Source organism: Pelomonas sp. BJYL3 (genome assembly GCF_027257975.1).
GTDB classification, from domain to species: Bacteria; Pseudomonadota; Gammaproteobacteria; order Burkholderiales; family Burkholderiaceae_C; genus Roseateles_B; species Roseateles_B flavus.
In genome coordinates, this window is the sequence record NZ_JANZKX010000007.1 from 322,854 (window position 1) to 377,736 (window position 54,883).

Annotated in this window: 49 protein-coding genes (2 of these 49 only partly in view); 23 read left to right on the plus strand and 26 right to left on the minus strand. The window is 69.9% G+C overall.

What is annotated here, in order from left to right; translation table 11 throughout:
- On the minus strand, positions 1-11 hold the 5' end (the start) of the coding sequence (locus tag O9Y01_RS20760; RefSeq protein ID WP_269633545.1) for an acyl-CoA dehydrogenase family protein. 1,189 nt of this gene lie to the left of the window's left edge; the window shows 11 of its 1,200 coding nt (coding positions 1-11); its start codon is at positions 9-11; the stop codon falls past the left edge of the window.
- Between the two features lie 177 nt (positions 12-188).
- Between O9Y01_RS20760 and O9Y01_RS20765 the strand changes: the two genes are divergently transcribed.
- Positions 189-1,145, plus strand: coding sequence for an isoaspartyl peptidase/L-asparaginase family protein (locus tag O9Y01_RS20765; RefSeq protein ID WP_269633546.1), 957 nt, complete (start codon positions 189-191; stop codon positions 1,143-1,145).
- Between the two features lie 87 nt (positions 1,146-1,232).
- Here the strand turns inward: O9Y01_RS20765 and O9Y01_RS20770 are convergent, their stop codons facing one another.
- The 3 genes from O9Y01_RS20770 to O9Y01_RS20780 all read right to left on the minus strand — a co-directional run bounded on the left by O9Y01_RS20770 (position 1,233) and on the right by O9Y01_RS20780 (position 5,718).
- Complete coding sequence (locus O9Y01_RS20770; protein WP_269633547.1) at positions 1,233-2,081, minus strand: PEP-CTERM sorting domain-containing protein; 849 nt, start codon at positions 2,079-2,081, stop codon at positions 1,233-1,235.
- A 265-nt stretch (positions 2,082-2,346) separates the two neighbouring features.
- Positions 2,347-5,139, minus strand: a complete 2,793-nt coding sequence (prsT, locus tag O9Y01_RS20775; protein WP_269633548.1) for an XrtA/PEP-CTERM system TPR-repeat protein PrsT — start codon at positions 5,137-5,139, stop codon at positions 2,347-2,349.
- An 84-nt stretch (positions 5,140-5,223) separates the two neighbouring features.
- A complete protein-coding gene (locus tag O9Y01_RS20780) occupies positions 5,224-5,718 on the minus strand; it encodes a YajQ family cyclic di-GMP-binding protein (protein ID WP_269633550.1) in 495 nt (164 codons plus the stop codon).
- Positions 5,719-5,794: 76 nt separating this feature from the next.
- On the opposite strand from O9Y01_RS20780, the gene murB reads away from it, so the two are divergent.
- Positions 5,795-6,874 (plus strand): UDP-N-acetylmuramate dehydrogenase, encoded by a 1,080-nt coding sequence (gene murB, locus O9Y01_RS20785; protein WP_269633606.1) that lies wholly within the window; start codon positions 5,795-5,797, stop codon positions 6,872-6,874.
- A 12-nt stretch (positions 6,875-6,886) separates the two neighbouring features.
- Here the strand turns inward: murB and O9Y01_RS20790 are convergent, their stop codons facing one another.
- From O9Y01_RS20790 to argG, 3 genes are read right to left on the minus strand one after another with little or no spacing between them, the layout of a single operon-like run.
- Positions 6,887-9,139, minus strand: a complete 2,253-nt coding sequence (locus O9Y01_RS20790) for an ATP-binding protein (RefSeq protein ID WP_269633551.1) — start codon at positions 9,137-9,139, stop codon at positions 6,887-6,889.
- Positions 9,140-9,143: 4 nt separating this feature from the next.
- On the minus strand, positions 9,144-9,692 hold the full coding sequence (locus O9Y01_RS20795; protein WP_269633552.1) for a molybdopterin-dependent oxidoreductase: 549 nt from the start codon (positions 9,690-9,692) through the stop codon (positions 9,144-9,146).
- 2 nt (positions 9,693-9,694) lie between these two features.
- Positions 9,695-11,029: an argininosuccinate synthase gene (argG, locus tag O9Y01_RS20800; RefSeq protein WP_269633553.1), complete on the minus strand. Its 1,335-nt coding sequence runs from the start codon at positions 11,027-11,029 to the stop codon at positions 9,695-9,697.
- A 247-nt stretch (positions 11,030-11,276) separates the two neighbouring features.
- On the opposite strand from argG, the gene O9Y01_RS20805 reads away from it, so the two are divergent.
- Entirely contained in the window at positions 11,277-12,977 is a 1,701-nt protein-coding gene (locus O9Y01_RS20805) for a long-chain fatty acid--CoA ligase (protein ID WP_269633554.1), read from the plus strand.
- Between the two features lie 81 nt (positions 12,978-13,058).
- Here O9Y01_RS20805 and O9Y01_RS20810 read toward each other — a convergent pair whose 3' ends face one another.
- From O9Y01_RS20810 to O9Y01_RS20820, 3 genes are read right to left on the minus strand one after another with little or no spacing between them, the layout of a single operon-like run.
- Positions 13,059-13,319 carry a GNAT family N-acetyltransferase gene (locus O9Y01_RS20810; protein WP_269633555.1) on the minus strand — a complete coding sequence of 87 codons (261 nt, stop codon included), beginning with the start codon at positions 13,317-13,319 and terminating at the stop codon, positions 13,059-13,061.
- A gap of 15 nt (positions 13,320-13,334) precedes the next feature.
- Entirely contained in the window at positions 13,335-15,497 is a 2,163-nt protein-coding gene (locus O9Y01_RS20815; protein WP_269633556.1) for a prolyl oligopeptidase family serine peptidase, read from the minus strand.
- A 59-nt stretch (positions 15,498-15,556) separates the two neighbouring features.
- Positions 15,557-16,117 (minus strand): YaeQ family protein, encoded by a 561-nt coding sequence (locus O9Y01_RS20820; RefSeq protein WP_269633557.1) that lies wholly within the window; start codon positions 16,115-16,117, stop codon positions 15,557-15,559.
- Positions 16,118-16,298: 181 nt separating this feature from the next.
- Between O9Y01_RS20820 and O9Y01_RS20825 the strand changes: the two genes are divergently transcribed.
- Positions 16,299-16,973 carry a hypothetical protein gene (locus O9Y01_RS20825; RefSeq protein ID WP_269633558.1) on the plus strand — a complete coding sequence of 225 codons (675 nt, stop codon included), beginning with the start codon at positions 16,299-16,301 and terminating at the stop codon, positions 16,971-16,973.
- A 68-nt stretch (positions 16,974-17,041) separates the two neighbouring features.
- Here the strand turns inward: O9Y01_RS20825 and O9Y01_RS20830 are convergent, their stop codons facing one another.
- Positions 17,042-17,464 carry a response regulator gene (locus tag O9Y01_RS20830; protein WP_269633559.1) on the minus strand — a complete coding sequence of 141 codons (423 nt, stop codon included), beginning with the start codon at positions 17,462-17,464 and terminating at the stop codon, positions 17,042-17,044.
- Positions 17,465-17,605: 141 nt separating this feature from the next.
- Here O9Y01_RS20830 and O9Y01_RS20835 point away from each other — a divergent pair, with 141 nt between their 5' ends.
- From O9Y01_RS20835 to O9Y01_RS20850, 4 genes are all read left to right on the plus strand, one after another.
- A complete protein-coding gene (locus tag O9Y01_RS20835; RefSeq protein ID WP_269633560.1) occupies positions 17,606-18,670 on the plus strand; it encodes a 6-phosphofructokinase in 1,065 nt (354 codons plus the stop codon).
- Between the two features lie 141 nt (positions 18,671-18,811).
- A complete protein-coding gene (locus O9Y01_RS20840) occupies positions 18,812-19,099 on the plus strand; it encodes a hypothetical protein (RefSeq protein ID WP_269633561.1) in 288 nt (95 codons plus the stop codon).
- A gap of 57 nt (positions 19,100-19,156) precedes the next feature.
- Entirely contained in the window at positions 19,157-19,936 is a 780-nt protein-coding gene (locus O9Y01_RS20845) for an SDR family oxidoreductase (protein ID WP_442952780.1), read from the plus strand.
- 28 nt (positions 19,937-19,964) lie between these two features.
- On the plus strand, positions 19,965-20,279 hold the full coding sequence (locus O9Y01_RS20850) for a hypothetical protein (RefSeq protein WP_269633562.1): 315 nt from the start codon (positions 19,965-19,967) through the stop codon (positions 20,277-20,279).
- A gap of 11 nt (positions 20,280-20,290) precedes the next feature.
- On the opposite strand, the gene rsgA is transcribed toward O9Y01_RS20850, so the two are convergent.
- The 3 genes from rsgA to O9Y01_RS20865 are packed head-to-tail and all read right to left on the minus strand — an operon-like array spanning position 20,291 to position 22,823.
- Positions 20,291-21,274 (minus strand): ribosome small subunit-dependent GTPase A, encoded by a 984-nt coding sequence (gene rsgA, locus O9Y01_RS20855; protein WP_442952782.1) that lies wholly within the window; start codon positions 21,272-21,274, stop codon positions 20,291-20,293.
- Positions 21,232-21,561, minus strand: coding sequence for a 4a-hydroxytetrahydrobiopterin dehydratase (locus tag O9Y01_RS20860; RefSeq protein WP_269633563.1), 330 nt, complete (start codon positions 21,559-21,561; stop codon positions 21,232-21,234). The genes rsgA and O9Y01_RS20860 overlap by 43 nt, the downstream gene beginning before the upstream one ends.
- Positions 21,558-22,823 carry a M48 family metallopeptidase gene (locus O9Y01_RS20865; protein ID WP_269633609.1) on the minus strand — a complete coding sequence of 422 codons (1,266 nt, stop codon included), beginning with the start codon at positions 22,821-22,823 and terminating at the stop codon, positions 21,558-21,560. The genes O9Y01_RS20860 and O9Y01_RS20865 overlap by 4 nt, the downstream gene beginning before the upstream one ends.
- A 133-nt stretch (positions 22,824-22,956) precedes the next feature.
- Between O9Y01_RS20865 and orn the strand changes: the two genes are divergently transcribed.
- From orn to O9Y01_RS20895, 6 genes are all read left to right on the plus strand, one after another.
- A complete protein-coding gene (gene orn / locus O9Y01_RS20870; protein ID WP_269633564.1) occupies positions 22,957-23,538 on the plus strand; it encodes an oligoribonuclease in 582 nt (193 codons plus the stop codon).
- A 28-nt stretch (positions 23,539-23,566) separates the two neighbouring features.
- Complete coding sequence (locus O9Y01_RS20875; RefSeq protein WP_269633565.1) at positions 23,567-25,375, plus strand: chorismate-binding protein; 1,809 nt, start codon at positions 23,567-23,569, stop codon at positions 25,373-25,375.
- A 42-nt stretch (positions 25,376-25,417) separates the two neighbouring features.
- Positions 25,418-28,165 (plus strand): helicase-related protein, encoded by a 2,748-nt coding sequence (locus O9Y01_RS20880; RefSeq protein ID WP_269633566.1) that lies wholly within the window; start codon positions 25,418-25,420, stop codon positions 28,163-28,165.
- A gap of 501 nt (positions 28,166-28,666) precedes the next feature.
- A complete protein-coding gene (locus O9Y01_RS20885) occupies positions 28,667-30,478 on the plus strand; it encodes a DEAD/DEAH box helicase (protein ID WP_269633567.1) in 1,812 nt (603 codons plus the stop codon).
- 61 nt (positions 30,479-30,539) lie between these two features.
- Entirely contained in the window at positions 30,540-31,181 is a 642-nt protein-coding gene (locus tag O9Y01_RS20890; RefSeq protein WP_269633568.1) for a cold shock and DUF1294 domain-containing protein, read from the plus strand.
- Positions 31,182-31,198: 17 nt separating this feature from the next.
- On the plus strand, positions 31,199-31,750 hold the full coding sequence (locus O9Y01_RS20895) for a GNAT family N-acetyltransferase (protein WP_269633569.1): 552 nt from the start codon (positions 31,199-31,201) through the stop codon (positions 31,748-31,750).
- On the opposite strand, the gene O9Y01_RS20900 is transcribed toward O9Y01_RS20895, so the two are convergent.
- On the minus strand, positions 31,720-32,193 hold the full coding sequence (locus tag O9Y01_RS20900) for a CYTH domain-containing protein (RefSeq protein ID WP_269633570.1): 474 nt from the start codon (positions 32,191-32,193) through the stop codon (positions 31,720-31,722). The two genes, O9Y01_RS20895 and O9Y01_RS20900, sit on opposite strands and share 31 nt — an antisense overlap.
- Positions 32,194-32,197: 4 nt before the next feature.
- Complete coding sequence (locus tag O9Y01_RS20905) at positions 32,198-33,244, minus strand: quinone-dependent dihydroorotate dehydrogenase (RefSeq protein ID WP_269633610.1); 1,047 nt, start codon at positions 33,242-33,244, stop codon at positions 32,198-32,200.
- Between the two features lie 118 nt (positions 33,245-33,362).
- Here O9Y01_RS20905 and O9Y01_RS20910 point away from each other — a divergent pair, with 118 nt between their 5' ends.
- Genes O9Y01_RS20910 through O9Y01_RS20920 form a run of 3 tightly spaced genes read left to right on the plus strand, consistent with a single transcriptional unit; the run spans position 33,363 to position 35,807 of the window.
- A complete protein-coding gene (locus O9Y01_RS20910; RefSeq protein ID WP_269633571.1) occupies positions 33,363-34,493 on the plus strand; it encodes a 3-deoxy-7-phosphoheptulonate synthase in 1,131 nt (376 codons plus the stop codon).
- 56 nt (positions 34,494-34,549) lie between these two features.
- A complete protein-coding gene (gene rpiA / locus O9Y01_RS20915; protein WP_269633572.1) occupies positions 34,550-35,212 on the plus strand; it encodes a ribose-5-phosphate isomerase RpiA in 663 nt (220 codons plus the stop codon).
- Between the two features lie 7 nt (positions 35,213-35,219).
- The gene (locus tag O9Y01_RS20920; RefSeq protein WP_269633573.1) at positions 35,220-35,807 is read left to right on the plus strand and encodes a hypothetical protein; all 588 of its coding nucleotides are present in this window, start codon (positions 35,220-35,222) and stop codon (positions 35,805-35,807) included.
- A 133-nt stretch (positions 35,808-35,940) separates the two neighbouring features.
- Here the strand turns inward: O9Y01_RS20920 and O9Y01_RS20925 are convergent, their stop codons facing one another.
- From O9Y01_RS20925 to O9Y01_RS20945, 5 genes are all read right to left on the minus strand, one after another.
- Positions 35,941-37,500 carry a M4 family metallopeptidase gene (locus O9Y01_RS20925; RefSeq protein WP_269633575.1) on the minus strand — a complete coding sequence of 520 codons (1,560 nt, stop codon included), beginning with the start codon at positions 37,498-37,500 and terminating at the stop codon, positions 35,941-35,943.
- Positions 37,501-37,692: 192 nt separating this feature from the next.
- The gene (locus O9Y01_RS20930; protein WP_269633611.1) at positions 37,693-39,831 is read right to left on the minus strand and encodes a sensor histidine kinase; all 2,139 of its coding nucleotides are present in this window, start codon (positions 39,829-39,831) and stop codon (positions 37,693-37,695) included.
- Positions 39,832-39,933: 102 nt separating this feature from the next.
- On the minus strand, positions 39,934-41,892 hold the full coding sequence (gene mnmC, locus O9Y01_RS20935; protein WP_269633576.1) for an FAD-dependent 5-carboxymethylaminomethyl-2-thiouridine(34) oxidoreductase MnmC: 1,959 nt from the start codon (positions 41,890-41,892) through the stop codon (positions 39,934-39,936).
- Positions 41,893-41,940: 48 nt separating this feature from the next.
- Positions 41,941-43,302, minus strand: a complete 1,362-nt coding sequence (locus tag O9Y01_RS20940) for an MBL fold metallo-hydrolase RNA specificity domain-containing protein (protein WP_269633577.1) — start codon at positions 43,300-43,302, stop codon at positions 41,941-41,943.
- Between the two features lie 157 nt (positions 43,303-43,459).
- Positions 43,460-44,956: a DEAD/DEAH box helicase gene (locus O9Y01_RS20945; RefSeq protein ID WP_269633578.1), complete on the minus strand. Its 1,497-nt coding sequence runs from the start codon at positions 44,954-44,956 to the stop codon at positions 43,460-43,462.
- A 487-nt stretch (positions 44,957-45,443) separates the two neighbouring features.
- Between O9Y01_RS20945 and ettA the strand changes: the two genes are divergently transcribed.
- The 4 genes from ettA (at position 45,444) to O9Y01_RS20965 (ending at position 50,028) form a co-directional block, all read left to right on the plus strand.
- Entirely contained in the window at positions 45,444-47,108 is a 1,665-nt protein-coding gene (gene ettA / locus O9Y01_RS20950; RefSeq protein ID WP_269633579.1) for an energy-dependent translational throttle protein EttA, read from the plus strand.
- Positions 47,109-47,301: 193 nt separating this feature from the next.
- A complete protein-coding gene (locus O9Y01_RS20955) occupies positions 47,302-47,793 on the plus strand; it encodes a Spy/CpxP family protein refolding chaperone (RefSeq protein WP_269633580.1) in 492 nt (163 codons plus the stop codon).
- Positions 47,794-47,899: 106 nt separating this feature from the next.
- A complete protein-coding gene (locus O9Y01_RS20960; RefSeq protein WP_269633581.1) occupies positions 47,900-48,613 on the plus strand; it encodes a response regulator in 714 nt (237 codons plus the stop codon).
- Positions 48,610-50,028, plus strand: coding sequence for a sensor histidine kinase (locus O9Y01_RS20965; RefSeq protein WP_269633582.1), 1,419 nt, complete (start codon positions 48,610-48,612; stop codon positions 50,026-50,028). The genes O9Y01_RS20960 and O9Y01_RS20965 overlap by 4 nt, the downstream gene beginning before the upstream one ends.
- 57 nt (positions 50,029-50,085) lie before the next feature.
- Here the strand turns inward: O9Y01_RS20965 and O9Y01_RS20970 are convergent, their stop codons facing one another.
- From O9Y01_RS20970 to trpS, 3 genes are read right to left on the minus strand one after another with little or no spacing between them, the layout of a single operon-like run.
- Entirely contained in the window at positions 50,086-51,495 is a 1,410-nt protein-coding gene (locus O9Y01_RS20970) for an MATE family efflux transporter (protein WP_269633583.1), read from the minus strand.
- Positions 51,492-51,920, minus strand: a complete 429-nt coding sequence (locus tag O9Y01_RS20975; RefSeq protein WP_269633584.1) for a DUF3717 domain-containing protein — start codon at positions 51,918-51,920, stop codon at positions 51,492-51,494. Before O9Y01_RS20975 ends, O9Y01_RS20970 begins: the two co-directional genes overlap by 4 nt.
- Positions 51,921-51,951: 31 nt before the next feature.
- The gene (trpS, locus tag O9Y01_RS20980) at positions 51,952-52,944 is read right to left on the minus strand and encodes a tryptophan--tRNA ligase (RefSeq protein WP_269633612.1); all 993 of its coding nucleotides are present in this window, start codon (positions 52,942-52,944) and stop codon (positions 51,952-51,954) included.
- Positions 52,945-53,109: 165 nt separating this feature from the next.
- On the opposite strand from trpS, the gene purN reads away from it, so the two are divergent.
- Positions 53,110-53,736 carry a phosphoribosylglycinamide formyltransferase gene (purN, locus tag O9Y01_RS20985; RefSeq protein WP_269633585.1) on the plus strand — a complete coding sequence of 209 codons (627 nt, stop codon included), beginning with the start codon at positions 53,110-53,112 and terminating at the stop codon, positions 53,734-53,736.
- An 18-nt stretch (positions 53,737-53,754) separates the two neighbouring features.
- Here the strand turns inward: purN and O9Y01_RS20990 are convergent, their stop codons facing one another.
- Positions 53,755-54,411 (minus strand): DUF1345 domain-containing protein, encoded by a 657-nt coding sequence (locus tag O9Y01_RS20990; RefSeq protein ID WP_269633586.1) that lies wholly within the window; start codon positions 54,409-54,411, stop codon positions 53,755-53,757.
- Positions 54,408-54,650, minus strand: coding sequence for a DUF1653 domain-containing protein (locus O9Y01_RS20995; protein ID WP_269633587.1), 243 nt, complete (start codon positions 54,648-54,650; stop codon positions 54,408-54,410). The genes O9Y01_RS20990 and O9Y01_RS20995 overlap by 4 nt, the downstream gene beginning before the upstream one ends.
- Before the next feature lie 67 nt (positions 54,651-54,717).
- Between O9Y01_RS20995 and O9Y01_RS21000 the strand changes: the two genes are divergently transcribed.
- A protein-coding gene (locus tag O9Y01_RS21000; RefSeq protein ID WP_269633588.1) for an RsmB/NOP family class I SAM-dependent RNA methyltransferase crosses the window boundary here: on the plus strand, positions 54,718-54,883 show its 5' end (the start). The gene runs 1,097 nt beyond the window's last position; only the first 166 of its 1,263 coding nucleotides appear in the window; its start codon is at positions 54,718-54,720; its stop codon lies off the right edge, out of view.

Genomic DNA, 54,883 nt, shown 5'->3' on the forward strand with positions numbered 1-54,883 from the left:
GCCAGTTGCATCGATGTCTCCTTGCGCCGTCCGGCCGGAGGCGCGTCATCCAGTTTGCGTCGTGCCGATTTTTAGCACGGACGTTCTTTCTTCTCCTGTCGAATGGGGGACATCGGCCGGCTAGGGAATGCCCGGACGCCTCCCGTGCGAAGCGACGCGGCAGTGCCGGGGCGATCACAATGCGCGGCATGAACACGCCCATTCCCCTGCTGGCCATCCATGGAGGTGCCGGCACCATTCTTCGCCAGACCACCTCGCATGAATCCGAGCAGGCCTATCTGCAGGCCCTGCTGGACATCATTCGGGCCGGCGAGGCCCTGCTGGCCGAGGGCGCGCCGGCGCTGGACGTGGTCGAGGCCTGCGTCCGGCTGCTGGAGGAGAACGAACGCTTCAACGCCGGCCGCGGCGCTGTCTACACCGAGGCAGCCACCCACGAGCTGGACGCCAGCATCATGGAGGGCCACTCCCGGCGCGCGGGCGCCGTCGCGGGCCTGCGCACGACGCGCAATCCGGTGCGGGCGGCTCGCGCGGTGATGGAGTCCAGCGGGCATGTGATGCTGATCGGCCCGGCGGCGGATGCCTTTGCCGCGGCGCAGGGCCTGGAGCAGGTGTCGCCCGACTGGTTCGGCACGCCCGAGCGGCTGGCGCAGCTGCGCCGGGTGCAGGGTGAGGGCGGGGCCGCCAGGCTGGACCACGATGGCGCGCAGCGCCAGGCGCCGCTGGATGAGCGCAGCAAGTTCGGCACCGTCGGCGCGGTGGCCCTGGACGCTCGGGGCCGGCTTGCGGCGGCCACCTCCACGGGCGGCATGACCAACAAGAAGGCGGGTCGGGTGGGCGATTCGCCCATCCTGGGCGCGGGCTGCTACGCGGACGACACCGTGGCCGTCTCCTGCACCGGCACCGGCGAGGCCTTCATGCGCAGCGTGGCTGCGCACGAGCTGTCCGCCCAGATGCGCTACCTGGGGCGCAGCCTGGAAGCCGCCTGCGAGGACGTGGTGGGCGCGCGCCTGCCGGCCGTGGGCGGGCAGGGGGGCCTGATCGCGGTCTCGCATCAAGGCGAGCTGTGCCTGCCTTTCAATACCGAAGGCATGTACCGCGGCTGGGTCCGCCTGGGCGAGGCGCCGCAGGCACGGATCTTTCGCTGACTGGCGCGGGCCGCGGCAGGCCGGCGCATCGGCCCGGCCATGAAAAAAGCAGCCCGCGGGCTGCTTTTTGCTGAGGCCATCAAGCGCTTACTGCTTGCGGCGGCGGGTGTAGGCCACGGCGCCGAAGGCTGCGAAGGCCAGGGCGATGGAGCCGGGCTCGGGCACGCTGCTCTTCTTGTCGGAGACAGCCAGGAAGGTCTGCGACGAGGGGCTGGCCGTGCTCTTGTACACGGTGTAGTTGTAGGCCGACTTGGTCAGGCCCAGCGAGCTGGTCCAGAAGGACTCGTTGGCGTTGTTCAGGGCGTCCAGGTACTTCTCGGCCTGGGTGCGCACCGATTCGTAGCTGGTGTTGCTGAAGTAGGCACCACCGTTCTTGGTGGGGTCGGCCACGCCGCTGTTGGCGTCGCCCAGCAGCTCCCACAGCACGTACTGGAAGGCAGCCGACTTGGTGTTGCTCGTCATGCTGTCCTTGTAGGCATAGCTGTAGAGCTCGACCAGGTTGTTGTACAGGCTGACGGTGCCGGACTTGTACTCGTAGTTGTCGACCGTGGAGTAGGGGGCGCTGGTGAACAGCGTCTTGTAGCCCGAGGCCGCGCCGTTGCCGCTGGTGGCTGCGCCGCCGCTGTTGAGCGTGACACCCATGAAGGAGTCCAGCGAGGAGGTGCTGTAGGTGCTCGTCAGCTTGCTGGTGGTCAGCGGGTCGATGCAGTAGACCCAGAACTGCTGGCTGGCGCTGGAGTCGTTGACCAGCGAGGCACCCATGGACTGGCCGGTCTTGGTGTAGGCGCCGATCTGGATGTCAGCCTGACCGTAGCGGTTCGTGCCGGTGCTGGACAGGCTGGTGTTGTAAGCCTGGGCCGTGCCCATGCACAGCACCGCAAGCCCGAGGCTGGCGCCCAAAGTGGCAAAGGTCTTGGTCATTGCTGCAGTGCTCATGGTCTTGTCGCTTGGTTGCTTGCCGGCAGGGTCCCCCCGGCGATGGTCGGAAGGCTACCAGCGAATCTCGAGTTGTTCATCCCGTGAACGAGGGGCCGATGCACAGGGCAAGGGAACTGTCACGTCTGACAGGGTGGGTTAGCAAAATCAGGGCCACCCTCGCTAAGTCATTGATTTGAAATACAGAGGCAAGTGTTTCAAGCTGTTTTCAAACGTAAATGTAAGGCCAGCCGACAGAAGGGTCATGGGCCCGGCGCCGGCCGGCTCAGAGGCCCAGCTCAGCCTTCAGGCTCTTGAACTCGGCGCTGTCCCGGAATCGGCCGGGCATGGCCATGGCTGCGCGCAGCTCCTCCCGGGCGTCCGGCTTGCGACCGGACTTGGCCAGGGCGTAGGCCAGGTGGAAGCGCAGTTGGCCCTGGTTGGGGTCGCGCAGGCGGGCGTCACGCAGCAGGCGCAGGCCGGCCTCGATCTCGCCCCGCAGCACGTGGATCCAGCCCTGGGCGTCCAGCGTCTCCGGGCTTTCCGGAGCCAGCTTGCGGGCGCGCTCGGCCATGGCCAGGGCACCGGCATCGCCCAGGCGCTGCAGCAGCAGGGCGTAGGTGGCCATGGCGGAGACGTCCTGCGGATCGCGGGTGATCAAGGTGGAGAAGCTGCGCTTGGCCGCCTCGTTCTTGCCCAGCTCGGCCTGGGCCTCGGCCAGGACGCGCAGCAGGCCCAGGTCCTGGGGCGCCTTCTGGGACCAGCCTTCCAGGGTGGCCAGGCCCTTCTGCGGGTCGCCGCCGCTGGTCTGGGCACGGGCCAGCAGCAGGGCGTTGGCCGCGCTGGGCTCCTGGTCCAGCACCTGCTGGTAGCGCTTGCCGGCCTCGGCGAACTGCCCGCGGGCATAGGCCAGGTGGCCGGCGGTCAGCAGGGCCGGCAGGGCCGTGGGATACCTGGCCAGCAGGGTCTTGAGCAGGGCGTCGGCGCGCGCGTTGTCCTTCTTGCGGTTGGCCACCTCGATGCCCAGTACCAGCACATTGAGGGCCTCGGCGCCATTTTGCTGGGCCTTCTGCAGGTTGTAGCTGGCGCCGTCCAGATTGCCGATGGCCAGCTGCTGGCGGCCCACGACCACCTGCGCCTCGGCGTCATAGCCGGCGATGCGCGTGGCCTCCTGGAAGAGGACCTTGGCATTGCCGAGATCGCCCTGCATGGCATAGGTGCGGCCCAGGGTCAGCGCCACCTCGAGGTTGCCCTGGTACTTGCCGTTGAGCGCCTTGCCGACCTGGATGGCCTGGTCCAGCTTGCGCTGGCTGGTGTGGAGCTCCATCAGCGTCAGCCCGGGGCGCGGGTCATTGCGCGAGAGGTTGGCGGCCTTCTCCAGGGCTTCGGTGGCCTCGTTGAAGCGGCGGGCACGGAACTCCAGGATGCCCAGCTGGTAGAGCAGCTGCGGGTCCTCGGCGTCCTTCTTGAGCAGCCCGTCCAGACGCTGGCGGGCGGGGTCGAACTGCTTTTCCTCGATGTCCAGCCAGCTGAGGTTGATCAGCGCCGGCTTGAAGCCCGGGCTCTTGGCCAGGGCCTGCTGGAAGGCGGCCCGGGCACCGCCCTTGTCGCCAAGCCGCCCCTTGATATTGCCCAGGTAGTTGATGAGCATGGGGTTGTTCGGGTCGCTCTTGAGCAGGTTCTCGGCCAGTTGCAGCGCGCGCGGGCCCTTGCCCATGCTGGCGTAGGCGGTGATCAGCTGGATGGCGGCGCGGGCGTCGCCGGGGTTGCTCGCCAGCACCTTCTCCAGGTTGCTGATGCCGGCCTCGCCCTGGCCCATGGAGAGCTGGCTCAGCGCCAGCTCCCGGATGGTGTCGGGCGTGGGCTGCTGGGCGGCCGCCTTGTCGAAGGCCTCGGCTGCCTGGTCATAGCGCTTGCGGGCCAGATGGATGCTGCCCTGCAGGTACAGCACCTGCGGGTCCGTGGGGCGCAGGCGCTGCAGGTTGCTGACGATCTGCTGCGCCTGGCTGAGGTCGCGCTGCTCCAGTGCGATGCTGGCGGCCATGAGCTGGCCGGCGTAGTGGTTGGCGTTGAGGGCCAGCAGATTCTTGAGGTGCTCGCGGGCCTTCTCGTTGTCGCCCAGGGCCTTGTAGGCCATCGCGGCGGCGAAGTTCAGGCTTTCGTCGCTGTTGATCACGCCGGCGGGCTGCAGGCCCAGCAGCTCGGTGGTCTGGACATAGGCGTCGCGGGCCTTGGCGGCATTGCCCTTGCGGGACTCGATGACGCCGCGCAGGTAGGACGCCCGCGGGTCGGCCAGGCTGGCCGCGTCCAGGGCGGCGAGGTCCTGCTCGGCCTCCTTGAGCTGGCCGGTCGTGACCAGCAGGCCGGCGCGCGCCACGCGGGCATCGACATTGAGCGCGTTGTGCTGCAGGGCCTTGCCGAAGGAGACCTGGGCGGCACTGCTCTCCTTGAGCTTCTGCTGCACGGTGCCCAGCGCGTACCAGGCGGCGCTGTTGGCGGGATCGAACTCCAGCGCCTTGCTGATCTGGCCCCGCGCCTTCTCCAGCTCGCCCTGGCGCGCCAGCATGGTCGCTTCGGCCAGCAGGGGCAGGGGCGAGCGGGGCGCCAGCGCGCGGGCCTCGGCAAAGGACTTGGTGGCGGCGTCCTTCTGCCCGAGGGTGGCGAAGGCGGTGCCGCGCTGGGTGAGGATCTCGGCATGGCTGCCCGCCGGCACGCCGTTGGTGTTGATGCGGTCCAGCAGCTTCTTGTACTCGCCCAGGGCGATGTAGAGCTGGCCCAGGTCCACCATCACCTCGCTGCGTGCCACGCCCTGCTTCAGCGCCTCCTCGAAGGCAGCCTCGGCCGAGGGCAGGTCGCCCTTCTTCAGCAGGGTGCGGGCCAGCAGCAGGTGGGCGGAGAGCATGTGCGGATCCGCCTGCAGGGAGTTGCGCAGCTGGATCAGCGCCCCGTCGATGTCCTTCTTCTCGAGGCGCTGCTGGGCGTCGTCGTAGAACTTGCTGGCCGCATCACCCGCCCCCTGGGCCTGGAGGCAGGCACCGAGCAGGAGGGAGAGGAGCAGGCGGGAGGGCAGACGGTTCATGGGCGGTCCAGTGCGGGGGGGCCGGCGCACGGCCGGCGAAGCAAAGGGACCGCCGCAGCGGTCCCGGCAGGCGGGGAGCTGGGCTCAGTCCCGGAAGTTGTCGTAGCTCAGGGGCAGGTCCGCCATGTCCTTCTTCAGCTGGGCGATGGCCAGCTGGAGGTCGTCACGGTTCTTGCCGGTGATGCGCACGACGTCGCCCTGGATGGAGCTCTGGACCTTGAGCTTGCTGGCCTTGATGGCGTTGCTGATCTTCTTGGCGTTCTCGGCGTCGATGCCGGAGCGGATCTTGTAGACCTGGCGGACCTTGTCGCCGCCCAGCTTCTCGATCTTGTCGTTCTTGTCCAGGAAGCTGATCACCACGCCCTGCTTGGTCAGCTTGCTGTAGAGCACGGCCTCGATCTGCTCCAGCTGGAAATCGCTGTCGCCAACGGCGTGGATTTCCTTTTCCTTGCTCTTGAGCTCGACGGAGGCACTGGTGCCCTTGAAGTCGAAGCGGGTGTCAATTTCCTTCTTGCTGTTGTCCACGCCATGGCCGATCTTGACCATGTCGGGCTCCAGCTTGGTGTCGAAGCTTGGCATCTCTTGAATCCTTGAGGGAAGGGCCCTCGCCGGAAGCGGCAAGGGAATCTGGGAAAATTCTGCCATGCAACAAGAGATGCCGAACACCCGGGACGAGGGTCAGCGCCCCATCCAGACGAACCCGAGCCTCGTGGTCGAGGAGGGCGTGAACCTGCGGCCCTACAACAGCTTCGGCCTGCCCGCCACCGCCCAGCGCCTGGTGCGCATCCGGCACGAGTCCGACCTGCGCCGCGTGATCGACCACCCCGAGCTGGGCCGCGCGCCCAAGTTCGTGCTGGGCGGGGGCAGCAATATTGTGCTCACACGCGACGTCGAGGCCCTGGTGCTGAAGATGGAGATCCTCGGCAAGCGCGTGGTCGAGGAGCGCGAGGACGCCTGGATCCTGGAGGTCGGCGCCGGCGAGACCTGGCACGAGGTGGTGCGCTGGAGCCTTGAGCAGGGCTGTCCGGGCCTGGAGAACCTCGCCCTGATCCCGGGCACGGCCGGCGCAGCGCCGGTGCAGAACATCGGGGCCTATGGCGTCGAGATCAAGGACCGCATCGAGGCGGTGGAGGTCATCGACCTGATCACCGGCCGGCCCGTGCGCCTGCCGGCCAGCGTGCTGGCCTTCGGTTACCGGGACAGCGTCTTCAAGCAGAGCGGCTTCGGCGGCCTGGCCGGAAAAAGCGTGATCACCCGCGTGCTGCTGCGCTGTCCCAAGCCCTGGATCCCGCAGCTGGGCTACCTGGACCTGGAGCGCAAGATGGCCGAGACCGGCATCACCGCGCCCGACGCGAAGCAGATCTTCGACTGGGTCTGCCAGATCCGCCAGGCCAAGCTCCCCGACCCGCGCCAGATCGGCAATGCCGGCAGCTTCTTCAAGAACCCGGTGGTCAGCGAGGAGCAGTGCCGGGACATCATCGGCCGCGACCCCGGCATCGTGCACTACCCCATGCCCGACGGCACGGTGAAGCTGGCTGCGGGCTGGCTGATCGATGCCTGCGGCTGGAAGGGCAAGAGCGTGGGCGGCGCGGCAGTGTATGAACGCCAGGCCCTGGTGCTGGTCAACCGCGGCGAGGCCCGCGGGGCCGAGGTGGTGACCCTGGCGCGGGCCATTCAGGAGAGTGTCTACGGCCGCTTCGGGATCCGCCTGGAGCCCGAGCCGGTGATCGTCTGATCAGTCGTCCGATCAGGACTTGAACAGCGGCTGCGAGCACAGCTCGCGGCAGCGCGCGATGGCCTGGCGGATGCGCCGGGCGATGGCCTGCAGCACGTCCACGTGCCGTTCGGCACCGGCCGCGGCTTCCAGTTCGGCCGCAGGCTGACTCAGCAGGCGCAGGCCCAGATTGGCCGCCGCGCCCTTGAGCTCGTGGGCCAGCTCGCGCAGCTGGGTGTGATGCGGGCCGGCCAGGCCTTCGTCCAGGCGCTGCTCGATCTCCGGCAGGCCGGCGATGAAGCGCTCGTAGAGTTGCGCCACGGCCTTGCCGCTGAGGTGATGGCCCAGCTCGGCGATGACTTGTGCATCCAGCTCGTCCTCCCCCACACCCAGCGCGGCGCGCGGGCCTGGACGGGGCGTGGCGAGCGGGCCGGCCGCAGGCGCATCCACCTGCTCCCAGGGCTGGCGGTTCAGGGCCACCGTGAGCTCCTGGATGCCCAGCGGCTTGGCCAGGAACTCGTCCATGCCGGCCTCGCGGGCCTGGTGGCGTGTGCTGTCGAAGGCATCGGCCGACAGCGCGATGATGCGGATCTGCCCCTTGGGCGCCGCCATGGCGCGAATCTGCCGGCTGGCCTCCAGGCCGTCCATCACCGGGGTGTGCAGGTCCATCAGGACCATGTCGAACTCTTCCATGCGCAGGCGCTCGACGGCCTGCAGGCCGTTCTCGCAGAAGACGGCCTTGTGGCCCAGGCGTTCCAGCACCGCCTCGAGGAACTGGCGGTTCGTGGCGTTGTCCTCGGAGACCAGGATGCGCAGCTGGCGCAGGGCCGCCAGGGGCACGGCGTCGGGCCTGGAGGGCGGCACGGCGGCATGGTTGGGCTCGCATTCATTGAGCTTGAGCTCCACCGTGAAGACCGAGCCCTGGCCCAGCGCGGACTGCACCTGGATGTCGCCCCCCATGGCCCGGGCCAGGGTGCGCGAGATCTCCAGGCCCAGGCCGGTGCCGCCGAAGCGCCGCGAGCTGCTGGCATCGCCCCGGCTGAAGCGCTGGAAGAGCAGGGCCTGCGTGGCCGAGTCCATGCCGATGCCGGTGTCACGCACCTCGAAGCGCAGCAGGTTGTTGCCCAGTGCGTCGAGCTGGCGGCTCACCAGCAGGCTGACCCGGCCGTGCTCGGTGAACTTGATGGCATTGCCCAGCAGATTCAACAGGATCTGCCGCAGCCGCGTCGGGTCGGCCATCACCCAGCGGGGCACCTCGGGCAGCAGCTGCAGGTCCAGGGCCAGGTCCTTGGCATGGGCCTGGGGCCAGCAGACGTCCTCCAGCTCGCGCAGCATGGCGGGCAGCTCGGTGGGCTCGGGGCGGATGTCCACGCCGCCGGCCTCCATGCGTGAGACGTCAAGGATGTCGTTGAGCACGGCCAGCAGGTGGCGCGCGGAGTCGCCGGCGGCCTGCAGCTGCTGGCGCTGGCGGGCGTCCAGCTTGCTGTCCTGGAGCAGTGCCAGCATGCCCAGCAGGCCATGCATGGGCGTGCGCAGCTCGTGGCTCATATTGGCCAGGAAGACGCTCTTGGCGCGGCTGCCAGCCTCGGCCTGCTCCTGCGCCTGGGCCAGGTGGCGGGCCTGCGCGCCCTGGGCACGCGCATAGGCGCGCAGCCGGCCGAACTGGCGCAGCACCAGCGCGGACAGCAGCAGCACCAGGCCCACCTGGAGGGCATTGAGCAGCAGGCCGGTGCGGTTGTGGTCCCGCACCACGGCATTGCGTTCCGACACCTGGGCGGCCACGAAGTGCGAGGCGGTCAGCGAGAGCTCGCGGATCGGATCTGCCAGCGACTCCAGGCGGTCCAGGACCTCCCGCAGGCGTTCGGGCTGCTCGGTCACCAGGCGGGCATTGAGCGGCAGGCCGTCGGCCCAGCGGATGAAGGCGCGCGTGCGTTCCAGGGTGAGCTTGTAGTCCGGATGCTTGCGCAGAATCAGCGTGGCGTGCTCGCTCTCGATCAGGCTCAGGCGGCTGACGAAGATCTCGTAGCGCTGCACGACCTGGTCGGCATCGACCGTGGGACTGGAGCCCAGCATCTGCTCGATGACCAGGCGCAGGCGCAGGGCCTCGGCCTCGAACTGGAAGAGGCTCCAGACGAGGTAGTCGTCCTGGTAGCGCTCGGTGGCGTCCAGCAGCTGGTACTGCCGGATCTGCAGCCAGCCCATGCCGCCCAGGGCCATCAGCAGCACCAGCACCATGGCCATGGGCAGGTTCAGCCAGCGGCGGTACGTGCGTTGTGCAGGCTCCATGCGCTCAGCGGATTTCCAGGGCCTTGAGCTGCCAGGCACAGCGGCTGTAGTAGATGCTGGTGCGCAGGCGCCGGTCGTCGTCGAAGGGGTAGATGATGAACAGCGGGCCCTTGTCCCGCACGGACATGGGCTGGTCGTCCATCAGCCGGGCGAGGATCACCGGGTGCTGAAGCACGTCCTCCATGGGGATGCTGACCCGGTAGTCGTTCAGCGCGTAGGCCTCGATGCTGCTGCCGCGGGCGCCGGCCAGTGCCAGCACGTCGCGCAGCAGCGGGCCGGTGAACTTGCGGGCGTCCGGATACCAGGGCGTGTTGACCGTGATGCTGCGCTGGGGCAGGGCGGCCAGCATGTCCATGTCCAGGGCCACCCGGCCGTCCTGGTTGGCCTTGAGGCCCGAACCGCTGATGGTCAGGATCACCCGGCCCTTGGGGCTGTCCAGTGCCAGCGCCGGCCCGCCCAGGCCCAGCCCGGCGAGCAGCAGGCTGGCGGCCGCGCAGGCCGCCAGGCCTCTGCGGAGACCGGGCTGCACAGGCAGGCGGCTCGGCCCCGGCATGATCAGTCCCCGTTCTTCAGCTGCGGCAGGGCGACGCCCGAGCCCGGGGTCAGCAGCCCGACCTGGCTGTAGGTCATGAGCTTGTCGCGGGTGTCGATGATGTCCAGGTTGCGCATGGTCAGCTGGCCGATGCGGTCGGCCGGCGAGAAGGGCGCGTCCTCGACCTTTTCCATGGACAGGCGCTCGGGCTTGTAGGTCAGGTTGGCGCTCTTGGTGTCCAGCAGCGAGTAGTCGTTGCCGCGGCGCAGTTCCAGCGCCACCTCGCCGGTCACGGCGCGGGCCACCCAGCGCTGGGCCGACTCGCGCAGCATGATGGCCTGCGGGTCGAACCAGCGGCCCTGGTAGAGCAGGCGGCCCAGCTTCATGCCGTTGATGCGGTACTGCTCGATGGTGTCTTCGTTGTGGATGCCGGTCACCAGGCGCTCGTAGGCGATGTGCAGCAGGGCCATGCCCGGGGCCTCGTAGATGCCGCGGCTCTTGGCCTCGATGATGCGGTTCTCGATCTGGTCGCTCATGCCCAGGCCGTGGCGGCCGCCGATGCGGTTGGCTTCCAGCATCAGGGCGACGGGGTCGCTGAACTCCTGGCCGTTGAGGGCCACCGGCATGCCTTCCTCGAAGCGCACGGTGACGGTCTCGGGCTTGATCTGGACGTCTTCACGCCAGAAGGCCACGCCCATGATGGGGTTGACGATCTTGATGCCGGAGTCGAGGTGCTCCAGGTCCTTGGCCTCGTGGGTGGCGCCCAGCAGGTTGGAGTCGGTGGAGTAGGCCTTCTCGGCCGACATCTTGTAGGCGAAGCCGGCCTTCTGCATGAAGGCGGACATCTCGGCGCGGCCGCCCAGCTCGTCGATGAAGGTCTGGTCCAGCCAGGGCTTGTAGATCTTCAGCGAGGGGTTGGTCAGCAGGCCGTAGCGGTAGAAGCGCTCGATGTCATTGCCCTTGAAGGTCGAGCCGTCGCCCCAGATGTTGACCTCGTCTTCCTTCATGGCGGCCACCAGCATGGTGCCGGTCACGGCGCGGCCGATGGGGGTGGTGTTGAAGTAGATCAGGCCGCCGGTGTGGATGTGGAAGGCGCCGCTCTGCAGGGCGGCGATGCCTTCGTGGACCAGCTGCGCGCGGCAGTCGATCAGGCGGGCGAGCTCGGCGCCGTAGGCCATGGCCTTGCGCGGGATCTCGTCGTAGTCGGGCTCGTCGGGCTGGCCGAGGTTGGCGGTGTAGGCGTAGGGAATCGCACCCTTCTGGCGCATCCAGTGCAGGGCGGCGCTGGTGTCGAGGCCGCCGGAGAACGCGATGCCGACCTTTTGGCCGGCGGGGATCTGCTGAAGAATCGTGGACATGGGTGCTTCTGGATGGGAGGTGCGCGGATGCTGCGCTCCCGGCGCACGGTCGGGAGCCTGTGGACTTGTCTGGACCGTTTATTCTCTGCGAAATCGAGGGTGAAATCAGTCACCCCGCCGGCCAATTGCTTGACGCTTGGCAGATCCAGCATTCGTGCACGGGCCAGGCTTTGTCGCCGCGGCGACAAGCCTGCCGCCCGCAGTTCGGCAAGATGCAGCAGGCGGGCCGGTGCCCGGGAGAGTCGGCATGAGCGTGGCGGATCAGGTCTCGATGCACAAGGCGAAACGCTACTGGCCCCCGCGCCTGCCCCGGCAGCTGGTGCTGCCGGAAACGTCCCTGTGGTTCAACCTGGAGGTCGCCGCCCGGCGCTTTCCGTCCAAGCCGGTCACGCTGTATGGCGGCGCGTCCATGAGCTACGCACAGCTGCAGGCGCAGGCCGAGGCGCTGGCGGGCTGGTGGCAGTCCCGGGGGCTGCAGCGGGGGGACCGCATCGGGCTGTACATGCAGAACTGCCCGCAGTTCCTGGTCGCCTTCTACGCCGCCATGCGGGCCGATGCCGTGGTCGTGCCCATCAACCCGATGAACAAGGCCGAGGAGCTGGCTCATCTGCTGAGCGACTCCGGCGCGCGCGGCCTGGCGTTCGCGGCGGATCTGTCGCCCGTCGTGCAGCAGGCGCTGGCCGGCCTGGCGCAGGCTCCGGTGCTGCTGGGCCTCCATTACGCCGATGCCCTGCCGCCGCACGGCCCACCGCAGGACGAAGGCTTCAGCCCGGCCCTTCGCGAGTGGCTCACGGCCCGGCCGCCGCTGCCGCCGGGCGCGACGCACTGGACGGAGGCCCTGCAGACCGCGCCGCCCGCGCAGCCCGCCGTGAGCGGTCCCGACGACCTCGCCCTGCTGCCCTACACCTCGGGCACCACGGGCCTGCCCAAGGGCTGCATGCACACGCATCGCAGCCTGATGGCCAACTGCTGCGGCGGCGGCCTGTGGGGATCGGCCTCGCCCGAGGCCGTCAGCCTGGCCGTGGTGCCCATGTTCCACATCACCGGCCTGCTCTACGGCGTGCTCTCGCCGGTCTACTACGGCTCGACCCTGGTGCTGCTGCCGCGCTGGGACCGCGAGCTCGCCGGCCGGGCGATCTCTCGCCATGGCGTCACGCACTGGACCTGCGTGCCCACCATGATCATCGACCTCTTCGCCAGCCCCAACTACCGCAGCTTCGAGCTCGGCAGCCTGCGCTACCTCAGCGGCGGCGGCACGGCCATGCCGCAGGCGGTGGCACAGCGCCTGCTCGACGAGTTCGGCCTGCAGTTCGCGGAGGGCTATGGCCTCACCGAGACCGCCGCTCCCACGCATGCCAACCCGCCCGAGCGCGCCAAGCTGCAGTGCCTGGGCATTCCCATCTTCGGGGTGGACTCGCGCGTGGTGGACCCGGACACCCTGCAGGAGCTGCCCCCCGGCGAGGTGGGCGAGATCATCAGCGCCGGCCCCATGCTGTTCCAGGGCTACTGGCAGCAGCCCGAGGCCACGGCGGCGGCCTTTGTCGAGATCGACGGCCGCCGCTTCTTCCGCACCGGTGATCTCGGCCGCATGGACGAAGAGGGCTACTTCTTCCTCACCGACCGCCTGAAACGCATGATCAATGCCAGCGGCTTCAAGGTCTGGCCCTCGGAGGTGGAGCTGCTGCTGTTCCAGCATCCCGGCGTGCAGGAGGCCTGCGTGATCGCCACCCGCGACGCCTACCGCGGCGAGTCCGTCAAGGCCGTCGTGGTGCCCCGCGCCGAAGCCCGGGGGACGCTGACGGAGGAGGCCCTCATCGCCTGGGCGCGCGAGCACATGGCGGCCTACAAGGTGCCGCGCAGCGTGGAGTTCGTGGAGGCCCTGCCCAAGTCCGGGGCGGGCAAGGTGATGTGGCGGGTGCTGCAGGCGCGCGAGAACGAAGCCCGCTGACGCCGTTCAGGTCCCGCCCAGGTCCTGCTCAGACCCTGTTCAGACCCTGTTCAGACCTGACCCCGCGGGCGGCGCCCCGGCTCAGCCCCTGCGGCCCTGCCGGCGCAGATAGCTCGCCACATAGCTGCAGGCGGGAATCACCTGCAACTGCTGCTCGCCGGCCCATTGCAGGCCGGCCGCGACAAGCCGGGCCGCCAGGCCCCGACCCTGCAGGGCCGGGGGCACGCCGGTGTGGGTGAAGACCACGGCGTCGCCCTGGCGCTGGTAGTCCAGCACGCAGCGCTGGCCGGGCTCGGGTTCGAGCCAGAACTGCTGCGCTGCGCTGTCGTGCCGGACGTCCATGGTCTTGCGTGGGCTTCAGCGGCCCAGTTGCTGCCAGAGGTAGCTGTATTCCAGGGCCTGCAGGGTGGCGCGCTGCTCGTTGTCGGCCGCACCGCCGTGACCGCCCTCGGTGTTCTCGTAATAGTAGACCTCGTGGCCCAGCTCGGTCATGCGGGCGACCATCTTGCGGGCATGGCCGGGGTGGACCCGGTCGTCACGCGTCGAGGTGGTGAAGAAGACCTTGGGGTAGGTCTTGTCCTTGCTGACGTTGTGGTACGGGCTGTACTGGCGGATCACTTCCCAGTCCTTGGCATCGTCCGGGTTGCCGTACTCGGCCATCCAGGAGGCGCCGGCCAGCAGCTTGTGGAAGCGGCGCATGTCCAGCAGGGGCACCTGGCAGACCACGGCATTGAAGAGGTCCGGGCGCTGCGTGAAGGTGGCGCCCATCAGCAGGCCGCCGTTGCTGCCGCCCATGATGCCCAGGTGGCGGGGCGAGGTGATCTTCGCCTTCACCAGGTCCTCGGCCACGGCGATGAAGTCCTCGTAGCTGCGCTGCTTGTTGGCCTTGATGGCGGCCTGGTGCCAGGCCGGGCCGAACTCGCCGCCGCCGCGGATGTTGGCCAGCACGTAGACGCCGCCCCGGCTCAGCCAGGCACGGCCGCGGCCACCGGAGTAGCCCGGCTGCAGCGAGACCTCGAAGCCGCCGTAGCCGTACAGCAGCGTGGGGTTGCTGCCGTCTGCCGTGGCGCCCTTGGGCCAGATCACGAAGTAGGGCACGCGGGTGCCGTCCTTGCTGATGGCGAAGCGCTGCTCGGCGCGCATGCCGGCCGCGTCGAACTGGGCCTGGCGGGACTTCAGCACCTGGCGCTCGTCGCTGCCGGTGCGGGCCAGGAAGAGGGTGTCGGGCGTGAGGAAGTCCGTGTAGTAGAGGAAGTAGCGCTCGGCCAGCTCGTCCTTGGGCAGCTCGCTGTCATACAGCGCGCCGGTATGCAGGGCGCCGGGGAAGGGCGCCTTGACCTCGCGGTGCTGCGGAGCCTGGGCCTTGCTGAAGTCCCACTCCTCGAGCTTGCTGGCGACCTGGTCGATGACCGACAGCAGCACGCGGCTGCGGGTCAGGCTGTAGCCCGAGAGCGAGCGCGTGGCCGTGGGCTGGAACAGCACCTTGAACTTGCGCTCACCGCGCTGGTAGGCCTTGAGGTCGGTGATCAGCAGGGAACCGCTCTTGAAGGTGTTGCCGGCGACGGTCCAGTCATTGCGCGGCTTGAGCAGCATCCAGGGGCCCCAGAAGCCGGACTCGACATCGTCAGGAATCTCCAGCTTCACCAGCTTGCCGCCCTGCAGCAGGAAGCTGCTGCTGGTGTAGAAGTCCAGGGCGCGCTGGAAGAGCACGCGCTGGTGGCCCGGCGTGCGGTCCACCAGCACGCTGGCGGCCACGTCCTTGGCCTCGCCCTCGAAGACGGTTCGCGCTTCGCTCAGGGGCGTGCCGCGCTTCCATTGCTTGATGACGCGGGGATAGCCGGAGTCCGTCAGGCTGCCGGGGCCGAAGTCGGTGCCCACGAAGAGGGTGTTCTCGTCCAGCCAGGTCAGCTGGCTCTTGGCCTCGGGCAGCTCGAAGCCGCCCTTGATGAACTGCTTGGTGACGGTGTCGAATTCGCGGCTGACCTGGGCGTCCGAACCGCCGCGCGAGAGGTTGACCATGCAGCGGCGGTAGCTGGGGCCCAGGCACTGCGCGCCGTGGAAGACCCAGCTCTCACCTTCGGCGGCGCCCAGGGCGTCGAGGTCCAGCACCGTTTCCCAGGCGGGATCGGTCTTCTGGTACTCGGCCAGCGTGGTGCGGCGCCACAGGCCGCGCTTGTGCTGCTCGTCCTGCCAGAGGTTGTACAGGAAGCCGCCCATGCGGCTCACGCCCGGAATGCGGTCGCGCGCATTGAGCACGCCAAGCAGGTCCTTGCGGATGGGTTCGAACTCGGGCCGTGCCTTGAGCACCTTGAAGCTGGCCTCGTTGCGTTCCTTGACCCAGGCGAGCGGCTTCTCGCCCAGCACCTCTTCCAGCCACTGGTGGGGGTCGGCGGGTTCAGGGGCGCTGGCCGCCTCGGCGGCATACAGCGCACCCGGCAGCAGGGCGGCGGCAAGGCTCACGGCGGCTCCCAGGGTGGTCAGTTGGCGGCGCTTCAGGCGCAGCAGGTCCAAGGTCTTCATCGCTTCTCCGGCATTGTTGTTCGGGCCGCCCTCCTGGCAGCCGGGCCGGAGTCTAGCCCTCAGGCCGTAGGGTGCTTAAGGGCATGGGGGTGAATCTCCAATTGACGCGAAGGCGTGGAGACGTATACCTGCCCGTCCTGGATGCTGATCTGCAGCTGCATGCTGCGCTCGGCGAAGGCGGCCAGGGCCTGCGTCTCCTCGGCGCTGATCTGCCAGACAGCCAGCTTCGGTGCCCGCGTGAGCTTGCTCTCGATGCCGGCCCACCAGATCGGCGTGCTGGCCGCATAGCAATAGAGGGTGACGCGTTCGGCGCGACCATGCGCCTTCATGAGGCGGCGCTCGTCGGGTTGGCCGAGGTCGATCCAGTGCACCACTTCGCCAGTCAGGTCCAGCTGCCACAGGTCGGGGTCGTCCACCTCGGACAGGCCCTTGGTGAACTCCAGCCGGCCGCGCATCTCGTCCGCCGGCACGTTCAGGGCATAGGCCAGCACGCGCAGCATCATGCGCTCGTCGGTCTCGCTGGGATGCTTGGCGATGGTGAGGTGGTGCTCGCCGTAGACATGGCGGTCCATGTCGGCGATGTTGAGCAGGGCCTTGTAGATGGTTGCCTTGAGTGCCATGGGGAAATCTCGAGAGGGGCAGCGCGGCGGGGCCTGCCTCGGGGTTTGGGGTTTCGCGGGCGATTGCGGGCGAAAGGGGCGGATTATCCCCGGCCAGGCGTGGCGGCGGCTCGTGGCATGATTCCGGCTTTGCGCCAGCCGGCGCGTCCTTAGCTGTACTTCAGCATCAGCCCGTACTGCCATGAAACGAATCCTCCTCTCCGTCTGCCTGGCCGCCCTCCTGCCGGCCCTGGCCTCCGCCCAGACCGCCAATCCCAATGCCAAGGTCGACCCCAAGAACAACAAGGTCAGCCGCCCGGTGGTGGACAAGCCCAAGCAGAAGCTGATGACGCGCGACGAGCTGCGTGCCTGCCTCAACAAGCAGGCCAGCAACGACGCCGAGGCCAAGGCCGTGCTGGCCGCTGAAGCCGACTACAAGAAGGAGCGCGAGCGCCTGATGAGCGAGAAGGAGCAGCTCACAAAGGAAGGCGAGGCCATCGACGCCAACGCCAGCGCCATCAAGGCGGAGCAGGCCGAGCTGATCAAGTCCAACGAGGAACTGAAGGTCAAGCTGCCCGAGATGAGCCGCAGCGAACAGAAGGCTGCCATCGAGGGCTACAACGTCCGCGCCAAGGCCAATGACGCCAAGATCGAGGCCCACAACAAGAACAAGGACGAGTACATGGCCAAGGCCAAGGCCTTCGACGCCGCCATCGAGAAGTTCAACAAGACCGGCAAGGATCTCGAGACCCGCAGCCTGGACCACCTCGACGCCGTCGACGGCTGGAAGAAGGCCTGCGGCAACAAGGCCTATGACGAGGCCGACGAGATCGCGATCAAGAAGGAACAGGCCGCCGCTGCGGCTGCCGGCAAGTAAGCCAGCCCGCCAGGAACAAGGCGCCGACCCTCGCGGGTGCGGCGCCTTTTTTCATGGGGCCGTGGCGCTCAGCGCGGGCCGTAGAAGCGGTCCAGCCCGGCCAGGAAGATCTTGAAGTCGATGGGCTTGGTCCAGTAGTCGGCAAAGCCTGCCGCGGTGGCCCGGCGCACGTCCTCGGGCATGGCATTGGCCGACAGCGCCACGCAGGGAATGGGCGCTGTCGAGGCGTCGGCGCGCAGGGCCTGCAGCAGCTGGTGGCCGTCGCCATCGGGCAGCTGCATGTCCACCAGGATGAGGCGGGGCTGGAGCCTTGCGGCCTGCTGCAGCCCCTCGGCCACGGTCTCGGCGCCGAACAGGGTGATGCCGCCGCGCTTGTTGACCAGCTCCTCGACGATCAGCATGTTGATGGGGTTGTCCTCGACATAGAGCAGGCGAGGCAGCTCGCTGGCAGCAGCATCGGGAGCGGAGTCGGGCATCATCGAGGCGGTCATGGTGTTACTTTTCCGCATTGTGGGCCCGGCATGGCACTATCTTGACCCAGGGCAAGACCTGGCCCCCGGGAATCGGGGACACCATGCAGGACCGGTCCCCGGGGCCGGCCGTGGCAGCATCACAGCAGCGAGGTCTCAGCAATGCATATCGGGATTCTGACAGGTGGCGGGGACTGCCCCGGGCTCAATGCGGTGATCCGCGCGGTCACGCTGGCGCTCATCGAACGCTGCGGTGCCACGGTCACCGGCATCGAGCGCGGCTTCCTGGGTCTGCTGGATGGCCGCTGCCGATCACTGGACGCGCCCACCGTGCGCGGCCTCATCGCCGAGGGCGGCACCATCCTGGGCACCCACAACCGGGCCGATCCATTCCACTACTTCGGCGCCGGCGGCGCCGACTGCTCCGGCCATGCGCTGGACTTCCTGGGGCGCCAGAACATCGACGCGCTCGTGGTCATCGGTGGCGACGGCACCATGACCATCGCCGAGCGCTTCGCCCGCCTGGGCGTGCCGGTCGTGGGCGTGCCCAAGACCATCGACAACGACCTGATGCTCAACGAGCGCAGCTTCGGCTTCGACTCCGCCGTCACGGTGGTCAGCGAGGCTCTGGGCCGGCTTCAGACCACGGCGCGCAGCCATGGCCGGCTGATGATCGTCGAGACCATGGGCCGCTACGCCGGCTGGATCGCGCTGGAGGGCGGCCTGGCGGGCGGCGCGGACGCCATCCTGATCCCGGAGCAGAGCTACCGGCTCGACCAGCTCGCCGCCTTTGCGCGCCAGCGCGCCCACGAGCAAGGCTTTGCCTTGCTGTGCGTGGCCGAAGGCGCCAAGGCCCTGGGCGGCGAATGGGTGATCCAGCGCCACCTCGACGACAGCCCGGATCCGCTGCGCCTGGGCGGCATCGGCCAGCGGCTGATGGGGGACCTGGAAGCCCAGCTGGGCAGCGAGGTGGAGATCCGCTGCACCCTGCTGGGCCACCTCCAGCGCGGCGGCTCGCCCACGGCCTTCGACCGCGTGCTGGCCACGCGCTTCGGCGTGGCGGCGGCCGGCCTGGTGATGCGCGGGCAGTTCGGCCGCATGGTGGCCCTGCAGGGCGACCGCTGCGTGGACGTCGGACTGGGCGAGGTCGCGGGCCAGAACCGCTGCGTGCCCCTGGACCACGAGCGCCTGCAGGTGGCCCGGGAGCTGGGTATCTTCCTAGGGTAAACCCGTTCATCGGCCGTCGCTGCAGTTCATCGCGGCTGATCGGCAACCCGTCCCGTGCGGCTTGGAAGGCCGGGGCCGGCTGGGCACAGTGCGTCCATCGCAGACCAGAAAGCACTTGCCCGCTTGCCCCAGGAGGTTCCCATGAAGCCCGTGACCATCCCCTGCTATGACCGCTATGCCCCGATCCGCCGCCTGGCCCTGGGCAGCGGCCTGTTGCTGGGACTCACGATCGGCGCCCTGATGGCGCTGCCCAGCCAGGCTGCCCTGCCGGCCAAGGCAGTGGTGCAGGTGCTGCCGCGGGTCGAGGTGAGCGGCAAGCGCATGCAGGTCGAGCAGCTGCCCACGGTGGTGATCAGCGGCCGCCGTGCCGATGCCGCCGATGTCCAGCTGGCCCATGCCGAGCCCGAAGGCACTGCGCTGACGCAATGAGCGTGGGCTGACTATGATGCCGCGTCGGTCGAGTGGACCGGCCGCTTCCAGCCTCCCATGAACATGCCTCAGTCCGACCTTCCTGCATCCAGTCCCCGGATTGCCCTTGTCACCGGCGCCGGCAGCGGCATCGGCCGCGCCGCCGCCCTCGGGCTGGCACAGGCCGGCTGGCAGCTGGTGCTGGTGGGCCGCCGTGAAGACGCCCTGCGCGAAACGCAGGCCGCCGCCGCCGAGCCCGCGTGCTGCCTGGTGCGCCCCTGCAATGTGGCCGACGCCGCCGCGGTGAAGGCGCTCTTTGCCGATGTGGAGCAGCGCTTTGGGCGCCTGGACCTGCTTTTCAACAACGCCGGGCTCAGTGCTCCGCCGCTGCCGGTGGAGGAACTCTCCTTCGAGCAGTGGCAGTCCGTGATGGACGTCAACCTCACCGGCAGTTTCCTCTGCGCCCAGGCCGCCTTCGGGCTGATGAAGCGGCAGGATCCGCGCGGCGGCCGCATCATCAACAACGGCTCGATCGCGGCCCACACGCCGCGCCCGAACTCGGCGCCCTACACCGCCACCAAGCACGCCATCACCGGCCTGACCAAGGCCCTGAGCCTGGACGGCCGGGACTTCGACATCGCGGTGGGCCAGATCGACATCGGCAACGCCGCCACCGAGATGGCCCGGCCCATGCAGCAGGGCGTGCGCCAGGCCAATGGCAGCATCGCGGTGGAGGCCACGATGGAGGTGCAGCAGGTGGCCGACACCCTGGTGCACCTGGCCCAGCTGCCCCTGTCCGTCAACGTGCCCTTCATGACCCTCATGGCCAACCGCATGCCTTACATTGGGCGCGGTTGAGCGGAAGCTTGTCTCGAAAGGAACTGGTGTGTTCTCTGCCCTGATTTCCCTGCTGCTGCGCCTGGTGCTGGCCGTGGCGACGGCCATCCTGGTGCTGGGCCTGATGGCGCTGGCGCTGGCGACCCTGCTGGGCGTGGGCCTGTGGAGCCTGATCCGCGGTCGCAAGCCTGCGGTGGACCTGTCCGGCTTCGCGCGGGCACGGGCGTTCCGCGCCGGCCAGGGCTTTGGCCCGGGGCCGGCCCGCCGCACGCCGCCGGCAGACGTGGTGGACATCGAGGCCCGCGTGGTGGGCGAGGGCACCGAAGCTGGCGGCCGCCCGGCACTGCCGCCCCAGTCGCCCTGAGTCCGCGGGGCTCACCAGCGCTTGCTGCTGAGCTCCTCGAAGATCTCGCCGTAGATGCGGTAGCGCGAGGCGCTGATCTCGCCGGCTTCCAGCGCCGCCCGCACGCCGCAGCCCGGCTCGTGCAGATGGGTGCAGTTGTAGAAGCGGCAGCCGCCGGCGTGCTGGCGCAGATCCGGCATGAGCAGCGGCAGCTGGGCCGGCTCGATCTGGCGCAGGCCGAATTCCTGGAAGCCCGGTGAATCGATCAGGGCGGTCTCGCGGGCGGCGTCCATCCAGTACCACTGGGTCGTGGTGGTGGTGTGCCGGCCTGAGTTGAGGGCCTGGGAGATGTCACCCACCTGGGCCTGGGCATCGGGGATCAGCAGATTGATCAGCGTGCTCTTGCCGGTGCCGCTGGGGCCCAGCACGAAAGTGCGCTTGCCCTGCAGCCATGGCTTCAGCGCCTCGGCCGAGGCTTCGGGCGATTCGCGCAGGGCCAGCTCCATCACGGTGAGGCCCATGTCCCGGTAAGGCTGCAGGCGCTCGCGCTGGGCGGCCACGCCGGGCAGGTCGGTCTTGTTGAGGGCCACGCGCGCGCTGATGCCCGCGCTCTCGGCCGCGATGAGGGCCCGCGCCAGCTGCGATTCCGAGAACACCGGCTCCACCGCCACCAGCACCAGCAGCTGGTCCAGGTTGGCGGCGAAGCTCTTGGTCTTCCATTCGTCCTGACGGAAGAGCAGGTTGCGGCGCGGCTCCACGGCCTCGATCACGCCTTCGTCGACACTGGCCTCGGCCCAGCGGACCTGGTCCCCCACCACGCAGTCGCTCTTCTTGCCGCGCGGATGACAGACGCGGCGGCGGCCCTCGCTGTCTTCGACGATGTAGTGCCGGCCATGACCGCGCACCACCAGGCCCAGGTCCAGCCCGGCTCCGCGCTTGTCGGGCGCGGCGCCACCCTTGAATCGGCCACCGCTCACGGCTGGGCCTCGGGCAGGGCGCTGACCTGGGCGGCGCAGATGAAGTCGTTCACGCTGAGCCCCTGCACCGAGTGCGTGCTGAAGCTGACCGTGGCCACGTTGTAGCTGAGCACCATGTCCGGGTGGTGGTCCTGCGCATGGGCGATCTCGGCCACCGCGTTGGCGAAGGCCATGACCTGGTAGTAGTTGTCGAAGACGTAGCGGCGGGCGATGGCCTTGTGGGTCGCGTCAGGCAGCCAGCCGGGGACCTGGGCCAGCCAGTCGCCGAGTTCGGCCTCGGGCAGGGCGGTGGACTGGGGGGCGCATTGGGCGAGCAGCAGGTTCATGCGGTGCGGGGGCTGAGGCGTTCGATGGCGGCCAGGCGTTCGCTGGCCGGGGGGTGGGAATAGTAGAAGCCGGCGTAGACCGGATCCGGGGTCAGGGTGCCGGCATTGTCCTCGTGCAGCTTGAGCAGGGCGTTGCTGAGGTCCCGGCCGCTGGACTGGGCGCAGGCGTAGGCGTCTGCCTGGAACTCGTCGCGCCGCGAGAGCTGGGCGGCGAGGGGCGTGAAGAAGAAGCTGAAGACCGGCAGCACCAGCAGGAAGAGCAGCAGGGCCAGGGCGTCGTTCGGCGCGGCCATGTTGGGCTGCACCCCCAGGCCCAGGTAGAAGCCCACCTGGGTGCTCAGCCAGCCCAGCAGGGCGAAGCCCAGCAGGCTCAGGGCGAAGGCGCCGACCATGCGCTTGAGCACGTGCCGGTGCTTGAAGTGGCCCAGCTCGTGCGCCAGCACGGCCTCCACCTCGCCGGGGTGCAGGCGCTGGAGCAGGGTGTCGAAGAAGACCACCCGCTTGGCCGCACCGATGCCGGTGAAGTAGGCGTTGCCATGTGCCGAGCGCCGGCTGCCGTCCATCACGAAGAGGCCCTTGGCCGCGAAGCCGCAGCGCGCCATCAGGGCCTCGACGCGGCCCTTGAGCAGATCGTCCTGCAGGGGCTCGAACTTGTTGAACATCGGGGCGATGACCGTGGGGTACAGCACCATGATCAGCAGGTTGAAGCCCACCCAGGCGCCCCAGGCCCACAGCCACCACATCGGGCCGGCCGTGCCCATCAGCCACAGAATCAGCGCGGCGATGGGCAGGCCGATCAGCGCGCCCACCCCCACGCCCTTGACCATGTCGGCGACGTACAGCGCCAGCGTGGTGCGGTTGAAGCCGAAGCGCTGCTCCAGGCGGAAGGTGTGATAGAGCGACAGCGGCAGGTCCAGCAGCCCGCCGATGAGCGTGAAGGCCGTCAGCAGGGCCAGCTGGTAGGCCAGGGGGCCGAAGCGCTGCAGGGTGTGGTCTTGCACCCATTCATTGAGGGCGTTGAGCCCGCCCAGCAGCGTCCAGCCGATCAGCAGGGCGCTGGAGATGGCGAGGCTCAGCATGCCGAAGGCCGTGTTGGCCGCGGTGTAGTCGGCAGCCTTTTGGTGGGCCGCCAGCGGCACGCTGGCAGCAAAGGCGGGCGGCACGGCGCCGCGGTGCTGGCGCACATGGCGCACCTGGCGGCTGGCCAGCCAGAGCTTGAGCAGCAGGCTCAGGGCCAGGGCGGCGGCGAGCAGGGTGCTCATCAGCGGCGCCGGCAGGGGCGGCAGCCAGGCTTGCAGCGGGGAGGACAGGGCGGCAGTTTGCATGGCGCCAAGTGTAGGCCTGCGACAATGGCGGCTTGCCCTTTTCGGCCCCAGCTTCATTCCCGTACACACCATGAGCGACACCACCGGCACCCCCGACGCACCCCTGCTGCCCATCAGCGACCAGAACCTGATCTGGATCGACCTGGAGATGACCGGCCTATACCCCGACCGCGACCGCATCATCGAGGTGGCCGTGGTGGTCACGGATCCGCACCTGACCGTGCGCGTCGAGGGCCCGGTCTTCGCCATCCACCAGACCGACGAGACGCTGGACAAGATGGACGCCTGGAACAAGGGCACCCACGGCAAGAGCGGCCTGATCGACCGCGTCAAGGCCTCCACCATCTCGGAGGACGAGGCCGCCGCGCAGACCATCGCCTTCCTGAAGCAGTACGTGCCCGCCGGCAAGTCGCCCATGTGTGGCAACAGCATCTGCCAGGACCGCCGTTTCCTCGCCAACTACATGCCCACGCTGGAAGACTTCTTCCACTACCGCAACCTGGACGTGTCCACGCTCAAGGAGCTGGCCCGCCGCTGGAAGCCCGGCATCATCGAGGGTTTCAAGAAGGCCCAGGCCCACACCGCGCTGGCCGACATCCACGAGTCCATCGACGAGCTGGCCTACTACCGCACGCACCTGCTGAACGTCTGAGTCCCTGGGCGACCCTGCCGTGTCCACGATGACGGCCCCCCTGCGCCCGGAGCAGATCCTGGCCGCCTTCGACTTCCCCCGCCACCCGCTGGCCCGGGAAGACGGCGAGCGTCTGCGCGGGGTCTGGACCACGCCTCCCGCGCGCTGGCTGCGCGCCCGCTCACCGGATGAGCTGCCCGCCGTGATCGCCGCCGCCGAGCAGGCTGCCCGGGAGGGCGCCTGGGTGCTGGGCGGCCTGCGTTACGAGGCCGCGTCGGCCCTGGACGCCAAGCTGGCTCACCATGCCAGCGCGGCGCCGCTGGCCGAGTTCGCCGTCTACGAGCAGGCCCCCGAGCCCTGGCCCGCGCTGCGCTGCTACACGGGCGCGATGGACTGGGCGGACAGCCAGCCCGCGGCGGACGAGGCCGCGCAGGTCGAGCGCATCCGCGAATGGATACGTGCCGGCGACTGCTACCAGGTCAACCTCACCACGCGCCTGCGCCCGCAGGGCACGGCCCCGGACCTGGCGGCGCTCTTCCTGGCCCTGCACGCCGCCCAGCCGGGGGGCTTCGCGCTGTTCCTGCGCGAGGCGGGCGCGGCCAGCGTGTCCCCCGAACTCTTCTTCGACTGGCGCCCCGTGCCCGAGGCGCCGGACGGCACGCGCAGCTGGCTGCTCTCGGCCCAGCCCATGAAGGGCACGGCGCCGCGCGGCGCCGACGTGGTCGAGGATGAGGCCGCGCAGGCCCACCTGCGCACCAGCCCCAAGGAGCGCGCCGAGAACCTGATGATCGTGGACCTGCTGCGCAATGACATCAGCCGCGTGGCCCAGGTCGGCAGCGTGCGCGTGCCGAGGCTGTTCGAGCTGATCGCCTTGCCCACGGTCTGGCAGATGGTGTCCAGCGTCAGCGCCGTCACCCGGGCCAGCGTGCGCCTGCTGGACGTCTTCCGGGCGCTGTTCCCCTGCGGCTCGGTCACCGGGGCGCCCAAGATCCGCGCCATGCAGGTCATCCGGGACCTCGAGCCCGAGGCGCGGGGCTGGTACTGCGGTGCCCTGGGCCTGATCCAGCCGGGTGGCGTGGCCACCTTCAATGTGCCGATCCGAACCGTGGAAGCGGGCAGGGCGGGCCTGCAGTGCGGCATCGGCAGCGGCATCACCCTGGATTCCGAACCTGCTGCCGAGCTGGCCGAGTGGCGGGCCAAGACCCGCTTCCTGCTGCGTGCTGAGGCGCCCATCGAGGCCCTGGAGACCCTGCGCCTGGAGGCCGGCACCGTCACTCACCTGGAGCTGCACCTGGCGCGCCTGCAGCGCACGGCGCATCACTTCGGCCTGCGCTGCAGGCTGGCCGAGGTGCGCCAGGCCCTGGCCGAGCTGGCCGCGCGGCAGCCCGAGGGCTGCTGGCGTGTGCGGCTGACGCTGCCCCGTGACGGGCAGTTGCAACTGGGCCTCCAGCCCTTGGGCGATACTCCAACCCCGGTGCCGCTGGAACTGGCCCGCCGACCCCTGCCTACGCGAGGGCCGCTGGCCGAGTATCTGCAGCACAAGACCACACGACGGGCCCACTACGAGGCCTTCGCACAGGACAAGACAGCAGCAGCCTTCGATGTGCTGCTGTGGAACGAAGACGAGGAACTGACGGAGTGCAGCTTCGGCAATATCGCACTCCAGATCGAGGGCCGCTGGCTGACGCCGCGCCTGGCCGCCGGGCTGCTGCCCGGCGTGCTGCGCGAAGCCATGCTGGCCCGCGGGCAGCTGCAGGAAGCACGGCTGCTCAAGTCAGACCTGGCGCGTGCCCAGGGACTGGCCTTTTTCAACAGCCTGCGGGGTTGGTGCCCTGCAGTGCTGATTTCCGAACCCTGAATTCATCGGGGCGGCCCTCGAGGCCTGTCCCGTCCCCATCCCATGGCAACTAGCAAGACCCCGCGGCGCAAGGCCGCCCCAGAAGCCGCCGCCGAACCGGTGGCAGCCAAGAAGAAGCCGGCGGCAAAGACCGCCAAGGCGGTGACGGCCGAGAAGCCAGCCAAGGCAGCGAAGGCTGTCAAGGCCGTGGCCGCCAAGCCTGTGGCCACAAAGCGCCCCGCCGCCAAGGCGGCAGCCGCCGAAGCGCCGGCGGTGAAGAAGGTCGCTGCCAAGAAGGCAGTGAGCAAGCCCGCCGTCGTGAAGAAGGCCGCGGCCAAGGCTGCCGAGGCATCCGCGGTGAAGGCGCCGGGCAAGGTGGCGGCCAAGACGGCCACCAAGGCCACCACCAAGGCCACCACCAAGACGGCCACCAAGACGGCCGCCAAGGCCGCTGAGAAAGCACCTGCCAAGGCGGTCAAGAAGACGGTCAGGACGGCAGTGAAGGCAGCCGTGATGGCGGCCGAGCCCGCCGTTGAAAAGACGGCGGTCGCCCCGGCGGCCAAGACCAGCCGCAAGAAGGCGGCGGCGCCTGAGGCGGCGGTTGAAGCCCGGAGCAGCCGGCCGGCACGCAGCCGCAAGAGCGTCGAGCCTGAAGTGCCTGACGTGACTGAAGCGCCGGCAACCGAGGCCGTCCAGCCCGTCCGCAAGACCCGCAAGGGCAGCGCACCGGCCGTCGCAGCGCCGGTGGCGGCGCTGGTCGCCGAGGTTGCGGCTGCGCTGGAAGAGCCCGCCGCGCCCGCTGCCCGCAAGCGCGGCAAGGCCGCCGCGGTGGCGGCTGCCGAGACGCCAGAGGTGGTCGAGGCCGTCAAGCCGGCCCGCAAGACCCGGCCCTCCAAGAAGGCGCCGGTGATCGAGGCCGACGAGGCTGACATCGCCGAGCCCGGCATCGAAGACACCGTGGCGCCCCAGGGCCCCGGCTGGCAGTGGCACAAGCCGCAGCCGGGCCTGTTCGGCAGTTATGCCGTCCAGGATGCCGACGGCACCCCGCTGGCTGCGCTGGACCTGCAGGGTGGCGTCGGCCACTACCGCTGCGACTGCGCGGAGTTCCAGGACAGCGAGGAGGGCGCCTGCGCCCATGGCCAGTGGCTGATCGAGCAGCTGTCCGCCGCCCGTGAGGGGCAGGCCGGCAGGCTGGCAGCGGGCCCCGAGACGCCGTGGAGCGAGCTGAGCCTCAGCGCCGGCTGGGAGCGCCGCCTGGTCTGGCGCCTGGGCCAGGGGGCCAGCCAGGCCCTGCGCCAGCTGGCCGAGGATTGGGCGGACGAGCAAGGCCGCTTCATCGCGCCGCTGGAGGGTCAGGTCTTGCCTGCGCTGCTGCAGGCCGCTGCGGCCGAAGGGCATGAACTGCGCGTGGGCGCCGAGGTCTGGCAGCAGTTGGCCCTGGCGGCCGATGCGGGCGATCGGGTCGAACGCCTGGCCCAGGCCTTCGAGCAGGGCCTGGCCTCGGCGGCCCTGCACGCGCTGGTCCGCACGCCGCTGCCCGAGATGCAGTGGGAGGCGGCGCTGTTCGCCGTCTGCGCGGGGCGTGCCATCCTGGCGGATGAGTCTCCGCTGCCCCAGCGCCCGTCCGCCATCGTTGCGGCGCAGCTGTGGCAGTCGCACTTCGGCGTCGGCACCGTGGCCATCGTGGCCCCGGCGGGCCTGCATGAAGCCTGGCGTGCGGACGTCGCTCGCCTGCTGGGTGCCTGGCCGGCCGGCTGGACGCTGAGCGCGCCGACGGACCTGGCGCCGGCGGCCGGCTGCGAGCTGCTGATCGTCGATGCCATCGACGCCTTGGGGGACGCACTGCCGGCCCTGCGCCAGCTGGGCGCCTCGCATCTGATCCTCCTGGCGCACCGGGAGCTGCTGGGCAGCGCGCTGCTGACCCCGCTGGTGGCCTGGATCGACGAGGCCCGCCGCGGCCCCTATGCCAGCCTGCGCCGCCTCGGCGCCGACGCCGGCAAGCGCCAGCAGCGCGAGCTGCTGGAGGCCGTGATGCTGGCCCGTCGCCGTCGTGACTTGGCCGCCGGCCTGCCGGCCCAGCTGCTGACGCACTGGGTGCGCGTGCCGGCCCAGGACTGCGCCGGCCTGACGCTGGACGCGGCCGATGTGCAGACCCTGCAGGCCCTGCACCAGCGCTGGTCCCGCCTGGGCAGCCTCTCGGCCGGCGAGCAGCTGCAGCTGCAGCAGGCCCTGCTGCGCCTGCGCCAGGGGCAGTCCGAGCGCATGGGCGAGGCCCGCGCCGCGGCGCTCGTGCGCCTGCTGCCGGACCTGGTGCCGGGCCGCGCCGAACGCGTGGTGGTCTTCGCCCAGCATGACGCGGCCCTGCGTCCGCTGGCGCTGGCGCTGCAGGCGCTGGGCCTGCCGCTGGCCAATCTGCGCCAGCACCAGAGCGCCGAGGTGCGCGCCATGGAGCTGCAGGCCTGGGCCGAGGGCGAGGCCAGCGTGCTGCTGGCCACCGATGCCGCCTGCGCGGGCCTGGACCTGCGCCAGCCCGGCAGCGTGCTCGTGCATGCCGACCTCAGCTGGAACCCGGCCCTGATGAGCGAGCGCCTGGAGCGCCTGAGCACCGAGGGCGCCAGCGTGCCGGCCTGGGCCCTGGTGCTGGAGGCGGGCTTTGATCCCGCCCAGCTCGGGGCCCATGCACAGGAGGCCTCCCTGCCTTCGGGCCTGCAGGACGGCGAGGCCGGGGCCATCCCCTTCCTGGCTGGCACCGACCTTGCGGCCTTCATGGCTGCCGTGGGTCGGGCCCTGGACCTGCTCAGAACCGCCTGATCGTCTGATGAGCCGACCCTGCTCGCCTGGAGGCGTGCGGGGCCGTGCCGAACGGCAGGAAATCACGCTGCCACCGCCCCGTCTGCCCTGCGGCCGACGGGGCGCTTGGCTATTCCGTGAAAACCCTGGTATGATCGCGGTCTCACTGCAGCAGGGTTGTACAGGGCCCGGGCAGTGTTTCGTACGTCTCCTCTGACCTTGTCCGGCAGCCTCTCTTCATCACTTCGATGCAAGCGTGGTGCCCGACGCCCTCGGGTACGGTCGGCGGCGATGCCGTCGCTTTGACTGTGACCCCGACGCCGCACCGGCTCCAGAGCTCAAGCCTCTTTCTCTGCTTGGCAGACCCTGATGGTCTTGCACGCCCGGTGTACGACGTGAATCGTCTTCCAGCGACTCGACCTTGACCGCGGCATACCGGCTTCAACTATGCCTGCTGCGGTCGCATGTCTTGCGCCTGCCTTTTCGAGGCAGACGCCGGGCATGGCTTTGCAGAAAGAAATCATGAGCTTTGAAAATCTGGGCCTGAACGAAGCCCTGCTGCGTGCCGTGAAGGATTCCGGCTACGAGAACGCCACCGAGGTGCAATCCCTGGCCATCCCGCCCGCCATCGAGGGCGCTGACCTGATGGTCTCCTCGCGCACCGGCTCGGGCAAGACCGCCTCCTTCATCCTGCCCGCGCTGGAGAAGATCCTGGCCGCGCGTGGTGACAACACCAAGCGCCGCGAGAAGGGCAAGATCTACGGTCCCAAGGTCCTGGTCCTGGCGCCCACCCGCGAGCTGGCCATGCAGGTCTCCAAGGCCGCGCAGACCTACGGCCGCCATGTGCAGGGCCTGAAGGTCGCCACCGTGCTGGGCGGCATGCCCTACGCCCTGCAGATCCGCCAGCTGACGGGCCCGCTGGACATCCTCATCGCCACCCCCGGCCGCCTGCTGGACCACCTGTCCTCGGGCAAGTGCGTGCTGGAGAACGTCGAGATGCTGGTGCTGGACGAGGCCGACCGCATGCTGGACATGGGCTTCATCGACGACATCAACACCGTCGCCGCTGCCACCCCGGCCACCCGCCAGACGGTGATGTACAGCGCCACCTTCGCCGGCCACGTCGGCCGCCTGGCCCAGGAGCTGCTGCGCGACCCGCAGCGCATCGACGTCGCCTCGCACACCGACACCCACGAGAACATCGAGCAGCGCCTGCACTGGGCGGACAACCCCATCCACAAGGACAAGCTGCTGGAGTCCATCCTGGCCCAGCCCGAGCTGGACCAGGCCGTGGTCTTCACCAGCACCCAGCGTGACGCCGACTGGCTGGCCGAGCGCCTGGCCGAGATCGGCCATGCCGTGGCCCCGCTGCACGGCGCCATGCCGCAAGGCAAGCGCAACCGCACGCTGATGGCCCTGCGCCGTCGCGAAGTGCGCGTGCTGGTGGCCACTGACGTCGCCGCCCGCGGCATCGACGTGCCCAGCATCACCCACGTGATCAACTACGGCCTGCCGATGAAGGCGGAGGACTATGTGCACCGCATCGGCCGTACCGGCCGCGCCGGCCGCCAGGGCCTGGCCGTGACGCTGGCCCTGCGTGACGACGTGTCCATGATCCGCCGCATCCAGCACTTCACCACCCAGCAGATCCCGGTGACGCACATCGAGGGCCTGGAGCCCAAGACGCAAGAGCCGCGCATCTTCCCGCCCCGCCCCGCCGGCGAGCGCGGCTTCGAGCGCGGCGACCGTCCGGGCTGGGCGCAGAAGGGCGACAAGCGCTTCGGCAGCAAGCCCTTCCAGCGCGAGGGCTTCCAGCCCCGCGGCGGCTTCCAGCAACGCGATGGCTTCCAGCCGCGCGACGGTTTTGCCCCGCGTGAAGGCTTTGCTCCGCGCGACGGCGGCAAGGCCTTCGGCCGTGATCAAGGCGCGCAGGGGCGCGACTTCGCTCCGCGTGAAGGCTTCGCCCCGCGCCGTGACGAGGGCTTCCGTCCGGACGCCCGTCGTTTCGACGACCGCAAGCCCTATGGCCAGGACCGCGGCTTCGGCGGCCAGGACCGCGGTTTTGATCGCGGCGGCGACCGCGGCGGTGACCGCCCCGGCTTCGGCGGAGACAAGCGCGGCTTCGCACCCCGCGACGACCGCGGCGGCTCCTTCGGCGAGAAGCGCGGCTTCGGCGGCAAGCCTGCCTTCGGTGGCAAGCCGGCCTTCGGCGACAAGCCCTTCCACGGCAACCGTGAAGGCGGCGGCCGTGACTTCGGCGACGATCGCCGCGCCGGCGGCCCCGGCAAGCGTCCGGCGCCGCAAGGCCCGCGCCGCGGCGGCTTTGGCCGCTGAGTGAGATGAGGCCGGCGCGTCCCAGACGCCGCCGGCCTTTTTCTTTGGTCTCCTGATCACGATGGGATCTCGTCAGCAGGGCACGCTCACGCAGTGGGACGATGCCAAGGGTTATGGCTTCATCACGCCCGATGCGGGTGGGGGCCGGCTCTTCGTGCATGCACGCGCCTTCGGCCTGCGCAGCTGGCGGCCCTATGTGGGCGAGCGGCTCAGCTACGAGGCCGGGCGCGATCCGCAAGGCAAGGCCCGCGCCCAGCGGGTCAAGGCCCTGCAGCCCCGGCGCCCGCAGCCCGCGGCACGGGCGGCTGCGCCGCGGCCCTCGGCCGATGCGGCCCGTGGCAGCGCCATCCTGATGCTGATCCCCGCCTTCGCCGCCCTCGTGCTGGCCGTGCACCTGGCCTGGCCCATGCCTCACGCGGTATGGGGCAGCTACATGGCGCTGAGCCTGGCCACCTTCATCGTCTACGCCGGAGACAAGCGCGCCGCCCGCAAGGGGCAGTGGCGCGTCGCCGAGTCCACCCTGCATGGGCTGGCCCTCTTCTGCGGCTGGCCCGGTGCGCTGCTGGCTCAGCAGCTGCTCGCCCACAAGCGCGGCAAGCCCGCGTTCATGCGCGTGTTCTGGGGCACGGTGGCGCTGAACATCCTCGCCTTCATCGCGCTGTTCACGCCGGCACTCAACCCCTGGAGCCGCTTCCTGCACTGAGCGCTCCCCCCGTTCCCATGCCTTCCGACTTTTCTCTGCGGCCCCTGCGGGTGGACGATCTCTGCGCGGTCCTGCGCTTGCAGGCCGATTGCTACGGGCCGGACTACGTCGAGCCCGACGAGGCCTTCGCCTCCAAGCTGCGCGAGACCGCTGCCCTGCAGACCTGCTGGGGCGCCTTCGACGCCTCAGGTGCCTTGCGCGCCTATGCCATCAGCCTGCCCGTCTGCGCCGACACCATGCCCGGCCTGCATGCCAGCGACTACCGTTGCCCTTCGCGGCCCACGCTGCTGTACCTGCATGACGTGGCCGTCGGCCCGCAGGGGCGGGGCAGGGGGCTGGCCCAGGCGCTGCTCGCGCGGATCGAGCAGCGCGCGCATGCGCTGGGCCTGGCGCGCATGGGCCTGATCGCGGTGCAGGACTCCGCCCCCTTCTGGCAGCGCCTGGGCTTCGCCCCGCTGCCGTCGATGCCGTCCTGGCTCCAGCGCAAGCTGCAGAGCTTTGGCGAGGCGGCCCGCTACCTGGAGCGGGTCAGCCCGGCTCAGCCGCTCGATGCCTGCCAGCTCGAGTAGGGCCGCGCGGCCAGGGCCGAGTTGAAGTAGCGCGTGTCCTGCGTCACCTCCTCGCCCAGCCAGTCGGGGCGATCGAAGGGGTGGTCCTCGCTGGGCAACTCGATCTCGGCGACCACCAGCGGCGCGTTGGCGCCCAGGAATTCGTCGATCTCCCAGACCAGCCCACCCGCCGGCAGGCGGTGGCGGAACTTCTCGATGCAGGGGCCGTCGGCCAGGGCCAGCAGCGCCTTTGCGTCCGCCACGGGAATGGCGTATTCGAACTCGGCGCGCGTGGCGCCCGCGGTGAGCCCCTTGATCGTCAGGAAGGCCTGCTGGCCGTCGATGCGCACGCGCACGGTGCGGGCCGGGTCACGGCTCAGGTAGGCCTGGCACAGGTAGCGGCCTTCGCCCTGGCGCCAGCCCTCGCCCCGCACGAGGAACTTTCGCTCGATCTCGACGCCCATGCCGTCAGCCCTTGAAGCCCTTGAGCGCGCGGGCGCACTCGGGCACCAGGGCCGAGCCCTTGTAGATGAGGCCCGTGTAGACCTGCACGAGGTCGGCCCCGGCCTGCAGCTTGGCGCGCGCATGCTCGCCGCTCATCACGCCGCCGGCGCCGATGATGGGGTAGCCCGCGCCGAGCTCGGCACGCAGCAGTCGGATCACGCGGTTGCTGGGTTCGAAGACCGGCTGGCCGGAGAGGCCGCCCGTCTCCTCGGCATGCGGCAGGCCCTGGACGGCCTCGCGGCCGATGGTGGTGTTGGTGGCGATGACGCCGTCTATGCCATTGGCCTTCAGCGTGCGGGCGATCACCACGACCTGGTCTTCGTCCAGGTCCGGCGCGATCTTCAGGAACATGGGCACCACGCGCCCGTGCTGGGCCTGCAGCTGCAGCTTGCGTTCCTGCAGGCGGGAGAGCAGGGCGTCCAGGGCCTCGTCGCTCTGCAGGGCGCGCAGGTTCTTGGTGTTGGGGCTGGAGATGTTGACGGTGATGTAGTCGGCATGCGGGTAGACGCCGGCCAGACCGATCAGGTAGTCGTCCACCGCGTTCTCGATGGGCGTGACGGCGTTCTTGCCGATGTTCAGGCCCAGCAGGCCGCCGGCCTTCCTGAAGCTGTGAGCCTGCTTCACGTTGGCGATGAAGCTGTCCAGGCCTTCGTTGTTGAAGCCCAGGCGGTTGATCAGGGCGTTGGCGGCAGGCAGGCGGAACATGCGCGGCTTGTCATTGCCCGGCTGGCCCTTGGGCGTGACGGTGCCCACCTCGATGAAGCCGAAGCCCATGGCGCCCAGGCCGTCGATGCAGCGGCCGTTCTTGTCCAGGCCTGCGGCCAGGCCCACGCGGTTGGGGAAGCGCAGGCCGGCCAGCTGCACCGGATCGCTCACCCGGCTCTGCGACCACAGGCACTGCAGCGGCGTGTTCTGGAAGCGGGCGATGGAGCCCAGCGTCACCTCGTGCGCATGCTCGGGGTCCATGCCGAAGAGGAAGGGGCGGGTCAGGGCGTAGGGAATCAGGGACATGGCGGCAGGGCGGCGCCCCGGCAGGAAATGAGCCGGCGGCATGAGCTTGTAGGGGTGGGGCGATTGTCGCATCCGGCCTCGCAGATAATCAGCGCAATCCCGCCTCTGGCCAGCCCTCATGAAATCCCTCGACCATCCCCAGAACGACCGCGAGATCGGCTCGCGCGACAGCACCCGTGACACCACCCGCACCGATGACACCCGCATCGGCGCCGTGCGCCCGCTCATCTCGCCCGCCCTGCTGCTGGACGAGCTGCCCATCACCGACGAAGCCCTGAACCTCGTCGAGCGCGCCCGCCACGAGATCAGCGACGTGCTGCACGGCCGCGACGACCGCCTGCTGGTGGTGGTCGGCCCCTGCTCCATCCATGATCACGACCAGGCCATGGACTACGCCCGCCTGCTCAAGAAGGCGCGCGACGAGATGCAGGGCGAACTGCTGCTCGTCATGCGCGTCTACTTCGAGAAGCCGCGCACCACCGTCGGGTGGAAGGGCTACATCAACGACCCGCGCCTGGACGGCAGCTTCCACATGAACGAGGGCCTGCGCCTGGCCCGCCAGCTGCTGCTGGACGTGACGGCCCTGGGCCTGCCTGCCGGCACCGAGTTCCTGGACCTGCTCTCGCCGCAGTACATCTCCGACCTCATCGCCTGGGGCGCCATCGGCGCCCGCACGACCGAGAGCCAGAGCCACCGCCAGCTGGCCTCCGGTCTGTCCTGCCCCGTGGGCTTCAAGAACGCGACGGACGGCGGCGTCAAGGTCGCTGCCGATGCCGTGCTGGCCGCGCGCGCCAGCCACGCCTTCATGGGCATGACCAAGATGGGCGCCGCCGCCATCTTCGAGACCCGCGGCAACGATGACTGCCACCTGATCCTGCGCGGCGGCAAGGCGCCCAACTACGACGCCGCTTCCGTGCAGGCCGCCTGCGAGGCGCTGAAGAGCGCAGGCCTGCGCGAGCAGGTGATGATCGATTTCTCGCATGCCAACTCCAGCAAGAAGTTCGAGCGCCAGATCGACGTCGGCCATGACGTGGCGGGCCAGATCGCCGGCGGCGACGCCCGCATCACCGGCGTGATGATCGAGTCCCACCTGCAGGCCGGCCGCCAGGACCTGCTGGAGGGCCAGACCCGTGCCGACCTCAAGCCCGGCGTCTCCATCACCGACGCCTGCCTGGGCTGGGTGCAGACCGAGCCGCTGCTGCGCGAGCTTGCCGCCGCCGTGAAGGCCCGCCGCGCGCGCCAGGCCTGAGCCTGCGCATCCTGCCAGGCAAGACCTGACCCTCTCAGAACCTCAGAAAGACTGCAATGACCCAAGACGAACTCAAGGCCCTGGTCGGCCAGGCTGCGCTGGCCTATGTGGAGGAAGGCTCCATCGTGGGCGTGGGCACGGGCTCGACCGTGGACAAGTTCATCGACGCCCTCGCCGCCAGCGGCAAGAAGATCGCCGGCGCCGTCTCCAGCTCGGTGCGTTCCACCGACCGCATGAAGGCGCTGGGCATCCCCGTGCTGGAGGCCAGCGAGGTGCAAGGGCTGAAGGTCTACATCGACGGCGCTGACGAGATCGACCAGCAGGGCCACATGGTCAAGGGCGGCGGTGCCGCGCTGACCCGCGAGAAGATCGTCGCGGACCTGGCCGAGACCTTCGTCTGCATCGCCGATGAATCCAAGCTCGTGCCCACCCTGGGCAAGTTCCCGCTGCCCGTGGAGGTGATCCCCATGGCCGCCGCCCAGATCGCCCGCCGCTTCGCCGCCATGGGTGCGGATGCCCAGCTGCGCGCCGGCGTGGTGACCGACAACAGCTGCCACATCCTGGACGTGCGCGGCCTCAGCATCAGCGATCCCATCGCCTTCGAGGCCGACGTGAACCAGTGGCCCGGCGTGGTCACCGTGGGCGTCTTCGCCCGCAACAAGGCCGGCGTCTGCCTGCTGGGCACGTCCAGCGGCGTGAAGACCCTCACCTTCGCCTGAGGACGCCATGGAGGCGGTGCGTGACACCATCGCCTACCTGCTGGGCCGCCGTGCCTTCGAGGAACGGCACCACCGCCGCTACCAGTTCGCCGCCAGCCTGCTGCTGCGCCTGCTGGTGAGCGCGGCGGCGCTGGTCTGGGTGCTGCAGGCCCACGACGAATGGCGCGTGGTGCGCGCGGCGCTCGTGGCCTGGGTGCCGGTGCGCCTCTTCATTCCGGAGCTCATGGCCCTGGTCCATGCGCTCTTCTCCGGCATCCGCCATCGGGCCCTGGCGGACGTGCAGGGCCAGCACTATGTCTTTCGCGGCAAGCCCATGCGGGTGGCCGAGTGGGTGCCCGGCGAACGCTGGATCGCGGTGCCGGACCTGGAGCGCGCGCTGGAGCACCCCATCCGCCTGGGCCCCCTGCAGCAGGTCCATGGCGAGCAGTGCCAGCAGCGGGACGGCCGCTGGTGGCTCAGCGCGCCGGCCTGCCTGGACTACCTGGATGGCCTCCAGCAGGCGCAGGCCCTGAAGCTGCGGCACTGGGTGCACGGCACTGTCTGGCTGCCGTCGGGTCAGGCGCGGCGCCAGGGCCGCGAGCGCTGGCGCCGCTGATCGGGTGGGGCGGGCGCCGACCTCCCTCAGACCTGCCAGAGACGAAAGGGGCGACCACCGGTCGCCCCTTTCGTTCTTCTGCTGGATGAGCCTGCGGGCCACGTGGCGCCGCAGGCAACCTCCTCAGCCGCGATCAGTTGACGTTGACAGCCGTCCAGGCAGCGGCCACGGCATTGGCCTGGGTGCTGCCAGCGCCATACAGCTCGTTGGCTGCGGCGATGGTGGCGGCACGGGCGCCGGCGTAGTTGGTGCTGGAGGTCATCTTGGTGGTCAGCGCGCGGTACCAGATCTTGGCGGCGGCGTCGCGGCCGATGCCGGTCAGGCTGCCCGTGCCGGTGGCGACGCGGGTGTCGCCGGCCTTGCAGGTGGGGCTGGTGCCCAGGCTGCTGCTGGTGCCCTCGGCGAGCATGAAGTAGAAGTGGTTGGCCACGCCCGAGCTGTAGTGCACGTCCAGGCTGCCCACGCCGCTGTACCAGCAGTCGGCGGAGGCGCCGTCGCTGCTGGGCTTCATCATGTTGCGCAGGAAGGCCGACTTCACCATGACCTTCTCGCCGATCAGGTAGTCGCCGGCATCGCTGCCGTTGGCGGCATAGAACTCGACCATCGTGCCGAAGATGTCCGAGGTGGCTTCGTTGAGGCCGCCGGATTCGCCGGAGTAGGTCAGGTTGGCAGTGCGGCTGGTCACGCCGTGGGTCATTTCATGGCCGGCCACGTCCAGGGAGACCAGGGACTTGAGGCTGGTACCGTCGCCGTCGCCGTAGGTCATGCAGAAGCAGGAGTCGGACCAGAAGGCATTGGCGTAGTTGCGGCCGTAGTGCACGCGGTTGAAGGCGCCCTTGCCGTCGTTGGCGATGCCGCTGCGGCCGTGCACGTTCTTGTAGTAGTCCCAGGTCACGGCGGTGCCGTACTGGGCATCGACGGCGGCCGAGGCCAGATCGGCGGTGGTGCTGCTGCCCCAGACGTTGTCGGTGTCGGTGAAGATCGTGCCGTTGCCGGCCGTCTTCTTGTTCATGTTGGTGGTGTAGGTGCTGCCGCGAGCCGGATCGCGCAGCTCGTAGCCACCGGTGATGGAGTTGGTCGTCAGGGTGACGGTGCCGCTGTAGAGGCTCTTGCCGGTGCCGGTGGCGGCCGCGGTGTGGATGTCATTCCACATGTCCAGGTGGGCGCCGGTCTGGGCGTCGATGATGGCGTGCTTCTCGAAGGGCGTGCCGTCGGACGCTTCACCGCCGACCAGCACATCCCAGGCCAGACGGGGCTGGTCGCCGCGGGCGTAGATCACCAGCTCGGGCTTGACGCCCATGTCGGCACCGCCATGCTTGGCGACGGCCAGCTGCTTGGCCTGGCCCAGCGAGACGGCGGGCTTGATGTCGACCTTGGGATCGCGCTTGAGCGTCATGTGCATGGCCTGCAGGGCGCCATTGCGGTCCGAGCGCACCACCAGATCGCCACCGATCACGCGCAGGCCGTTGACCCTGCGGTCGAAACGCACGTGCTCGGTGCCATCGGCGTCGGTGATGATGTCGCGCACGTTGTACTCATGGCCTTCGCCGTGCAGGCTGGTGCCGGCGAACTGCTTCACATGGCCCAGCGCACGGCCCTGCGGATCCGCCTGGGCGGACACCGATGCCAGGGTGAGGCCAGCCAGAGCGGCCACGGCGATGCTGATGCTGTTCAGGGACCTTGACTTCTTCATGGGGAACTCCGTCTTGCGCTGGATCCGCAGATCCTTGTGGTTTTGAATGGCTGGCCGAGTCACTGTCTCGGGGCACGGCGCAAATTTGCTGCAAATCGCCCTTTTGTGCGCTCCTCAAAATCCCTCTCGGTGTAGCTCCCCTCTTGCGTGGCCATGACGAATGTCATAGGTGCGCCTTCCTGCCGGAAGAAGTCAGACTTCTTGAAAAGGCATGGGTAGGCGCATGCGCACCAGGGTGCCCTGGCCCGGCTGGCTCTGCAGTGTGAGCTCCCCGGACATGCGCTCCACCACGAGCTTGTGCACGCTGGTGAGGCCCAGGCCCACGCCCGTGCGTCCCATCTGTGTGGTGTAGAAGGGCTCCAGCACGCGGGGCAGGTGCTCGCCCGCGATGCCCACGCCGTCGTCACGCCAGCAGATCTGCACGGTGGGCACAGCAGGCGGCTCCCCGCGGGCCTGCGCACCGGCCGTGGCCAGCGTTGTTTCCTCGAGACCTTCGACCGACAGGTCGATCCAGATCGTGCCCTGCCTGCCATCGCGAAAGCCGTGGATGAGGCTGTTCTCCAGCAGCTGCTGCAGCACCTGCTGGATGTCCTGCGGATAGCCGCGGTAGAGGCAGCGCCCCGGCAGGTCCAGGCGGAGCTCCACGCCGGCCTCCAGCAGGGCCTGGCGCCAGCTGGAGGCGCTCTGGCGGATCAGCGCGCAGAGGTCCATCTCGCTGCGTTCCTGCAGCTCGTCGCTGAGGCCTAGCGTCTTGAAGCGCTGCACCAGCTGCGCGACCCGGGCCAGCCCCCGGTCGATGAGGTCGCTGCCGCCGTCCAGCTGGACCAGCAGGTCGTCCAGCTCGCTGCGCCTGAGGGTCTGCCCGGCCAGGCGCAGGCGCAGCTGCCGGGCCCGCTCGCCGATCAGGGAGGCCCCCATGCGGGCGTTGTCCAGCGGCGTGTTCATCTCGTGCGCCATGCCCGCCACCATGCGCGAAAGGGCCAGCTGCTTCTCATGCTGCATCAGCGTGCGCATGGCCTGCTCCAGCTGGGCGCTGCGCTGGCGGACCTGCGCTTCCAGCTCGTCGTGGGCCTTCTGCAGGGCGACCTCCGTGGCCTGGCGGATGGCGATCTCGGCCTGCAGCCGCGCCAGCGTGTCGGAGAGTTCGGCATTGCGCTGGGCCAGCGAGTTCTCGAGGTCGGAGCCGCGCTGAGCCAGGGTCGCGCGTTCGTGCATCAGATGGGGCCGCTCCAGCACGGCATCCACCGTGTCGCTCAGCGTGTGAGCCAGCTTGCGGTAGGAGGCCTGTTGCAGCTCGTTGAGGCGCTCGCTGGCCCACAGCGCATCGCCCATGCGGCCGCAGCGGCGGCCCAGGCGCTTGACGGCGTAGAGGCAGGCATCGCGCACCGGCACGCGGTTCAGGCCCTGTCCCATGTAGTCGCGCGCGGTGTCCATCAGGGCCTGCCAGCCGGCCTCGTCCTGCTGGGCGCGGACCAGCACGGTGCAGTAGCGCTGCCATTCCTTCCAGCCCGGGCGCATGGGGTCGACCTCGGGGCGGCGCTGGACCTCCTCCATCAGTGCGCGGCTCAGCGCGGCATGCCCGCGCGTGGCCTCGACGATGGCCATGTTGGTGAGGCTCACCGAGGCCAGGGCGTCCAGGCCATGGGCCTCGGCCAGGGCCAGGGCCTCGCGGTGCAGGCGGATGGAGTCCTCGAGATGGCGCTCGAAGGTCTCGTCGTCAGGCGCGCGGATGCCCAGACTGAAGGCCGCACCGGCGGCACCGGCACCGCCGAGGATGCGGTGCCTGAAGGCCGGCGGCAGGGGCGTGCCTTCCTCCAGCAGCTGGCGGCAGGAGGCACCCAGCTCCTCGTACATCTCGGCATGGAAGAGCACGCTGTTGCGCTGCACCGTCATCAGCTGCGCCATGTCCTCCTCACCAGCCTGCAGATAGAGGCTGGCGGCCATGCCGGCGCTGTGCAGCGAGGCGGGGAACATCTGCAGCAGGCTTTCCAGGGTGTGCATCACCCGCCAGACGGCGGCCTCGGCCAGGGGGGCCTTGAGGGTCATGGCCAGCTGCTGGAGTTCGCGGGCACGGCGCAGCCGCTGCAGGGCGGAGGCGGGCTCGCGGCCGATGCCCTGGAGCAGGCCGTAGGCCTCGAGCTCCAGCGCCTGCACAGGGCTGGGCTGGTAGGTGCCGGCCAGGCGCAGGTCGTCTCGCAGCTGTTCGGCGGGCCATTCGATCTGGCTCTGCCGCAGACCATGGAGCAGCCGGGCGAGCTCGGCGGCGCCCGGTGTGATGTGCCCGTCGGAGGTGGGCTCGTCCTGCGGATCGGACCTGGCGCCGCTGGTCATGTGGGGCACGTGCTGATACTCCTGGCAGTGCGGGTGGTGGCGCTTCGCTGGTATCAGCTTAGCGTCTCGCGCGATGCCGTCCAGCCCCGTGGCCGAGGGTGATCAGCCTTGTCGGGATTGCCGGTGCAGGAAGCGCAGGGGATCCAGGGCGTCGACGAGGCTGGCCTCCAGCGGCGCCGGCGCGCCGGTGACCCGGCTGGCCAGCAGCTCGCCGCAGAGCAGGGCCCAGCTGAGCCCGCGCGAGGCCATGGCCGTGCACAGGGCCAGGCCCGGCAGGCGGGGGATCATGCGGACCTGGTCGATGCGGCCCTGCGCAGGGGATGCCGCCAGGCCGCCCACCAGGGGCAGGCGGTCCGGCGCGATCAGGCGCCAGCCCACGCGGCCCTGCGCGAGGGCCGGCCGGGGCAGGGCCAGCGGGCTCAGCTGCGCCAGCTGCGCGAGGTTGTCCTGGTGATCGCTGTCCCGGATTTCGGGGTCGGCGTCGCCGTCCTGGTGCGTGGCGCCGAACACCAGGCCGCCGTCGGGCAGGCCCAGGGCGTAGCCGGCACCTGCCAGCGGCAGCCGGGGCGTGTGCAGGCCGCTCAGGGCCAGCTGCTCGGCGCTGAGCCGGCTGATCTGGCCGCGCTGCACGTTCAGCGGTGGCAGCTGGGCGGCCGGTCCACCGGCGTCGAGGGTGGCCAGCAGGGCCAGGCTGTCTGCGCCCGCGGCCAGCACCAGGGACTCGGCCTCGGCCAGCACGCGGCCGGCCTCGTCCAGGCACTGCCAGCCTGCGGCGCTGCGGCGCAGCCGGCTCACGCGGCAGTCGGTCCGCAGCTGGATGGGGCGGGCCGCCGTCTCGATCAGGGCCTTCACCATGCCCGGCGGGGGCAGGGCGCCGCCACCGGGGTAGAACCAGACGGCCGTCACCGCGGGAGACAGCGGCCAGCCGGCCCGCTCGCAGGCCTGCTCCCGCGAGAGCGCCTGCACATAGTCGGGCGGCAGGCCCAGGCGCTCGATCTGGGCCTGCAAGGTGGCGAGATCGCGTTGCATCTCCAGGCGCAGCAGGCCCGTCTGCAGCCAGGGCAGCTGGCCGCCGGCACGCAGTGCGCGGGCATGGCGCTCGGTGTGCAGCGCAGCGGCGCGGTTGAAGCGGGCGTGCAGGCCGTCGTCCGGGTTGAGGGTGCCATGGAAGAGCCCGCCGGGATTGCCGGAGCCCGACAGCGCCGGCGCCTCGCGCGACTCCAGCAGGCTCACGTCCAGCCCCTGGGCCGCCAGCGCATGGGCACAGGCGGCGCCCGCGATGCCGGCGCCCAGCACGAGGGCCGTGCGCGCACCCGGCGCCAGGGCCAGGCGGCCGGCTGGCCTTTGTGCGGCATGGCGGGGCCGGTAGCGGGCCACGCTCATCTGCCCCTTGCTGGCAAAGCCCTCGGCCTTGCGGACCTCGAAGCCGGCGCTGGCGAGGCCCTCCCGGACCGTCCGGGCCACGCTCCAGGTGGCGGCCGTGGCCTCCGGGGCGGCCAGTCGGCCCAGGCTGCGCAGCAGGTAGGGGTCCCAGATGTCCGGGTTGAGGGCGGGCGAGAAGCCGTCCAGGTAGAAGGCGTCAACCTCCGCGACGATCTCGGCCAGCCAGTCGCGCGCCTCGCCCAGGCACAGCATGAGGCGCACGCGGCCCTGCTCGAAATCGAGCACATGCAGGTTGTGCGTGAGAGGCGGCCACTGGGCCAGCAGCTGCGCCGCGAGCACGGGCTCGGGCGAGTGGGCATGGGCGCGCTGCAGGTCCGCGTGGCGCAGCGGGTGTTTCTCGACGCTGATGAAGACCAGGCGCTCGGCGCGCTGCGGGTCCGCACGCCAGGCGGCCCAGGTGGCCAGGAAGTTGTTGCCCAGGCCGAAGCCGGCTTCCAGGATCACGAAACGGGCGCGGCCCTGCCAGCGCTGCGGCAGCTCGTTGCCGCTGAGGAAGACGTGCTGCGCCTGTGCGAAGGCGCCGGCGCGGGCATGGTAGACATCGCCGAAGCCGGGCGCGCTGGGCGCCGCGGCATCGGAGAAATCGACCTCGGCGGGACGGATGGGCTGGGTCTTCATGGGCGGCGCAGTATGCCGCAGCCCGGCCTTCGCCGCCCCTGCGCTGGCTCAGACTTCCACGGTTTCGCCATGCTGGGGCACGCGCACCTGCCAGCCCAGCTCGTCCTGGATGCGGCTGCGCAGCGCATCAGCCGCCTGCGGTTCGCCGTGCACCACGAAGGTCTGTGAAGGCGGCCGGCGGAACTGGCGCAGCCAGGCCATCAGCTCCTCGCTGTCGGCATGGCCGGAGAAGCCTTCCAGGTGGCTCAGCTCGGCGCTGACCGGCACGTACTCGCCGCGGATCTTGATCTCGCGCGCGCCGGCAATCATCTTGGCGCCGCGCGTGCCCCCCACCTGGAAGCCGGCGAAGCAGATGTGGTGGCGGGCCTGCGGCGCCATCACCTGCAGGTAGTTGAGCACCCGGCCACCGGTGGCCATGCCGCTGGCGGAGATCACCACACCGGGACGGCGCGCCACGGCCTGCGCCACCTTCAGCGACTCCTGCGGCTTGCTGACCACGCGCACGCCCTCGCACAGGTGCGCGAGTTCGCCGGACGAGATCTTCAGCAGGCGCCCGTATTCCTGCGTGATCTCGGTGGCCTCGCGGGCCATGGGGCTGTCCAGGAAGATCGGCAGATCACCGGGGATCTCGCCGGCGGCCCGCAGGCGCTGCAGCACCAGCAGCAGGGCCTGGGCGCGGCCAACCGCAAAGCTGGGCAGCAGCACGCTGCCGCCACGCGCGATGGTGCTGCGCACGATGCGGCCCAGGCGCTCCTGTACGTCCTCGGCCGGGTGGCGGCGGTCGCCGTAGGTGGACTCGATCAGCAGCACGTCGGCCTCGTCCAGGGGCTGGGGCGGGGGCAGCATGAGGTCCTTGGTGCGGCCCAGGTCACCCGAGTAGACCAGGCGCCGGCCCGCGCCCTGCACCGTGATGCAGGAGGCCCCCAGCAGGTGGCCGGCGGGCGTGAAGCGGATCTCGTTGGCCCCCAGCTTCAGCCGTCCGTCCCGCGGCAGGCCGACGAAATGCGAGAGGGCGCGCTGCGCGTCCTTGAGCGTGTACAGCGGCAGGGCCTTCGCATGGCGCGTGCTGCCCGTGCGGTTGGCGCGGCGGGCGTCTTCTTCCATCAGGTGGGCGCTGTCCGCGAGCAGCACCTCGCAGAGCTTGCGGGTGGCCGGCGTCGAGAAGATCTGGCCCCGGAAGCCCTGGCGCACCAGGGCCGGGATGTAGCCGCTGTGGTCCAGGTGGGCATGGGACAGCAGCACGGCGTCGATGCTGGCCGGCGCCACGCCCAGCGGGCCCCAGTTGCGCTCGCGCAGCGCCTTGTAGCCTTGGAAGAGACCGCAGTCCAGCAGCAGGCGGCGGTCACCGGTGTCGATGAGGTGGCGCGAGCCGGTCACGGCGTCGGCGGCACCCAGGAAGGTCACTTTCATGCGTCTCTCCACAGGCAGCTGGTGGCCGGGCCATTGTGGACCAGCCGCGCGGCCGGCCGGCGGCGCGCGGCTTGAGATGGGTCAAGTGGCGTCCAGTTGCACTGCAGATGCAAAAAAGCCCGGCGGTGCCGGGCTTTGTCGGGGGAGGCTGGGGCGATCAGCGCTTGGGGCTGGTCAGGCGGGCGCCGCCATTGCCCTGTCGAGCCTGGCCGCCGCCGGAGCGCTGGCCCTGGCCGCCTCGCGGCGCGTCGTTGCGGGCGCCGCCATTGCCACGGCCCTGGGCCGGCGCACTGTCGCGGCGTGCCGGCGCCTGGCTGCGCCCGGCTTCCTGGCGAGGGCGGTCACCACCACGGCCTTCGCTGCGGGGCGCGTCGCCACGGGGCTGCGAGGGACGGCCGCCGCGGCCACCGCCACCACCGCCGCCGCTGCGGCCACCTCGGCCGGCACCGCCGCCCAGGCCACCGTTGAGCACCATGCGGCCCAGCACGATGGGCTCGGCCTTGGCATTCGGATCGGGCTCGAAGCCGGGCACGATCTCGCGGGGGACTTCGCGCTTGATCAGCTTCTCGATGTCACGCAGGAAGCCGTTCTCGTCCACGCAGACCAGGCTCACGGCCTCGCCCTTGGCGCCGGCACGGCCGGTGCGGCCGATGCGGTGCACATAGTCCTCGGGGACGTTGGGCAGCTCGTAGTTGACGACGTGGGGCAGCTGGTCGATGTCGATGCCGCGGGCGGCGATGTCGGTCGCCACCAGCACCTGCAGCGTGCCGGCCTTGAACTCGGACAGCGCCTTGGTGCGCGCGCCCTGGCTCTTGTTGCCATGGATGGCCATGGCCGAGATGTCTTCCTTGTTCAGGTACTCGGCCAGGCGGTTGGCGCCGTGCTTCATGCGCGTGAAGACCAGGACCTGGTGCCAGTCGCCCTGACGGATCAGGTGGGCCAGCAGTTCCTTCTTCTTGTCGCGGTCGACCGGATGGATCTTCTGGGCGATGGACTCGTTGGTCTGGTTGCGACGCGCGACCTCGATCAGCGCCGGCTGGTTCAGCAGGCGGTCGGCCAGGGCCTTGATGTCGTCGCTGAAGGTGGCCGAGAAGAGCAGGCTCTGCTTCTTCTGCGGCAGCAGGGCCAGCACCTTCTTGATGTCATGGATGAAGCCCATGTCCAGCATGCGGTCGGCTTCGTCCAGCACCAGGATCTGCACATGGGACAGGTCCAGGGTGCCCTGCTGCGCGTGGTCCAGCAGGCGGCCAGGGGTGGCCACGAGGATGTCCACGCCCTTGCGCAGGCGGTCGATCTGCGGCTGCATGCCCACGCCACCGAACATCACCATGGAGGTCAGGGGCAGGTACTTGCCGTACAGGCGCACGCTTTCTTCGACCTGGGCCGCCAGCTCTCGCGTGGGCGTCAGGACCAGGGCACGGATGACGATGCGGCCGCGAGCGTCGCGGACCGGCTTCTGGGCAGCCAGGCGGTGCAGCAAGGGCAGGGTGAAGCCTGCGGTCTTGCCGGTGCCGGTCTGTGCTCCCGCCATGAGGTCACCGCCCTGCAGGACGGCCGGGATGGCTTGGCTCTGAATGGGGGTGGGAGTGGAGTAGCCGGCGTCGGCAATGGCCTTCAGGAGGGGCTCGGCCAGGCCCAGGGAATCAAAACTCATCGACTGCGGGATTCGCACGCCAGCCGCTCTATGCCTGGCCGCGCCGCATTGTGTGCGACGCCAGTCTTCGGGCCGGGCGGGGCGGGTGCTTGAGCTCAAAAAAAAATGACGCCACGGCAAGACTGTGAGCCGTAGCGTCGGGGGCCATTATAGGTCGGGCGCCGGTCGGCTGGGGGGGATATCGTGTGCCCGGGCGCTTGACGGATCGGACCGGCCCTGCGGCGGCATGCCCGCGCCCTTTGCACCGGGCTGGATGGAGCGGGTCCGGAAGCTGCGACAATAGCGGTTTGGCCTGGGTGAGCCGCGGGCCGGGCGATGCGTGCCACGAGGGCGCTCGGTCCCGGGCCACCGCTGTTTGCCGCGGTTCTTCCGCGTGAGGCCACCGCGCTGGTTCGCCAGCCCCTGCCGCTGCGGCCGCCTGCCTCCGGGCAAGGCCGCTGCGGCCCGAATTCCGCATCTTCCACCTGCACTCAACCCTGAGTAAGCCATGGCCCAATATGTTTTCTCGATGAACCGTGTCAACAAGACGGTTCCCCCCAAGCGCCACATCCTGAAGGACATCTCCCTGTCCTTCTTCCCCGGTGCCAAGATCGGCGTGCTGGGTCTGAACGGCTCGGGCAAGTCCACGCTGCTGAAGATCATGGCCGGCGTCGACAAGGAAATCGAGGGCGAAGCCGTGCCCATGCCCGGCATCAAGATCGGCTATCTGGAGCAGGAGCCCAAGCTGAACCCGGACCAGACCGTGCGTGAGGCGGTCGAGGAAGGCATCGGCGGCGTGCTGGCCGCCAAGAAGCGCCTGGACGAGGTCTATGCCGCCTACGCCGAGCCGGACGCCGACTTCGACGCCCTGGCCGCCGAGCAGGGCGAGCTGGAGGCCATCATCGCCGCCGCCGGTTCCGAGAACACCGACCTGCAGCTGGAACTGGCCGCCGACGCCCTGAACCTGCCGCCCTGGGATGCCAACATCGGCGTGCTGTCCGGTGGCGAGAAGCGCCGCGTGGCCCTGTGCCGCCTGCTGCTGTCCAAGCCCGACATGCTGCTGCTGGACGAACCCACCAACCACTTGGACGCGGAAAGCGTGGAGTGGCTGGAGCAGTTCCTGCAGCGCTTCCCCGGCACCGTGGTGGCCATCACCCACGATCGCTACTTCCTGGACAACGCCGCCGAGTGGATCCTCGAACTCGACCGCGGTCACGGCATCCCCTGGAAGGGCAACTACTCCGACTGGCTGGACCAGAAGGAACGCCGCCTGGAGCAGGAGCAGAAGTCGGAAGACGCCCGCTCCAAGGCCATGAAGGAAGAACTGAAGTGGGTGCGCTCCAACGCCAAGGGCCGCCAGGCCAAGAGCAAGGCGCGTCTGGCCCGCTTCGAGGAACTGAGCGACGTCGAATACCAGAAGCGCAACGAGACCAACGAGATCTTCATCCCCGTGGCCGAGCGCCTGGGCAATGAAGTGATCGAGTTCGAGAACGTCACCAAGTCCTTCGGCGACCGCGTGCTGATCGACAACCTCAGCTTCAAGGTCCCGCCCGGCGCCATCGTCGGCATCATCGGCCCCAACGGCGCCGGCAAGTCCACGCTGTTCCGCATGATCCAGGGCGTGGAGCAGCCGGACTCGGGCACGGTCAAGATCGGCAAGACGGCCAAGCTGGCCTTCGTGGACCAGAGCCGCCAGAGCCTGGACGCCAACAAGACCGTCTGGGAAGACGTCTCCGGCGGCCTGGACAACATCGTGGTCGGCAAGTTCGTGATGCCCAGCCGCGCCTACATCGGCCGCTTCAACTTCAAGGGCAATGACCAGCAGAAGATGGTCGGCCAGCTCTCCGGTGGTGAGCGCGGCCGCCTGCACCTGGCCAAGACCCTGGCCCAGGGTGGCAATGTGCTGATGCTTGACGAACCCTCCAATGACCTGGACGTCGAAACCCTGCGCGCCCTGGAAGAGGCCCTGCTGGAGTTCGGTGGCTCGGCCATGGTGATCTCTCACGATCGCTGGTTCCTGGACCGCATCTGCACGCACATCCTGGCCTGCGAGGGCGATTCGCAGTGGTTCTTCTTCGACGGCAACTTCCACGAGTACGAAGCCGACAAGAAGAAGCGCCTGGGCGAGGAAGGCGCGCGCCCGAAGCGCGTGCGCTTCAAGCCCATCCGCTGAGATCGGTCCCGGCCGGGTGTGCCCCGGCCCGCCGTGCGCAGAAGAGGTCCCGTCGCGGACCTCTTTTCGTTTCCGCGTCCGGGCCGAGCGACACCCGGCGCCTGCTTTCTTTACGCTTCTTCACGCCCTCGGCATGGGGGCCTTACCGGCCCTGCAGACACTGGAGTCACCAACCCAAGCACGGAGTGTCTGTATGCGAAGCCTCAAGATGAAGCACCTGATTCCCGCCGCCGCCATGGCCCTGGCCCTGGTCACCGGTGCCGCCCAGGCCCAGCGCCATCCGGGCATGGGCGGCCCAGGCATGGGCGCCATGGCAGGCGGCCTGATGGGCGGCCATGTCGAACACATGCTGGACCTGGTGGACGCCACCGACGCCCAGCGCGCCCAGATCAAGTCCATCATGGACGCCGCCCGTGGCGAGCTCAAGACCCAGCACGAGACCCTGCGCAGCCTGCACGAGCAAGGCCTGACCCTGTTCAGCGCGACCAATGTGGACGCCGCGGCCATCGAGGCCCTGCGCCAGAAGGGCAGCGCGGTGCATGAGCAGGTCTCCAGGCGCATGAGCCAGGCCATGATCGACGTCGCCCGCGTGCTGACGCCCGAGCAGCGCGCCAAGCTGGCAGCCAAGCTCAAGCAGCGCCAGGCCCGCATGGCCGAGCACCTGAAGTCGCGCAGCGGCCAGTGATCCCCTTGTGCCGAGGACTGCGCTTATGCTTCAGGCTTACACCCCCTCCATGACCCAGGGCGACCGGACCTCGGCCCGCGCCCGCTGCGCCAGCCATCTGCCTTCCATGAATTCCAGACTGCTGCTGATCGACGACGATGCCCGCCTCACCGACATGGTGGGCGACTACCTCCAGGCGGCCGGTTTCGAGATCGACGTGGCCCCGAGCCTGGGGTCGGCGCGGCAGAAGCTGGAGCAGGGCGTCTACGACCTCGCCGTGCTGGACATCATGCTGCCCGACGGCGACGGCCTGGACTTCTGCCGCGAGCTGCGTCGCGATGCCCGCATGAAGCGCCTGCCGGTGCTGATGCTCTCGGCGCGTGGCGAGCCCATGGATCGCATCCTGGGCCTGGAGCTGGGCGCGGACGACTACCTGCCCAAGCCCTTCGAGCCCCGCGAGCTGCAGGCGCGGGTCAAGGCCCTGCTGCGCCGTGCCGAGCCCGACATGCAGGGCGTGGAGGTGCTGCGCTTCGGCCGCCTGGAGATCGACCTCGCGGCCCGCATGGCCCGCCTGGACGGCAAGCCCTGCGACCTCACCAGCCACCAGTTCGACCTGCTGGTCGTGCTGGCGCAGAGCCCCGGCCGGGTGCTTTCGCGGGACCAGATCATGGACTCGCTGAAGGGCCATCCGCTGGAGGCTTTTGACCGTTCCATCGACGTGCACATCTCGCGCATCCGCGCCGTCATCGAGGACGATCCCAAGACGCCGCGCCGCGTGCTGACGGTGCGCGGGGCCGGCTATGTGTTCGCGCGCAAGCAGGACGCCGAAGGCCACGCGTGAAGTCGCTCTACTGGCGCATCTATCTCACCGTCATCGTGGTGCTGGCGGCCTTCGCCCTGGGGGCGGGCTGGCTGTTCCAGCGCCAGATCGAACAGGAGCGCGGCAATGCCGAGGTGGCCGCCGGCGAACGCTGGCAGGCCATGGCCGTGCTGCTGCAGCGCGCCCTGCCGCCCGCGGACGCGCCGCGCGAGCTCCAGGCCCGCGCGATCGAGGAGTGGGGCCAGCGCCTGCGCATGGCCCTGGCCCTGCAGGATGCCCAGGGCCAGCGCATCGGCGCCTCCGAGCTCTTCGAGCGCCGCGAGGAGGTGCCGGGCCAGCGCCAGGTCGAGATCACGCTGGACGACGGCCGGCACATCGCCTTCATCCGGATGCAACGGCCTCCGGGCCTGCGCCCCGAGGGGCGGGCGGAAGGCCGTGCGGACGCACGGCAGGACGCGCGCCGCGCCGCCGGCGACGGCCCGGACCGCGCCCCGTCGGCCGCCCTGCTGCGCCGCGAGGAGGCGCCCTGGGGCGGGCCGGTCCTGCTGGGCCCCCGCCTGCTGCATGGCCAGGGCCTGCTCATCGTGCTGGTGCTGCTGTTCGTGGGCATCGCGGCCGGCGCCTTCCCCGTCGTGAGGCGGCTGACGCGTCGCCTCGAGGCCCTCAAGACCGGCGTGCAGACCTTTGGCGACGGGCAGCTGAGCCATCGCGTCGATGACAGCGGCACCGACGAAGTCGCTGCCGTGGCCCGCAGCTTCAACGAGGCGGCGGGGCGCGTCGAGACCCTGCTGCGCTCGCACCAGAGCCTGCTGGCCAACGCCAGCCATGAGCTGCGTTCGCCGCTGGCGCGCCTCAAGATGGCCTTTGCCATGTTCGAGGACGCCGGCGAGGCGCAGCGCCGCAAGCTCAAGCTGGAGATCCAGACCAATATCGCCGAGCTGGACGCCCTGGTCGAGGAGGTCCTGCTCGCCAGCCGCCTGGACAGCGGCAGCCAGCAGATCCACCAGGACGCAGTCGACGTGCTGGCCGTGGCGGCCGAGGAGTGCGCGCGCAGCGGCGCCGAGCTGCTGAGCGACGAGCGGGACTCGCGCCTGCAGCTGCTGGGCGAGGAGCGTCTGATCCGCCGCGCCCTGCGCAACCTCCTGGAGAACGCCCGCCGCTACGGTGGCGGCAGCGTGGAGCTGGCCATGAAGCACCGCGGCACCTTGCTGGAACTGCAGGTGGCCGATCGCGGCCCTGGTGTGCCCGAGGACCTGCGCGAGCGCATCTTCGAGCCCTTCTACCGCCTGCCCGGCCACGCCGAGCAGACTGGCGGTGTGGGCCTGGGCCTCAGTCTGGTCAAGCAGATCGCCCAGCGCCACGGCGGCTCGGTACGCTGCGAGGCCCGCGATGGCGGTGGCAGCATCTTCGTGCTGAGCCTGCCCCTCAAGACCTGACCCCCGCCTGGTGTGATCCCGCCGGGTCGCGCCCTGCGCAAGACCTGACCCCGCTGCTCACGCCACGGTGCTGGCGGCCGCGCCGGACTCCCGGGCTTCGTGACCATGCACCCACGCCATCAGGGCGACCAGGCCTGCGGAGCACATCAGCAGCCCCAGGCTGGCGGCCAGCCAGAAGCCGCTGGCACCCCGGCAGAAGCCCGGCAGCCAGGCCGGCGGCGCGAAGGCCAGCCAGTAGCCCCCGCCCAGGCCCAGGCCCCAGATGGCCACGGCATAGACCAGCATGGGCGCCAAAGCCACGTGGTGCGCGCGCAGCACCGAGGCCGCGATGGCCTGGCAGGCGTCACCCACATGGAAGAGCCAGACCCACAGCAGCAGGGGCAGGGCCGCGGCCAGGATCAGCGGGTCGGGCGTGTACAGCGACAGCACCTGGCGCCGCAGCAGGAAGACCAGCCCGCCCATCAGCAGCGCGAAGGCCAGCGCGATCTCCAGGCCGTGCCAGCCCAGGCGGCGGGCATCGGCGAAGTCGCGCGCGCCGATGCGCTGGCCCACCAGCGCGCCGGTGGCGTTGCCCAGGGCCATGGGCAGCATGAACATCATGGCCACGAGATTGGCCGCCAGCTGGTGCCCGGCCACCGAGGTGGCACCCAGGCGCGAGATGAAGAGGGCCATGAAGGTGAAGCCGGTCACCTCGATCAGGATGGAGGCGCCCATGGGCAGGCCCAGTCTCAGCAGGCGCCCGATGAGGGCCGGGCGCGGTGGGTGCAAGCCGCCCCGCTGCAGACCGAAGGGTGCGTAGTGCGGGTCGTGCCGCAGCACCCACAGGCCCACGAGCAGCTGGGACCACACCACCAGGGCCGTGGCCAGCGCGCCCCCCGGCGCGCCCATGGGGCTCAGGCCCAGCGCGGGCAGGCCGTGGATCAGGGCCGCGCTCAGCGGCAGCTTCATCGCCAGGCCACCCACCTGCAGCGCCATCACCGCCTTGGGCCGTGACACGGCCGTATTGAAGCCGCGGTAGGCCGTGAACAGCAGGGCCGCCGGCAGCGCCAGGCCGAGGAAATGCAGGTGGCGCCGCACGATGGCCTCGACGGCCGGCTCGGGACGGGCCAGCGCCAGCAGCGGGTCGGGGAAGAGCAGAATCAGCTCGCCGATGAGCGTCAGCGCCAGCGCCAGCCAGGCGGCCTGGTGCAGGCAGTCGCCCACGCCCTCGTGGTCCTGCGCGCCGAAGCGCTGCGCGGCAACGGGCGAGACGGCCAGGATCACGCCCATCAGGCCCACGAACACGCTGGTGTACATGGCGTTGCCCACGGCCAGCGCGGCCAGGTCCAGGGCGGCGTAGCGGGCCACCAGGAGGGTGTCGATGGTCGAGTAGGCCAGCACCGCCAGCTGGCCGATGAAGACCGGCCACGCCAGGGGCAGGATGCGACTGAGGCTGCCGTGGCGCCGCCGGCCCAGGGCCGCCTTCACGGCGCCTCGCCTTCGCCGCGCTTGCGCTCCAGGGCTCGCTCGGCATAGCGGTTGAAGCGCCAGGCCGTGCCTTCCAGGGTGATGCGGCGCCAGGTGACGCGCTTCTCGGCCGGCGTCATCACCGGCCAGTTCTGGACCTCGTCGAAGGTGCGACCGCAGCCCTTGCACAGCTCGTCGCCCTGGCTGGTCGAGCAGATGGCGATGCAGGGGGCGTCCGGCGTGCTGTCGTACCAGCGCAGCCAGGCCTCGCGGGCGGCGGCGGGCAGGGTGTCTTCGTCGCACTCGCTGTCGCGGTGGTAGACGAGCAGGGCGTAGACCTCGGCCAGGGCCTGGACGGGCGGGCAGGCGCTGAGCCCGTCGCCGGGCTCGCGCTGGCGCCACCAGTTGATGGCGGCCTCGATGTCGGTGATGTGGATGCCGGCCATGGACTGCAGCGGGCGATTCTCTTCGTTGCGGTCAGTAGGCGAGGCCCATGGCCTGGCGCACTTCCTTGAGGGTCTTGCGGGCCACGGCGCGGGCCCGCTCGGTGCCGACCTCCACGATCCAGTGCACCTGCTTGGGATTGGCCAGGTACTCGTCGGCCCGTTCGCGCCAGGTCGCCTGTTCCTTCTGGATGGCCTCGATGACGGGCTGCTTGCAGTCCAGACAGCCGATGCCGGCGCTGCGGCAGCCCTGCTCGGCCCAGGCGCGGGTGTCGCTGTCGGAGTAGAGCTTGTGGAACTCCCAGACCGGGCAGCGCGTGGGCTCGCCCGGGTCGCCGCGGCGCACGCGTTGCGGGTCGGTGGGCATCTTGCGAATCTTGTCCTCCACCACCTCGGGCGCCTCGCGCATGGCGATGGCATTGCCGTAGCTCTTGCTCATCTTCTGCCCGTCCAGGCCGGTCAGGCGCGAGGTCTCGGTCAGCAGGGCCTGGGGCTCGGGCAGGATGGGCGCCTCGGCGCAGTAGAGGTGGTTGAAGCGGCGGGCCACCTCGCGGGTGACCTCCACATGCGCGGCCTGATCCTCGCCCACGGGCACGAAGGCGGCCTTGTAGATGAGGATGTCGGCCGCCTGCAGCAGCGGGTAGCCCAGGAAGCCGTAGGTGGCCAGCTCGCGGTTCTTCTCCACCTGGTCCTTGTAGCTGGGCATGCGCTCCAGCCAGCTGTGTGGCGTGCTCATGGCCAGCAGGGTGAAGAGCTCGGCGTGCTCGGGCATGCGGCTCTGGATGAAGAGCGTGCATTGCTCGGGGTCCAGGCCGGCAGCCAGCCAGTCCACCACCATGTCGTAGACGTTGCGCTCGACGATGGACTTGTCCTGGTAGTGCGTGGTCAGGGCATGCCAGTCGGCCACGAAGAAGAAGCAGTCATAGGCCTGCTGCAGCCGCACCCAATTCTTGAGCGCGCCGTGGTAGTGGCCCAGGTGCAGGGCGCCGGTGGGGCGCATGCCGGAGAGCACGCGCTGGCGGGGCAGGGTGGGGGTGTCGCTCATGTGATGGAAGGGCCGGTGCGGGGCGTTCCGCCGGAATGCGGACGCCAGGAAGAAGCCGGTGATTGTAGGGAGTCAGCCCGGCGCATGACGGGAGTCAAGGCGAGGCAAGGCGAGTCGAGTGGCGGGCGCTGGCTACACTTGCGCCCCATGAAGAACATCGTGATCCTGATCAGCGGCCGGGGCTCCAACATGGAGGCCATGGTCAAGGCCTGTGCCGCCGAAGGCTGGCCGGCCCGCATTGCCGCCGTGATCAGCAACCGCCCGGACGCCGCCGGCCTGCAGTTCGCGGCTGCGCAGGGTGTGGCCACCGCCGTGGTGGACCACAAGGCCTTCCCCGATCGGGAGTCCTTCGATGCCGAGCTGGCCCGGGTCATCGACGGCTTCATGCCGGACCTGGTCGTGCTGGCCGGATTCATGCGCATCCTCACGCCCGCCTTCACCCGGCATTACGAGGGGCGCATGCTCAATGTCCACCCCTCGCTGCTGCCGGCCTTCCCGGGCCTGCACACACATGAGCGTGCCATCGAGGCGGGCTGCCGCTTCGCCGGGGCCACCGTGCATTTCGTGACCGCCGAGCTGGACCACGGACCCATGGTCGCCCAGGCCGTGGTGCCGGTGCTGGACGGCGACGACGCCGCCGCCCTGGCTGCTCGCGTGCTCAAGCTGGAGCACCGCATGTACCCGGCCGCCGTGCGCTGGTTCGTCAGCGGGCAGCTCGCGGTCGAGGGCGCGCGCGTGCGCCAGCTCGCGGGCGAGAGCCAGTCCTTCAGCTGAGCCGCGGTTTCAGCGCCTTCAGGCCACCAGGCTGGCCAGCAGATTGATGGACAGGGCCAGCACCCCCGTGTTGAACACGAAGGACAGCAGGGCCTGGATGGTCACCAGGCGGCGCATGGGGCGCGAGCTGATCACCACGTCCGAGGTCTGCGAGGTGGCGGCCAGGGTGATGGAGAAGTACAGGAAGTCCCAGTAGTCCAGGTCCTTGTTCTCGCCCGGGAACTCAAGGCCGTGCGGTGCCGTGCCACCGCGGTGGTAGAGCTGCGAATAGGCCAGCGAGAACTCGATGGGCAGCAGCAGCCAGGTGCCTGCCACCGTGGACAGCGCCAGCAGCAGATAGGGCCAGCCCGCCACCACATTGGCCCCGTGGCGCACCTGGCTCATTTCCGTGACCAGGGCGGCCAGGATGGCCAGGGCGCCTGCCACGGCCAGCATCAGCATCACCGGCACGCCGTCGCCCATGCCCAGGGCCCGGCGCTTCAGCTGGCGGGCATCCGCCCGGCCCATCATCACCAGCACCAGCAGCACATAGGTCCAGACGCCGGCGTTCCAGCCCAGCAGCAGGCGGGTGACCAGGGGCAGTGGCGTGGGCCACAGCACGGCCAGCATCGCGCCCAGCCCCAGTCCGATCAGGACGCGCGGGCGCCAGGGCACCCTCGGGTGGTGGCTGCTCATTCGCCAATCAGCACGAAGCGGGGCTTCATCTGGCCGTCGACTTCCAGGTGCTCGAAGAACATGGCATGGGGCCGCACCCACAGGCCGGTGTTGTTGTAGAGCGGGCGGTACAGCACCAGGACCTCCTCGGTCTCGCTGTGGCGCACGGCGCCCAGGACCTCGTAGTCCTGCCCTTTGTAGTGGCGGTAGCGGCCCGGGGGCGTGGGGGGCAGGGGAGCGGGTTCGGGCTTGGTGTTCATGGCGGGATCCTTTGGAGGCGGCGCCCGGGGGCGCGGCGGCGGTCTTCGGGCCTGGGATAATCCGGCGATGCATCCTAATGCCCTTCTCGATCTCTGCACCGAACTGCTGCGTTCGGTCCTCAAGTTCGACGCGCCCGCTGACGGCGTCGTCTCCGCCTTCTTCCGCAAGAACAAGGCCCTGGGTCAGCGCGAGCGCCATGCCCTGGCCGAAACCACCTATGCCGTGCTGCGCC

Excerpts from the sequence above, each read along its gene's own strand:
- O9Y01_RS20765 (WP_269633546.1), top strand. The coding sequence starts at position 189 with ATGAACACGCCCATTCCCCTGCTGGCCATCCATGGAGGTGCCGGCACC.
- O9Y01_RS20770 (WP_269633547.1), bottom strand. The coding sequence starts at position 2,081 with ATGAGCACTGCAGCAATGACCAAGACCTTTGCCACTTTGGGCGCCAGC.
- prsT (WP_269633548.1), bottom strand. The coding sequence starts at position 5,139 with ATGAACCGTCTGCCCTCCCGCCTGCTCCTCTCCCTCCTGCTCGGTGCC.
- O9Y01_RS20780 (WP_269633550.1), bottom strand. The coding sequence starts at position 5,718 with ATGCCAAGCTTCGACACCAAGCTGGAGCCCGACATGGTCAAGATCGGC.
- murB (WP_269633606.1), top strand. The coding sequence starts at position 5,795 with ATGCCGAACACCCGGGACGAGGGTCAGCGCCCCATCCAGACGAACCCG.
- O9Y01_RS20790 (WP_269633551.1), bottom strand. The coding sequence starts at position 9,139 with ATGGAGCCTGCACAACGCACGTACCGCCGCTGGCTGAACCTGCCCATG.
- O9Y01_RS20795 (WP_269633552.1), bottom strand. The coding sequence starts at position 9,692 with ATGCCGGGGCCGAGCCGCCTGCCTGTGCAGCCCGGTCTCCGCAGAGGC.
- argG (WP_269633553.1), bottom strand. The coding sequence starts at position 11,029 with ATGTCCACGATTCTTCAGCAGATCCCCGCCGGCCAAAAGGTCGGCATC.
- O9Y01_RS20805 (WP_269633554.1), top strand. The coding sequence starts at position 11,277 with ATGAGCGTGGCGGATCAGGTCTCGATGCACAAGGCGAAACGCTACTGG.
- O9Y01_RS20810 (WP_269633555.1), bottom strand. The coding sequence starts at position 13,319 with ATGGACGTCCGGCACGACAGCGCAGCGCAGCAGTTCTGGCTCGAACCC.
- O9Y01_RS20815 (WP_269633556.1), bottom strand. The coding sequence starts at position 15,497 with ATGAAGACCTTGGACCTGCTGCGCCTGAAGCGCCGCCAACTGACCACC.
- O9Y01_RS20820 (WP_269633557.1), bottom strand. The coding sequence starts at position 16,117 with ATGGCACTCAAGGCAACCATCTACAAGGCCCTGCTCAACATCGCCGAC.
- O9Y01_RS20825 (WP_269633558.1), top strand. The coding sequence starts at position 16,299 with ATGAAACGAATCCTCCTCTCCGTCTGCCTGGCCGCCCTCCTGCCGGCC.
- O9Y01_RS20830 (WP_269633559.1), bottom strand. The coding sequence starts at position 17,464 with ATGACCGCCTCGATGATGCCCGACTCCGCTCCCGATGCTGCTGCCAGC.
- O9Y01_RS20835 (WP_269633560.1), top strand. The coding sequence starts at position 17,606 with ATGCATATCGGGATTCTGACAGGTGGCGGGGACTGCCCCGGGCTCAAT.
- O9Y01_RS20840 (WP_269633561.1), top strand. The coding sequence starts at position 18,812 with ATGAAGCCCGTGACCATCCCCTGCTATGACCGCTATGCCCCGATCCGC.
- O9Y01_RS20845 (WP_442952780.1), top strand. The coding sequence starts at position 19,157 with ATGAACATGCCTCAGTCCGACCTTCCTGCATCCAGTCCCCGGATTGCC.
- O9Y01_RS20860 (WP_269633563.1), bottom strand. The coding sequence starts at position 21,561 with ATGAACCTGCTGCTCGCCCAATGCGCCCCCCAGTCCACCGCCCTGCCC.
- O9Y01_RS20865 (WP_269633609.1), bottom strand. The coding sequence starts at position 22,823 with ATGAGCACCCTGCTCGCCGCCGCCCTGGCCCTGAGCCTGCTGCTCAAG.
- orn (WP_269633564.1), top strand. The coding sequence starts at position 22,957 with ATGAGCGACACCACCGGCACCCCCGACGCACCCCTGCTGCCCATCAGC.
- O9Y01_RS20875 (WP_269633565.1), top strand. The coding sequence starts at position 23,567 with ATGACGGCCCCCCTGCGCCCGGAGCAGATCCTGGCCGCCTTCGACTTC.
- O9Y01_RS20880 (WP_269633566.1), top strand. The coding sequence starts at position 25,418 with ATGGCAACTAGCAAGACCCCGCGGCGCAAGGCCGCCCCAGAAGCCGCC.
- O9Y01_RS20885 (WP_269633567.1), top strand. The coding sequence starts at position 28,667 with ATGAGCTTTGAAAATCTGGGCCTGAACGAAGCCCTGCTGCGTGCCGTG.
- O9Y01_RS20890 (WP_269633568.1), top strand. The coding sequence starts at position 30,540 with ATGGGATCTCGTCAGCAGGGCACGCTCACGCAGTGGGACGATGCCAAG.
- O9Y01_RS20895 (WP_269633569.1), top strand. The coding sequence starts at position 31,199 with ATGCCTTCCGACTTTTCTCTGCGGCCCCTGCGGGTGGACGATCTCTGC.
- O9Y01_RS20900 (WP_269633570.1), bottom strand. The coding sequence starts at position 32,193 with ATGGGCGTCGAGATCGAGCGAAAGTTCCTCGTGCGGGGCGAGGGCTGG.
- O9Y01_RS20905 (WP_269633610.1), bottom strand. The coding sequence starts at position 33,244 with ATGTCCCTGATTCCCTACGCCCTGACCCGCCCCTTCCTCTTCGGCATG.
- O9Y01_RS20910 (WP_269633571.1), top strand. The coding sequence starts at position 33,363 with ATGAAATCCCTCGACCATCCCCAGAACGACCGCGAGATCGGCTCGCGC.
- rpiA (WP_269633572.1), top strand. The coding sequence starts at position 34,550 with ATGACCCAAGACGAACTCAAGGCCCTGGTCGGCCAGGCTGCGCTGGCC.
- O9Y01_RS20920 (WP_269633573.1), top strand. The coding sequence starts at position 35,220 with ATGGAGGCGGTGCGTGACACCATCGCCTACCTGCTGGGCCGCCGTGCC.
- O9Y01_RS20925 (WP_269633575.1), bottom strand. The coding sequence starts at position 37,500 with ATGAAGAAGTCAAGGTCCCTGAACAGCATCAGCATCGCCGTGGCCGCT.
- O9Y01_RS20930 (WP_269633611.1), bottom strand. The coding sequence starts at position 39,831 with ATGACCAGCGGCGCCAGGTCCGATCCGCAGGACGAGCCCACCTCCGAC.
- mnmC (WP_269633576.1), bottom strand. The coding sequence starts at position 41,892 with ATGAAGACCCAGCCCATCCGTCCCGCCGAGGTCGATTTCTCCGATGCC.
- O9Y01_RS20940 (WP_269633577.1), bottom strand. The coding sequence starts at position 43,302 with ATGAAAGTGACCTTCCTGGGTGCCGCCGACGCCGTGACCGGCTCGCGC.
- O9Y01_RS20945 (WP_269633578.1), bottom strand. The coding sequence starts at position 44,956 with ATGAGTTTTGATTCCCTGGGCCTGGCCGAGCCCCTCCTGAAGGCCATT.
- ettA (WP_269633579.1), top strand. The coding sequence starts at position 45,444 with ATGGCCCAATATGTTTTCTCGATGAACCGTGTCAACAAGACGGTTCCC.
- O9Y01_RS20955 (WP_269633580.1), top strand. The coding sequence starts at position 47,302 with ATGCGAAGCCTCAAGATGAAGCACCTGATTCCCGCCGCCGCCATGGCC.
- O9Y01_RS20960 (WP_269633581.1), top strand. The coding sequence starts at position 47,900 with ATGAATTCCAGACTGCTGCTGATCGACGACGATGCCCGCCTCACCGAC.
- O9Y01_RS20975 (WP_269633584.1), bottom strand. The coding sequence starts at position 51,920 with ATGGCCGGCATCCACATCACCGACATCGAGGCCGCCATCAACTGGTGG.
- purN (WP_269633585.1), top strand. The coding sequence starts at position 53,110 with ATGAAGAACATCGTGATCCTGATCAGCGGCCGGGGCTCCAACATGGAG.
- O9Y01_RS20990 (WP_269633586.1), bottom strand. The coding sequence starts at position 54,411 with ATGAGCAGCCACCACCCGAGGGTGCCCTGGCGCCCGCGCGTCCTGATC.
- O9Y01_RS20995 (WP_269633587.1), bottom strand. The coding sequence starts at position 54,650 with ATGAACACCAAGCCCGAACCCGCTCCCCTGCCCCCCACGCCCCCGGGC.